The sequence below is a fragment of the Flavobacterium amniphilum genome (assembly GCF_023634845.1).
Lineage (GTDB): Bacteria > Bacteroidota > Bacteroidia > Flavobacteriales > Flavobacteriaceae > Flavobacterium > Flavobacterium amniphilum.
The window spans coordinates 1-47,965 of sequence record NZ_JAMLJL010000024.1 but is presented as its reverse complement, the minus strand read 5'-3'; the positions used below and the strand labels follow the sequence as shown (position 1 = coordinate 47,965).

29 protein-coding genes are annotated in these 47,965 nt (G+C 35.6%); 11 read left to right on the top strand and 18 right to left on the bottom strand.

Going from position 1 to position 47,965, the window contains the following annotated elements:
• The 10 genes from NAT51_RS18330 to NAT51_RS18285 all read right to left on the bottom strand — a co-directional run.
• Positions 1–4,135, bottom strand: a 4,135-nt coding sequence (locus NAT51_RS18330; RefSeq protein WP_250601312.1) for a condensation domain-containing protein, incomplete at its 3' end; no start/stop codon positions are given.
• Between the two features lie 15 nt (positions 4,136–4,150).
• The gene (ectB, locus tag NAT51_RS18325; RefSeq protein WP_250601310.1) at positions 4,151–5,452 is read right to left on the bottom strand and encodes a diaminobutyrate--2-oxoglutarate transaminase; all 1,302 of its coding nucleotides are present in this window, start codon (positions 5,450–5,452) and stop codon (positions 4,151–4,153) included.
• Between the two features lie 49 nt (positions 5,453–5,501).
• Positions 5,502–8,852, bottom strand: a complete 3,351-nt coding sequence (locus tag NAT51_RS18320; RefSeq protein ID WP_250601308.1) for a non-ribosomal peptide synthetase — start codon at positions 8,850–8,852, stop codon at positions 5,502–5,504.
• Positions 8,852–11,905: a type I polyketide synthase gene (locus tag NAT51_RS18315; protein ID WP_250601306.1), complete on the bottom strand. Its 3,054-nt coding sequence runs from the start codon at positions 11,903–11,905 to the stop codon at positions 8,852–8,854. The genes NAT51_RS18320 and NAT51_RS18315 overlap by 1 nt, the downstream gene beginning before the upstream one ends.
• A gap of 11 nt (positions 11,906–11,916) precedes the next feature.
• Positions 11,917–15,318, bottom strand: coding sequence for a non-ribosomal peptide synthetase (locus tag NAT51_RS18310; protein ID WP_250601304.1), 3,402 nt, complete (start codon positions 15,316–15,318; stop codon positions 11,917–11,919).
• Positions 15,315–18,545 carry a type I polyketide synthase gene (locus tag NAT51_RS18305; RefSeq protein ID WP_250601303.1) on the bottom strand — a complete coding sequence of 1,077 codons (3,231 nt, stop codon included), beginning with the start codon at positions 18,543–18,545 and terminating at the stop codon, positions 15,315–15,317. The genes NAT51_RS18310 and NAT51_RS18305 overlap by 4 nt, the downstream gene beginning before the upstream one ends.
• 20 nt (positions 18,546–18,565) lie before the next feature.
• Positions 18,566–24,028 (bottom strand): MupA/Atu3671 family FMN-dependent luciferase-like monooxygenase, encoded by a 5,463-nt coding sequence (locus tag NAT51_RS18300; RefSeq protein ID WP_250601301.1) that lies wholly within the window; start codon positions 24,026–24,028, stop codon positions 18,566–18,568.
• A complete protein-coding gene (locus NAT51_RS18295) occupies positions 24,016–26,532 on the bottom strand; it encodes a non-ribosomal peptide synthetase (RefSeq protein WP_250601299.1) in 2,517 nt (838 codons plus the stop codon). The genes NAT51_RS18300 and NAT51_RS18295 overlap by 13 nt, the downstream gene beginning before the upstream one ends.
• A gap of 628 nt (positions 26,533–27,160) precedes the next feature.
• Positions 27,161–29,158 carry a tetratricopeptide repeat-containing sensor histidine kinase gene (locus NAT51_RS18290; RefSeq protein ID WP_250601297.1) on the bottom strand — a complete coding sequence of 666 codons (1,998 nt, stop codon included), beginning with the start codon at positions 29,156–29,158 and terminating at the stop codon, positions 27,161–27,163.
• 106 nt (positions 29,159–29,264) lie between these two features.
• Positions 29,265–29,504, bottom strand: a complete 240-nt coding sequence (locus NAT51_RS18285) for a hypothetical protein (RefSeq protein ID WP_250601295.1) — start codon at positions 29,502–29,504, stop codon at positions 29,265–29,267.
• A gap of 120 nt (positions 29,505–29,624) precedes the next feature.
• Here NAT51_RS18285 and NAT51_RS18280 point away from each other — a divergent pair, with 120 nt between their 5' ends.
• Complete coding sequence (locus NAT51_RS18280; protein WP_250601293.1) at positions 29,625–30,293, top strand: response regulator; 669 nt, start codon at positions 29,625–29,627, stop codon at positions 30,291–30,293.
• Between the two features lie 66 nt (positions 30,294–30,359).
• Here the strand turns inward: NAT51_RS18280 and NAT51_RS18275 are convergent, their stop codons facing one another.
• The 3 genes from NAT51_RS18275 to NAT51_RS18265 form a co-directional block, all read right to left on the bottom strand.
• Entirely contained in the window at positions 30,360–31,139 is a 780-nt protein-coding gene (locus NAT51_RS18275; protein ID WP_250601291.1) for a patatin-like phospholipase family protein, read from the bottom strand.
• 106 nt (positions 31,140–31,245) lie between these two features.
• The gene (locus NAT51_RS18270; RefSeq protein WP_250601290.1) at positions 31,246–31,941 is read right to left on the bottom strand and encodes an SIMPL domain-containing protein; all 696 of its coding nucleotides are present in this window, start codon (positions 31,939–31,941) and stop codon (positions 31,246–31,248) included.
• Between the two features lie 47 nt (positions 31,942–31,988).
• Positions 31,989–32,630 carry a rhomboid family intramembrane serine protease gene (locus NAT51_RS18265; RefSeq protein ID WP_250601288.1) on the bottom strand — a complete coding sequence of 214 codons (642 nt, stop codon included), beginning with the start codon at positions 32,628–32,630 and terminating at the stop codon, positions 31,989–31,991.
• A gap of 96 nt (positions 32,631–32,726) precedes the next feature.
• Here NAT51_RS18265 and NAT51_RS18260 point away from each other — a divergent pair, with 96 nt between their 5' ends.
• Positions 32,727–33,599 carry a lysophospholipid acyltransferase family protein gene (locus NAT51_RS18260; RefSeq protein WP_250601286.1) on the top strand — a complete coding sequence of 291 codons (873 nt, stop codon included), beginning with the start codon at positions 32,727–32,729 and terminating at the stop codon, positions 33,597–33,599.
• A 30-nt stretch (positions 33,600–33,629) separates the two neighbouring features.
• Here NAT51_RS18260 and NAT51_RS18255 read toward each other — a convergent pair whose 3' ends face one another.
• Positions 33,630–35,117, bottom strand: coding sequence for an aminotransferase class V-fold PLP-dependent enzyme (locus NAT51_RS18255; protein ID WP_250601284.1), 1,488 nt, complete (start codon positions 35,115–35,117; stop codon positions 33,630–33,632).
• Between the two features lie 112 nt (positions 35,118–35,229).
• On the opposite strand from NAT51_RS18255, the gene NAT51_RS18250 reads away from it, so the two are divergent.
• The 5 genes from NAT51_RS18250 to NAT51_RS18230 all read left to right on the top strand — a co-directional run bounded on the left by NAT51_RS18250 (position 35,230) and on the right by NAT51_RS18230 (position 39,359).
• Entirely contained in the window at positions 35,230–36,783 is a 1,554-nt protein-coding gene (locus NAT51_RS18250; protein ID WP_250601282.1) for a protein adenylyltransferase SelO, read from the top strand.
• Positions 36,784–36,786: 3 nt separating this feature from the next.
• Positions 36,787–37,389 (top strand): matrixin family metalloprotease, encoded by a 603-nt coding sequence (locus NAT51_RS18245; protein WP_250601280.1) that lies wholly within the window; start codon positions 36,787–36,789, stop codon positions 37,387–37,389.
• Between the two features lie 183 nt (positions 37,390–37,572).
• Positions 37,573–38,418 carry an SRPBCC domain-containing protein gene (locus NAT51_RS19765; protein ID WP_317245751.1) on the top strand — a complete coding sequence of 282 codons (846 nt, stop codon included), beginning with the start codon at positions 37,573–37,575 and terminating at the stop codon, positions 38,416–38,418.
• Positions 38,419–38,449: 31 nt separating this feature from the next.
• On the top strand, positions 38,450–38,884 hold the full coding sequence (locus tag NAT51_RS18235) for a VOC family protein (RefSeq protein WP_250601278.1): 435 nt from the start codon (positions 38,450–38,452) through the stop codon (positions 38,882–38,884).
• Positions 38,885–38,924: 40 nt separating this feature from the next.
• A complete protein-coding gene (locus NAT51_RS18230; protein ID WP_250601276.1) occupies positions 38,925–39,359 on the top strand; it encodes a hypothetical protein in 435 nt (144 codons plus the stop codon).
• A 36-nt stretch (positions 39,360–39,395) separates the two neighbouring features.
• Here NAT51_RS18230 and NAT51_RS18225 read toward each other — a convergent pair whose 3' ends face one another.
• The gene (locus NAT51_RS18225) at positions 39,396–40,967 is read right to left on the bottom strand and encodes a S41 family peptidase (RefSeq protein ID WP_250601274.1); all 1,572 of its coding nucleotides are present in this window, start codon (positions 40,965–40,967) and stop codon (positions 39,396–39,398) included.
• Positions 40,968–41,095: 128 nt separating this feature from the next.
• Positions 41,096–42,484 (bottom strand): phosphoglucosamine mutase, encoded by a 1,389-nt coding sequence (glmM, locus tag NAT51_RS18220; protein WP_250601272.1) that lies wholly within the window; start codon positions 42,482–42,484, stop codon positions 41,096–41,098.
• 172 nt (positions 42,485–42,656) lie between these two features.
• Here glmM and NAT51_RS18215 point away from each other — a divergent pair, with 172 nt between their 5' ends.
• The gene (locus NAT51_RS18215) at positions 42,657–43,256 is read left to right on the top strand and encodes an acyl carrier protein phosphodiesterase (protein WP_250601270.1); all 600 of its coding nucleotides are present in this window, start codon (positions 42,657–42,659) and stop codon (positions 43,254–43,256) included.
• 588 nt (positions 43,257–43,844) lie between these two features.
• Here the strand turns inward: NAT51_RS18215 and NAT51_RS18210 are convergent.
• Both NAT51_RS18210 and NAT51_RS18205 read right to left on the bottom strand, forming a co-directional pair.
• Positions 43,845–44,090 (bottom strand): hypothetical protein, encoded by a 246-nt coding sequence (locus NAT51_RS18210; RefSeq protein ID WP_250601268.1) that lies wholly within the window; start codon positions 44,088–44,090, stop codon positions 43,845–43,847.
• A gap of 241 nt (positions 44,091–44,331) precedes the next feature.
• The gene (locus NAT51_RS18205) at positions 44,332–45,063 is read right to left on the bottom strand and encodes a hypothetical protein (protein ID WP_250601266.1); all 732 of its coding nucleotides are present in this window, start codon (positions 45,061–45,063) and stop codon (positions 44,332–44,334) included.
• A 456-nt stretch (positions 45,064–45,519) separates the two neighbouring features.
• On the opposite strand from NAT51_RS18205, the gene NAT51_RS18200 reads away from it, so the two are divergent.
• The 3 genes from NAT51_RS18200 to NAT51_RS18190 all read left to right on the top strand — a co-directional run bounded on the left by NAT51_RS18200 (position 45,520) and on the right by NAT51_RS18190 (position 47,836).
• Positions 45,520–45,930: a phage integrase N-terminal SAM-like domain-containing protein gene (locus NAT51_RS18200; protein WP_250601264.1), complete on the top strand. Its 411-nt coding sequence runs from the start codon at positions 45,520–45,522 to the stop codon at positions 45,928–45,930.
• 108 nt (positions 45,931–46,038) lie between these two features.
• The gene (locus NAT51_RS18195; protein ID WP_317245745.1) at positions 46,039–46,563 is read left to right on the top strand and encodes a tyrosine-type recombinase/integrase; all 525 of its coding nucleotides are present in this window, start codon (positions 46,039–46,041) and stop codon (positions 46,561–46,563) included.
• 121 nt (positions 46,564–46,684) lie between these two features.
• Positions 46,685–47,836, top strand: coding sequence for a protein NO VEIN domain-containing protein (locus tag NAT51_RS18190; RefSeq protein WP_250601262.1), 1,152 nt, complete (start codon positions 46,685–46,687; stop codon positions 47,834–47,836).
• Positions 47,837–47,965 lie beyond the last annotated feature (129 nt).

The following is a 47,965-nucleotide window of genomic DNA, read 5'->3' as shown; positions in this document are numbered from 1 at the left end:
ACGGAATATAAGATCTTCCGGTTTTTAAAATTCCCAGTAAGAGTGCCACCATATCGGCTGATCGGCTCAACAATACGGCAATCGGTGTTTTGTCATCTTTACCGTAAACTGTCAGAAGGTATTCGGCGATTTGATTTGAAAAATGATCAAGTTCGGCATAGGAATACGATTTCGATTCGTCTTTTAATGCTTGATTATTAGGCGTTTTTTCAGCTTGTTCAGTAAATAAACCAACAACTGTTTTGTCTTTTGGATAAGCAACTTCTGTGTTATTAAATCCTTCAACTATAGATTGGATTTGTTCTAATTCATCATTTGAGGTTAGAGAAATCTCTTTAACTTTTAAATCCCTTCCATGAGCACATTGTTCTATGATGTTTAGAAGAAACTGATGGTATTTAACAACGGTATCTTTTGTGAATAAATCGGTGTTGTATTCTAACTCGTAGAACAATTCGTTGTCAGAATCAATGAATCTGAAAAACATGTCAAATTGGGCTCCCGAACTATTATCCAATTCATAATGCTTAAATTTTAACTCATCATTGGTTAAATTATCCAAGCTTCCTAAAATATCAATGTTCAGGAAATTTTGAACGGTAAATACAATATCAAACAACGGTGAATGGCTAAGATCTTTTTGCAACTGCAATTTTTCCAATAGCAGTTCAAAAGGATAATCCTGATGCTTATAAGCCGATTTAAAATTATTTGAAATGCCTTTAATGAAATCCTTAACCGATAATTGTTCGTCAAATCTGGATCTGATTGGTAATGTATTCAAATAAAGGCCAATTTGATTTTCCAATTGGCTAAGACCTCTGTTTGTAATTGGTAATCCGACCGTTATATCCTGTTCTCCGGATAATTTCGATAAGAAAAGATTTAGCATCGATCCGAAGAACATAGCCAAAGTTATACCTTCTTCTTTCAGAAGTCCTTTAATCGAAATCACTAATTCCTGAGGAATTTTGAAGTGATCTACATGTCCGTTATATGTCTTCATTGCCGGTCTGCTATTCTGCAATTGCAGATCCAACATTGGGTATGAATCCTTAAACTGTTCCATCCAAAAAGATTCACTTTGCTGAAATGCAGTCTTTTCAGATTCTTTCAATTGCCAGGCCGCATAATCCTTATAGTGGATTTTTAAAGGTTCCAACTGAACTTCTTTTGGAGAACATAAAGTATTGTAAATACTGAAAAGCTCTTTTTGGAATACCGTAACCGACCATCCGTCACAAATCAAGTGATGCAATGCGATCGCAATAACATGTTGGTTCTCTTTAACTTTAATCAGGTTCGCCCGGATTAGAAGACTGCTTTCAAGATCAAAAGGAAGAATGATTAAATCCCGTAGGTAATTATTCAATTCTTCGGTATTCAAATCTTCTTTTACTTCATATTGAATACTGTTTTGGATTGCATCAAATTCATGAATTTTTTGTTTCAGTTTATCTTCAGTAAAGACAAATGAAGTTCTTAAAGATTCATGTCGTTTGATAACCGTTTGATAGGCTTTATTCAGATTAGAATAGTCTATATTTCCTTCAATCTGAATCATCATCGGAACATTCAGACTCGAAGTATTATCAGACATTTTGGCAAGTAACCAAAGTCTCTTTTGGGCAAATGAAACATCATAAAACTCTTGATTTTCAACTTTTTCAATGCCTTCAACAGCCTCAATTTTTTCGGTTTGAATTGATACTTTCTTGTTCTTTTCCAACTCCGATTCAAGAGCTGCCGCCATTTCTTTCGGTGTACCATTATCAAATAAAGTATCAATGGTAAATTCTACCGAAAACCTTTTATTTATCTTATTGATTAATTGTAATCCGTTTAAGGAATGTCCTCCGAATTCAAAGAAATCATCATCTTCATTCATTTCGGTTTTTAAGATTTCACTCCAAAGTCCCAACAGCTGATCAATAATTGGCAGTTGGTCAAAATCTTCAGTAATTTTTACTTCGCTTGAAGTTGTTACATTAGCCGAATTAGTACCATTTGGATTGTATGGATTATCTGTTGTGCGAAGCCAGCATCTTTTGCTGTCAAAACTGTACGATGGCAATTCTACTTTCGAGAATTTCTGATTACCGATAAATACCCTTGGTTCAAAATCAAAATTCAGGGCAAATAATGTTCTTAAATTTTTGTGTAGTGGCTGACCGTAACCAATAACAAAATAATTCAACATGCTGTTGGTCAATTCTTCAAAAATTGAACCTAGTATACCTTGATATCCGACTTCAATTATATTCAAACCGTTTGGATATCGGCTTATTAATTTTTTGGCCCGAACTTCTAATTCTTCTTTGGTGTCTTGATTTTCCTGAGTAGAATTGCTTAAAGTTTTCAGAGCTTCCTCTAAAGAAATTTCGTTCTTTAATATTTGTATAACGGTTTTTCCAGTACCGATTCCGATCATTTCGTTGATACGAACTCCCGATTTTAAAAGAGTTTGATAACTGAAATATTGGACAAACAATGATTTTTGAGCATCATTAATTAAACTGTTCTTATACTCCGAAAAACCATCTATGCTTTCCAGCACTTCATCAGTAATGATTATTTTATCATCAAATACCAATATACTTTCCTGAATATACTCGGTACTGTTTGTAATAATCTCATTGGTGTTACCTTCTAAAATCTCAAGTAAATGTTTTTTACTCTTTGTCGTTGCTGAAAAGCGGTATTGGTATAATTCCCTGTTATTGTTTAAGGTGAATGAAATATCATGTAAGCTATCATTCGTGCTGTTTAAATAACTTTTGAAAGACTCCAGATGGTTGATTAAACTTACCTTACTTTTTGCGCTAAAGCATAAAGTATATTCATCATGAAGATTTTCTAAAGCTGAAGATTCAGTTTTATCGTATGATTCTAATATCAAATGGGCATTTGTTCCCATTAATCCAAAAGCGCTGATTCCGGCACGCTTTTTATCAGTTTTTCTAACTTCGTCCCAACTGATAGCTCTTGTAACTACTTCGACTTTAGCCTTTTCAAAATCGATAAACGGACTTAACGGCAGCGCATTGACTGACGGATATAAGACATTATTTTTGAAAGAAAGTAATACTTTCACAACTCCAACAATACCGGCAGTTCCGTCAGTATGACCAATATTTGATTTAACGGCTGAGACATATACTTTTTCATCATTTTTGAGTACCGGACTGTAGACTTCTGCAATTCCGGCAATTTCGATTGGATCACCCAATTTAGTTCCGGTTCCGTGTGCTTCGATAAGCGTAATATCATTCGGTTGAAGTTTGGCGTTTTTTAAAGCCTTTCTGATAACATCAGCCTGCGCATCACTGCTTGGTGCCATTATACTCGACGACTGACCACCGTCTTGGTTCAATGCGAATCCTTTAATTACTCCGTAAATGATATCACCATCGGCTAGAGCCTCTTCCATTGATTTCAATAACACACAGCTAACTGCTTCACCCATCATGGTTCCCTCTGCATTTGCGGAAAAAGGATTGCAGCTTTCATTCTTAGCTTCAACCCCCAGAACTACTTTATTGTCTTTAAGTCCGGGAACCGAATCAATATTGGCACCACACACCAATGCCAAATTTGTCTCTCCCAACAATATATCTTTACATGCCAATGTTATTGCCGTTAATGAAGACGAACACGTCGTATCAACATTTATTGCCTGACCTCTTAAATCAAAATATCTTGAAATCCTGCTGGCCATCATCGCTGATGTATTTCCCGCTATTAATGTTGGCGAAGACTCCTGTGCTAACATAAAATAATTAGTCAGTGTATTTGCTACGTAAACAGCAGTATTGGATCCTTTTAAATCTTTTGGTCTATAACCTGCGTTTTCAAAAGTCTTATACGCTTCATGCAAAAGCAATCGCTGGTGAGGCGTCATCTCTTCGGCTTCACCCAAAGAAATATTGAAAAAATTATAATCGAAAAGCGTAATTTCCTCTAAATAACCTGATTTGCGAAAATTAGGTTCATCAGAAACAGCAGTATTGAACAACCTTGTTTTTGATATCTCTTTAATAGAGCATTTTCCATTTAATAAATTTTCAGAGAATTCATGTACAGAATCTGCATCAGGGAATACACCAGAAAATCCAACAATAGCTATCTCTTTCATTTCCATGATTTATAATTAATTCAGGTTGATATCGGAAAAACTGTCATCGATTTTAGATACAACATCCAATATTTTATTAAGTCCAATAGCTAAATTTTCCATAGTAATAGTCAAAGGAGTTAAAATTTTAACCACTTGACCTGTATTACCACAAGTCTCAATAATAATACCTTTTTCAAATAATATAGTGGAAACCATTTCGGCCAATTCACAAGAAGTAAACTCAATACCCCAAATCATTCCATACCCCCTTACATCTACAATGTGAGAACAACTATCTAAACATTCTTTCAGTTTATTTTGAATTAAATCGGATTTTATTTTAATATCTTTAATTAATACATCATCTCTCCAATAGTCAAGTGCTTTTGTTGCTGTACATAAAGACAAATTATTTGCTCTAAAAGTACCATTGTGCTCCCCTGATTTCCATATATCTAGTTCTGGTTTTAATAATAAAAGGGCTAAAGGCAAACCAAAACCACTAATAGATTTAGAGAGAAGAATGATATCCGGACTTATTCCAGCTCTTTCAAAACTAAAAAAATCACCTGATCGCCCACAACCAACTTGAATATCATCAACTATTAATAATATTCCATTCTCTTTAGCGAAATTGGTTAATTTTACCAGCCATTCTATACTGGCTACTTTTATACCGCCTTCTGCTTGTATCGTTTCCAGAATTATTGCAGCTGGTAACTGATTTCCGGAGCCCTTAGTTTTTAACATCATTGAAATGTAATCCATCGTATCAATTTCAGCTCCCATATATCCATCATAAGGAAGAAATATAACATCTTGGGATGGAATATCATTATGCTTTATTTCCTGACTTGCAGAAAGTGCCAGTGAAGTGGCAGTCATACCATGAAAAGAATTAGTAAAGGATACAATTTTTGATCTTTTAGTTACTTTTCTGGCTAACTTAATTGCTGCCTCTACAGCATTTGTTCCTGTGGGACCTGTAAATTGAATTTTATAATTCATATCCCTAGGTTTCAATATTACTTTGTCAAACTCCTCCAGGAATTTTAATTTCATTACAGTATCCATATCCAAGCAATGTACTGGCGAATCTGAATCTAGAAATTTAATTAACTCGTGTTTCATATGCACATTGTTATGACCATAATTTAGTACTCCCGCACCACTAAAAAAATCAATATATACCTTATCATTATAATCTTTAAGAATATCATTTTTAGAATATTTGAAAATGGCTGGAAATGATTTTGCATAACCATTTACATTAGATTCATTATTACCTTGCATATAAATATTAGATTCAATACTGCTTTTTGTTAAATTTTCCATCCTGTTGTTTTTTAAGTTGTTTTTTTAATTATTATATTTTTTTAATTATTTAGAAAGCAATTTCAACAATACTCATCTTATCCTCTTCAATAGAATTTGCTGAATATTTATTTATAAATTGGGCTTGTAAACGAACGGTGGTCATTGAAAATAAATGGGTAACATCAATATCGTCTGACAGCTTTTGTTTGATAAGTTCATATAGTTTGATGATTTTCAGACTGTGCCCTCCCAATTCGAAAAAGTCATCTTCCACACCAATTTCTTCAACTCCCAATACTTCCTTCCAAAGGCCAATCAATTTTTCTTCTGTTTCATTTTTAGGAGCAACATATTGACGTTTGATAAGATCATTCTCAAGTATATCCGGTAACGCTTTTCTATCCGCTTTACCACTTGATGTCATCGGTATGGTTTCAATACGAACATAGAAACCCGGTTGCATATAGTCCGGAAGTTTTGCTCTTAAATACTTGCGTAATTCAGCTTTATCAATTTCAAATCCAGCTTCTGTCAGATAATAAGCAGCAAGTACATTTTCGTTGTCGACTATTTTAGCAGCTACAACCGCTTGCTTGATTCCTTCGTATTCCAAGATTGCATTTTCAACTTCTCCCAACTCAATTCTGTTCCCTCGAATTTTAACTTGGTTGTCAATTCTTCCCATGTATTGAATGCTTCCGTCGTGCTTCCAGTAGGCCACATCACCCGTGCGGTATATTTTATTTCCTTCTTTGAAAGGATCTGCTATAAATCGTTCGTTTGTCAGTTCAGGAAGATTCAGATATCCTTTTGCTACCTGTACACCGGAAATCAATAATTCACCCGGAATCCCGGCCGGCAGTAAATTCATCTTATGATCAACTATGTAAATACTGGTATTCCAGACAGGACGGCCAATGGTTACACCATGACTTACATCAGAATCTGTAACATCCAATGCTGTTACGTCGATTGAAGCCTCCGTTGGTCCATATAAATTATGGATTCTTGCCTGTGGCATTTTTTCGCGTACCTGTTCTACCATACGGGAAGGCAATTCTTCACCGCTGCATATCACGTGCTTTAGTCCTGAAACATCTCCTTTGTTGATATGTTCCAAAAAGGCTCCTAACATCGATGGAACAAAATGAATAACAGAGATTCCTTCTGATTCAATTGTTTGTTTCAGGTATTCAGGATCTTTATGTCCTTCGGGAGCGCATACCACTAAAGTTCCGCCGCTCATTAACGGCAGGATGAACTCCCAAACCGACACATCAAAAGTGTATGGTGTCTTCTGAAAGTAGATTCCTTTGCTATCTGTTCCTAAATAAGAGGCCATCCATAATAAGCGGTTGTATAAACCTGAGTGAATATTTACTACACCCTTTGGCACTCCTGTTGATCCGGAAGTGAAAATGCAGTATGCTGATGATCCCGGTTTTATATCATGGATAAAACCATCAGGATAATGAGTATGATTTTCGAAGAAATTAGTAACTTCAGATTCTCTTATCACCGTTTTAATACCAGAGTCATTAAGGATTTGAGAAACACGTTCTTCCGGATAATCCATTCCGAGAGGCACATAACAACCTCCCATTTTTAAGATTGATACGATTGCAATTACCATTGCTGAACTGCGGTCTAATTGCAAACCAACCAAATCTCCGGAAGAAACTCCGTGCTCATCTTTCAAATAGTGACAAAACTGATTTACTAAAATACCCAGTTCTTTATAATTATAGTGCTCTTCATTATAAACCAATGCCAAGGCATCAGCGTTTGAAGCGAACTGTTCTTCAATTAAATCCACAACGGTTAAAGTTGGATCTAAAGAAACTTCGGTTGAATTGAATCGCATGGTTTCATCCATTACGGTTGATTTATCTGCAATAGGAACTGTAACCAAATCCAGTTCCGGATTATCCAAAACAGTATTTAAAACGAATTGGAAACCATGAAGCAATTGTTCAATCGATTCGCGGTCATAAATATCAGTATTGTATTCAAATTGGACCGCTAATGTATTTCCTTCTTCATAATGGTTGATTTCAAAATCAAACTTGGAATAACATTTTCCGATTTCAATTATCTGTCCTAATTGTCCGTCTAAATCAACCGAAACATCAGAAGAATTTTGAAGCGCAATCATCACATCAAAAATTGGATTTCTTGAAAAATCTTTATCCAATTTTATATCATCAAGCAATGCATCAAAAGGATAGTTTTGGTGATTGATTGCTTCAAGCGTATTTTTCACTACCGATTTATAAAAATCCGCGAAATTATCTTCGGGATGTATCGTGTTCTTTAAGACAATTGTATTGACATAAAATCCAATCTGACTTTCCAGATCAGTATGGAATCTTCCTGCATAAGGAGTTCCGATTATCAATTCTTCACTTCCGGTATATTTGTAAAAAATGAAATTCCAAATGGCTAAAATTGTATTGAACAAACTGCCTGAATATTGGCTACTGAAGTTTTTTAACTTCCTGAATTCATTTTCCTGCAGGTAATATTTCAACTTATAACCTGAGAATGTTTTCTCCAAAGGTCTGGAATTAGCACTTGGAAAATGAAAAGTTGAAACCGGATTTTTTAATATAGTTGACCAGTATTCTTTAGATTCTTCACCTTTTTTGGAATTTAATAAATTCTGTTGCCAAACGGCAAAATCTTTATACTGTATCGCTAACGGAGCTATTTTTTCTCCTGAATTATTCTTGAGCACGTTATAATGACGGATTACATCTGTAGACAAAACTTCCATTGACCATCCATCACTTATGATGTGATGCATGTTATAATAAAAGACTGTTTCGGTAGGACTGATTCTAAAGAATATTGCTCTTAAAAGTGGTCCTTTTTCCAAATCAAACTTTTTATATGAATCTTCAAGTATTGCATTATCTGCCAAAGATTTTGGATCAGCAAACTGGGAATAATCAACTACCTCTGCTTCAAAAGAAAACTCAGAAACCGGAATAATCCATTGTCTGATTTGACCGTTATCATTAGATTTAAAAACCGTTCTGAGAATTTCATGTCGTTCTATTACACAGTCTATAGCTTTTTTCAGTAATGGAATTTCGTAACTGCTGTCCAACACAATATGGAAAGGCATATTGTAAGCCAATGAAGCTTCCTCAAACTGACTCAGAATCCATAATCTCATTTGAGAAGAGGACAACTCATAACTTTCTGATACACCAGCTGTTGGAATGTTCTGAAAAACATCTTGCTTCTGTACCTTTTTTAGGTAGTCTACCAACAATTGCTTATTACTTTTCAGTAATTCAATTATTTCATCTCCAATTTCATCCTGCTCAAAACTGATTTCCAGGTCTTCACCATCCAAGGATAGAAAAACTTGATTTTCCTCGAGTATGTTTAGTATTTTTAAGATGTCCATCAGATTTTAATTTTTTTAGTTTGAGCTTGTGGTGTATTGATAATATTTTTAAACTTGGCCGTTACTTCAATTTTGGCGCTTATTTCTTCAATAGTTTGGGATTCATACAACTCAGGCAACGTCAGTTCAAAAGCAAACTCTTTATTGATTGCATTCACAATTGACATGGCTTTAAGGGAATCACCGCCCAAATCCAGAAAATTATCTTTGATTCCTATGGGTTTATTTCCGAAGAATGTTTTCCAGATTGTTACTAATCCTTCCTGCGTTTTATTTTCCGGCTCAACATATTCAGTGTTCAAGCGAAATCGGAAAGCTTCATCCGATGAGAATTCGGTTTCTTCATTTGAAGCAGATTCGAAAAGATTGGTGTTTTCTTCAAAAACTGAACTGAAATCCCCATTTTCAATCCCGGCCAAACCGCCTGATCTCTTGTTTAATATTTCCAAAACATTGATTCTTGACGGAAGGATGGTTTCATCAAATACATAACCCGGAACCGGAATTTTAGACCATTTTGTATCATATAGATTCTCTATTTTCACGTTATGACCGAAACTCCATAAAACACCTAAATTGTTTAACCATTGTTCGTAATCGTTTACATTTTCCCTTCTGTTTCTAAGCATTGAAATTGACGATACTTCTTTATCCGAGATTTCGTTCATGAAGTTTGAAAGTGCTTTTCCGGGACCAACTTCAATAAAAACAGCATCCGGATAAGTTTGTAAAACCTGATTGATTCCTTTTTCAAACAAAACTGCATTCCGTAAATGTTTTACCCAATATTCCGGAGTAACGGTTTCATTTGCATCCCACATATTCCCTGTCAGGTTTGAAACCATCGGAATCTTAGGAGTTGAAAAATTGATTTTCGCTAATTCATTACGGAAATCTTCCAAAATATCATCCATCATAAAAGAATGGAATGCATGGGACGTTTTCAGGATTGCAAAACTGATATTGCTTTTCTCCAATTGGGAAATAATATCCTGTTTACCCACTTCATCACAAGCAATAACACATGATTTAGCCGTATTTACAGCCGCAATTGAAAATTCACCGGAAACGTTATTCTGCACATTTTCTGAAGTTTCCATAACCGCTATCATAGTTCCCGGTTTTGCGCTGTTCATCAATTGTGCTCTCTTATAAACAATTTTCAATGCATCTTCAAAAGAGATGACATCGGCAAGACAAGCTGCAACATATTCACCCAGACTGTGACCAATCATTGCGTTAGGTGAAATCCCAAAAGTCATAATCGTTTTGGCCAATGCATACTCGATAAGAAATAAAATGGGTTGTGTATACAATGTATTGTTGATAGTCTCTTCGCCAATAGTAATATCTTCACTATAACCTAAAACCGACTTGAAATCAATATTGGAAGTGTCTTTCAAAATCTCAAATCCCTCATCCATTATCTCTTTAAATGTGACAAGGTTGTGATACAGGTCCTTACCCATTTTAAAATATTGTGAACCTTGTCCCGGAAATAAAAAGACTACATTTTTAGAAGTCGTGTTTGATGTAAACTTTTTATATAATTGCAATTTGGATGTTACATTCTTTTTATCATTCAATACCAAATAGTCTCTGTAAGGAAATGTTTTAGATGATTTATTGTTAACAGAATAACTGATTTGCTGTTCTGTATTATCTTCAAAAGCGTCAATAAAATCAACCAACACTTGTTTGTATGATTTTAAAGACTTTTCCGTTTTAGCAGACAAGAAAAAGACGTTAATCGGATTCGTATTTTTTTCAACGCTGCTTAAATGTTCCTCCAATATGGCATGGCAATTCGTTCCACCTATTCCGAAACTACTCACGCCAGCCCTGAAAAGATCATTTTTAGGTTCGCAATTCTGTAGTTTTGTATTGACGTAAAATGGCCCGTCCTGGAAGTTAATTTCCGGATTGGGTTGATCAAAATTTATTGATGGCGGAATTTGCTTTTTATTTAAAATCAAACAGGTTTTAATAAATCCGGCAATTCCAGCTGCTGCGTCTAAATGACCCATACTGGATTTAACCGATCCAATGGCACATTTTGTGTTTGTATCAAATTCAAAAGCTTCATTCAAGGCTTCCAATTCAATTGGATCTCCAATTTTTGTTCCTGTTCCGTGTGCTTCTATATAATCAATTTCACTGGCTTTCAATTCGGCAATGCGAAGCGCAGTTTTAATACATTCCGCCTGACCACTTACGCTCGGTGCTGAATAACCAACTTTTCTTTTTCCGTCGTTGTTTACGAATGTGGATTTGACAACAGCATATATATAGTCTTTATCCCTAACAGCATCTTCATATCGCTTCAAAACAACTGCTCCTGCACCTTCTCCCCAAACAGTACCGCTTGCTTTCTCATCAAAAGCCCTGCAATGACCGTCTTTTGAAGCAATCATTCCGCCTTCATATAAATATCCTTTCGGCTCGATGGATCTAACACTTACACCTCCGGCAACAGCCAATTCGCATTCTTTTAAAAGTAATGCCCTGCAGGCCATATGAACGGTGGCAAGTGAACTGGAGCAAGCAGTATCAGTGTAAATACTTGGTCCTTTTAATCCTAACTTATAAGATATCAGCGTACTGATAAATTCTTTATTGGCATATTTCTCTGTCAGAAACTTCGATGCTTTCCCTCCGGGATACATCATTTCGAATATTCTCCAGTTTAAATTATCAGAAGACGACAGGTACAAACCTGTTATTTGATTATCTCCTTCAATATAACCGGCATCATCAAGTGAGCGGTATACTTGCTGGTGCATAATTCTGACCTGAGGATCCATATATTTTGCTTCCTCATCTGTATATCCGAAAAAATTATAATCAAATTTATCTTCGTTCTCAACCCGGGAAATTGCAGGAACATACTGTGGATTCCCAGCAAGAATCTGGTCTTGTTGTTCATTATCCAGGAACTCGATTAATTCTTTTCCTTCCAGTAAATTATTCCAAAATTCATTTATGTTAGCCGATTTCGGGAACATTCCTGAAATTCCAATTACAGCTATATCTTTTTTTCTATTAACAGTCATTTTCGGTGTTATTAAAATAAATCAACCATTGAATCCATGTCTTCAGATACATTTTCGTGAAATGTTTCTGATTTTTCTTCTTTCTTATCCTGTAAGTTTTCAACCAACATTTTTACATTTGGAAACTGAAACAAATCCAATAGCTTCACTTCTATCCCCAAATCTTTCTTGATTATGTTTGTCACTTTCACAATGGAAAGAGAGTTTAATCCGATTTCAAAAAAATTATCCGTCACACCCACTCTTCCTTGATTCACAGGTGTCATTTCATTTATGATTGCCAAAATCTGTTCTTCAAGATCATTAACCGGTGCCACATATGTTTTCAAAACAGCATCATCTCCTGTAACTGCCGGTAATGCTTTCCGGTTAACTTTTCCGTTGGAAGTCAATGGCAGTTCTTCTAAGTAAACAAAGTAGCTTGGGATCATATATTCCGGAATTTTACCCAATAAAAAACTACGCAGTTCTGATTTCTCAATAGTGGAATTTGACACTAGGTAAGCAACCAATAGCTTCTCGTGGTTAATCTCTTTAACATCAACCACTACATGCTTCACTTCATCGGAATACTGTAATATTGCATTCTCAATATCACCAAGTTCGATACGGTAACCCCTTATTTTAACCTGTTGGTCTTTTCTTCCCAGATATTCAAGATTTCCGTCAGGTAACCAGCAAGCTAAATCTCCCGAATCATACAAGCGTTCGCCTTCTACAAAAGGATTTGGAATGAATTTTTTGGATGTTAATTCAGGCAGGTTTAAATATCCGCGAGCTAAGCCTAATCCGGCTACATATAATTCTCCCGTAACACCAATTGGAGCCAAGTTTTTATTAGCATCTAAGATGTAGCAATTTAATGTTGGGATCGGTTTACCGATATTGGATTGCTCAGAGCATATTTCTTTTTCATTAATCTCCTTGTAAGTAACATGTACAGTAGTTTCAGTAATACCATACATATTGATCAGTTTTGCATCAGGATATTTTTGATGCCAATCCTGCAACAAAACTGGATTTAATGCTTCTCCTCCAAAAATGACATATCTAAGTGTATGACATTTCTTTTCATCTTCAATTTCGTTATTGATCAGATTATAAAAAGAAGAAGGTGTCTGGTTCAATACTGTTACCGATTGATCCTGTAATAATCCTAAGAATTCCGGTGTGTTTTTTGCAATCAATTTGGGTACAACAACCAATTTTCCTCCAAACAACAAGGCTCCGTACATTTCCCAAACAGAGAAATCAAACGCATAGGAATGAAACATTGTCCAAACATCCTTTTCGTTAAAGTCAAACAAAGGCTTATCGGTAAAAAACAATCTCACAACATTTTTGTGTTCCAATAATGTTCCTTTTGGATTTCCGGTAGTGCCCGAAGTATAAATCACATAAATCAAATCATCCGGGGAATTGACTCCTTCAGGATTTGAAACTGAATATTTTTCCTGATCCACATAAAACAAATCCAACTCATTATCATCAATAACAAGTTTGCTGTTACTGTCTTTTTCAATATAATCGATTCGGTCCTGAGGGTTAACCGGATCAATTGGAACATAAGCGGCTCCAGATTTTAAAATTCCTAAAATCGAAACAACCATTTTCTCACTTCTTTCCAGTTTGATTCCGATTAAATCGTCGGGTTTTATATCATAGTTTTCTCTTAAATAGTATGCTAAGCGATTAGCTTGTTCGTTAAGTTCTTTATACGTTAATTCAATATCTTCGAAGACAACTGCAATATTATTTGGTGTTTTGTCAACTTGTTCTTCAAATAAATCAACGATCGTTTTATCTTTTGGGTAACCAACAGTAGTATCGTTAAAATCAAATAATAGTTGATTTTTCTCTGCTTCTGTCAGGTAATCAACCTCTTCAATAAATATTTCAGGCTGCGTTAGTGCTTTTTCCGAAAAATTAACAAAATGTGAAAAAATACGCTCAATCAGGAATGCATCATAAATGTCTGTATTGTATTCTATATTTAATCCAAGCTGATTATCGGTTTCCGAAAAGTTAAAACTGATATCAAATTGAGATGATTTCTTATGAAGATCAAATTTTTCAAAACACAAATTGTCAGCATCTTCTTTTTTACTTCCTAAATTGAGTAAAGACTGGTTTTGGTAAACCACCATTACATCAAACAGAACAGAACGTCTTAAATCTCTTTTTACATTGAGTTTGCTTACCAATTCATCCAGCGAATACATCTGATGCTCATTTGCTGCAATCAAATTGTCTTTCTCTATTTGCAGAAGCTCTGCAAAAGTGTTTTTCTCTTCAAATTGGGTTCTGATAGCCAATGTATTCACATACATTCCAATCTGGTTTTCCAAATCAGGGTGTTCCCTTCCTGCAATTGGTGTTCCGACAATAATGTCATTCTGACCCGAATAACGGTATAATAAAGCTTTGATAACGGTCATCAAAGTCGTAAACATTGTTACTCCCTTCTCTTCCGAAAACAACTTCATTTTAGTTGTAAACGCTTCCGAAAAAGTATGCGAAAGATCATTTCCGTTAAAAGTCTGAATAGCGGGTCTTGGTCGTGAACTCGGCAATGTAAGCGGAATTAAATCACCTGTAAATTTCTCAATCCAGTATTTCTCAGATTCCTGATACTTTGCATTTTGCTTTTCTGCTTCCAACCAAGTAGCATAATCTTTATATTGAATAGCAAGTGCCTGAATAGCATTCTCTTTTTCTGCCAATAAGTTGTTGTAACGTTGGACAATCTCGGAAACCATTAATTCCATGGACCATCCGTCGCTAATAATGTGATGCATACTTAATAAAAAGACATACTCATTTTCAGCAGTCTTAATTAATGACACACGCAGTAGAGGTCCGTTTTCAAGATCAAAAGCCTCTTTATTCTTAAGCTCAAGATAATTTTCCACTTCTTGATGACAATTAACTTGACCCGAAAAATCAGGTTGCTCAATGGTAAAATCAATTTCATTTAAGCCAACAATAATTTGTCTTACGTCCTGAGTTTCATCATCGGATTTGAATAAGGTTCTCAGAATTTCATGGCGTTCAATAAGTTCTTTGAATGCTTTTTCAAAGTAAGCAACATTTAATTCTCCTGTCAACTTGGTAACAAAAGACATATTATAAGCCTGGGATCCTCCTTCAAACTGACTTAGTACCCATAATCTTTTTTGGGAAGACGTCAAAGGATAGCTATCCATTGCCGCTGCTTTAGGTATAGGCTGATACTTTCTAAAATTTATCTTTTGCAGAATTGCTTTTTTTAATTCTTCTTTTTGCTCTTTTAAAGATTCAAAAAGTTTATCGTTAATTCCTGCTTCGGGCAACTGACACAAAAGTTTGTCTCCCTTTACAGAAAGTTTTACATTATTATCAAGCAACTCTTTTAATAATAGCTCTATACTCATAATTCAATGAAATTATTATCAATAGTATTATTCTCTATTTCAATAGATTCTACCAACTCATTAATAGCATTTTTCGAATCAATTAAAACTGCCAATTCTTTTATCGAAACACATTCTGACAATTCCCTGAAAACCAATGTAATTTCAAATTCATCCGACAATTGTGTCAGTAATTTTGTGGCCAATAAAGAATTTCCACCCACTTCAAAATAGTTGTCCAGTATACCTACCGGCTGATATCCCAAAATGCTGCCCCAATGTTCTGCTATAATTTTCTCTGTGTTGGTTGCAGGTGCTACAAATACACTACTGACGTTTCTCTTCTCATTAAAGTTTATTGTGTCTGATGAAACTTTCTCAATGCTTGGTAAAATCTCATCATACATTGCCTCAACCCTTCCGTCAATACTGTTTTCAGATGGGAAAAGCTTTTTAATGTTGTTTAGATATTCGGTATGTAAATCGTTTAAATTCTTTAAAATTTCAGCAGAAATTGTATTTGTATTACCAAGTTCAATTTCGATGGTACTTCTGAGTCTTTCTCTTTGGTACTTATCTTCAGTGTAATGATAAGAAGTAGTTATTTCTGAGAAATTATCGTAATTGATAGTCGCTTTTGGTTTCCAAAATCTGGTTTTTGAAAAGGCATAACCTGGCATCGAAATTCTTTTTCCGTCATGAGCTTCCGGTAAATCGAATACTAAACCTTTTGCAAAAAGAATAGCTTTTGCTGTATAAAGATTATGCACTGAATTATTGTTATTTGATGGTTTAGGAAGAAGATTTACCGAACTGATACCATTGTTGAAAATAGTTTTAACAAAAGATGATAAACCATTTCCGGGGCCAACTTCAATGAAAACCGGATTTGAAAAATAGTCGGCTGCACTTTTTGCGGCCTGAACAAACTTAACCGGATGAATGATCTGGTCCAACCAATACGCTACAGAACAGAATTCACTTGGTTCTACCTGATTCCCTGTAAATGTTGAAAAAATTACTGTATCAAAACTTTTAAATTCAACCTGGGACAGAACCGTCTCAAATTCAGCCAATGCATTACGCATCATTTGTGTATGATAAGCATGTGATACTTTTAATTTTCTGTATCCGATACTGTTTTGTTCCAATAATACAGATTGTGTTTGAATGGCATCTTTTGGACCACCAATTACAATACTTTCGTCTGTATTAAATGCACAAACCGAAATAGGATCCAATAATAAAGACTTCAGGTTTTCTTCGGTAGATTGAACCAAAAGCATAGCTCCTTCCTCCATTGAACCCATTAATCTTCCACGGTGGTAAACCAGTTTTAGCGCATCATCCAATGATATACATCCCGCAATGCAAGCTGCCACATATTCTCCCAAACTGTGACCAATGATGGCATTTGGTTTAATACCGTTTCTCATCAACTCTTTCGCAAGACAATATTCAACTATAAATAATGCCACCTGGGTATTTTCGGTTTGGTCTAACAAATCACTTTCTTCTGAAAAAATGATTTCCTTGAAATTAGTCTGACTTAACGATTTCAAATGCCCGAAGCAGTAATCCATGTCATTTTTGAAGGCTTCGTTGTTTTGGTACAATTCCAAAGCCATATTGGTATATTGACTTCCTTGTCCCGGAAACATAAATATGTTTTGCGTTGTTTGGTCATAACCTACATAACAACCATCGTTTTGTGTTCCTTTTAACTGGGCTTTCAATTCGGCTGCGTCCCTGCAAACCGTACTAAATTTATGAGGCATTACTTTTCGTCCATATAAACTTGTAAACTCTAAATCAGCAAGATTCACATTAGGATTTACATCGATATATTCAGCAAGTTTTTGTTTTTGCTGCTGAAGATTTTCTTCATTTAAAGATGATAAAGCAACAATATATGGGCGCTCAGCCATCTCTTTTTCAGCAATCACCGGAGGCTGCTCAATTATCACATGAACATTCGTTCCGCCAACTCCCAAAGAAGTAATTCCGGCTCTTCGAAGTTCAAAATGTTCCGGCCATGCAGCATTCTCCTGACTCACATAAAAAGGCGAAGTATTCAGATTTAAAGCTGGATTTGCTTCCGAAAAATTCAAACTTGGAACCAAAATCCCTTTATTTACGCACAAAGCCGCTTTTATAATTGAAGCTATTCCGGCTGCTGCATCCAAGTGTCCGATATTACTTTTTACTGAACCGATTGCGCAATATTGCTTCTCATTTGTAAATTCACGGAATGCCTCAGTAAGAGCCGAAACCTCAATTGGATCACCAATGTAAGTTCCCGTTCCATGTGCTTCAATCATTCCAATGGTCTCCGGATTAATATCAGCTATTGACAAAGCTTCCAAAACCACATCTCTTTGAAAATCAACACTTGGAGTTGTATATCCTTGCTTATTGGCACCATCATTATTTACGGCACTTCCTTTGATCAATGCATAAATATGGTCATTGTCCCTAACTGCATCAGTAGCTCTTTTCAATACAATTGAGCCTACACCGTCTCCGCTGATTGTTCCGCTTGCCTTACTGTCAAAAGGACGGCAGACCCCATCTTTTGAATAAATGGATTCCGGCATGTGTATATAACCAACTCTCTCATCTGAATCAAAAGAAACACCTCCGGCCAAAGCCATATCACATTCATAACTTAACAAACTTTGACAGGCTAAATGAACTGCTAACAATGAAGTTGAACAAGCCGTTTGTACACTAAATGCCGGACCAGTCAAGTTTAATTTGTAGGAAATCCACGTGGCCAAAAAGTCTTTTTCGTTTAATATTCTATAAAGTAATAAATCGGCTTGTTCATTAAGTGTGCTCGATTTCAAAACACTCATCAGATAGGAATTCGTGGACATCCCACAAAAATTACCAACAGATCCTTCCAGTCGGTTTACATCATAACCGGCATCTTCAATGGCATGCCAACTCGTTTGCAACAATAACCGGATTTGCGGATCCATAATAGTGGCTTCACTATTGGCTAATCCAAAAAAATCGGCATCAAAATACTTTGCATCGGCAAGCTTTGAACTTGCATTAACAAAACGCTTGTGGTTAAGCATTTCTTTGGAAACACCTGAAGCAATAATCTCTTCTTCAGTTGCTTCATTGATACTGTTGACACCATCAACCAGATTTTGCCAATACTCCTGTATATTTTTAGCATCCGGAAAGCGTCCTGCCATTCCGATGATTGCTATATCATTTTCGTTAACTTGTTTCATTTTTTCCAACGTGGTGTCAATTAAGTTCTGTTTGCTCTTGCGTTTCTTCTGGCCATTCCTTTGTTTACTGCTTTTTTCATCGCTTCATCATTACCTGCGGCCGTGTTTTGGTTAATTGCATTTTGAATTAATTTGGCCTGCTGTTCAATGGTAGGATTACGGAAAAGTTCGATCAATGAAAAAACAATTTTGAATTCGGCCTGCATTTTTTCATGCAGCAAAACAATTTCAATTGAATTTCCTCCTGCTTCGAAAATACTCACGTGATAAGGGATGTTTTCGCGCTTTAAAACTTCACACCAAAGGCGGTAAATGTCTAATTCTAATTTACTGTTAAGTGTGGCTACAGTATTTTCAGTTGCTTTTTGAGGTCGAATTTCCTTTAACTTCACCATATTAACCTTTCCGTTTTCCATTAAAGGAATGGAAGGAACCATAATAATATCTTTAGGATTCATATAATCCGGAAGCATTTTTTTCAAGTAATCCCTAATCGATTTTTCATCTGCCTGTGCTCCGAAATTTTGTACCGCATCACCATTTTCTTTAGTGGAGAAATTAGGAAGGATTGCATAAAGCATGTACGTATTATCATCGTTTTCAGTCGTGGCATCACTCATCAATAACTCATCAACGTTCACATCATAACCTTTCTCATTGAGTAATTTTACAATTATGTTCAAGTTACTGTCACCATCGACTTCAACCGCCAACTGATGAATCATTGGCCAATGTTCAGGTCTGATACCCTCTAAAACAAGGCATTCACTCTTCTCGGCATCAACTTTCAATAAATCAATTGATTGGATATTCAATTCATCGATAACATCCGAAACTGTAGTCAATTGACATTCAACTTCTTCAGTTTGATATAGTGAAGCGATGTATTCTTTGTATTCCTCTGATAATCCTTTTGAACCGTCAAATGAATTATAAAAAGATTTTACGATTTCGTTTTCATCACCTGATAATTTTACATCATCAACTGATGTTTCTTTATTATTCTCTATATATTTTTCAACAGCGTCCACGATTGTGTCCTTATCGGCAAATCTTCCGGATAAACCTGACATTTCCGGATAATAGTTAAATACTACGCTCTCTTTTTTGTTTGAAACACCATAATTTAAAATACGTCCTTTGATCTGGCGGTGTTCAAAGTTTTGTTTCAAGGCAGAGAAAATTTGCGGAATAGGTTCAAATGCAATAACCGATGCGCTTGGCTGTCTTTGGTTAACATCGATACAAAATCCTCCAACGTTTGAACCTACGTCCAAAACCAATCCGTTTTCAGGAATTGATATACCGTGTTTGAAGTAGATTCCGTCTTCGAATATTTCATCATACAACATCGCTAACTGGCGGTTGGACTGGTGGTATATTAAACTGCCATCGGCAAAATAGAAAGGCTTGGCTTGTTTTTCTGCCGGAAGTTCTTTGTAATCGCCGTAAACAATCTCTTCTTTAACAACATAAGCCGATAAATGAGTGGCATCATTTTCTGTAATTGCTACAACCTTACAATCCTTAACTCCTGATAATTTTGAAGTTACGCTTTCAATTTCTCCAAGTTCGATACGGTAACCGTTTACTTTAACCTGATTATCTTTACGTCCAATGTATTCAAATGTTCCATTGGCAGTCAATCGCATTAAATCACCGGTTTTATAGAATCTGTTCCCGGCGAAATTAGGGTTATTGATTTCTTTAAAACTCTTCTCCGTAAGCTCAGCATTATTATAATATCCTTTAGCAACTCCTTTTCCGCCAATGTAAAGTTCACCTACTACTCCAACCGGAACCTGTTGTTCAAATTCGTTTAAAAGCAACAAATCAGTATTGTGGATTGGTTTTCCGATTTTGAAATCATTACTGCTGATCTCTCTCCATGCTGACCAAACCGTTGTTTCTGTTGGTCCGTACATATTGTACAACTTACAATTAACGGCTGAACTCAGATTGAAAACCAAATCTGTACTTAATGGCTCCCCACCAATAAACCAATGCTCGACAGATGACAATTCTTTTGTTTGGGTCTGGTTATACAAATCAATTGTAAGTTTAGCCTGTGATGGTGTCATTTGAACGTGGGTTATCTTATGGTCATCAATCAGATCCAGTTCGGTTTTTTGATTGTCAACATCCAGTAATTTTGCTAATTCAACCTGTGATTGATATAATGTTTTAGCTTCAACTATTTTTTCCAATCCGGCTAACACTTTTTCATTATCAACACCGAAATCAACCAAGCACGCAATTTCAGTCACACCGATATTCTGAATATCAAAAAGCATTTTCTGGCAAGATTCAGGCGAACCGATCAGCGTGTTGTTTTTACTGAATTTTTTATAAGCGATATCAATGATTTCATCTGTTTGCGTGTTCAAATCCAATCCCATTTCTTTCGCCAATGGTTCCATTAGTTTAATCGAAGATTCCAAATAAGATTTGAAAGGTTTTTCACTGATATTCAAAGCAGTCTGCTCAGATGAATCGATATACGTATGAATCATCAGTGTAACTTTTTTGTCTTCAATACTGAATCCGTTATCGCTAAGTGCCTTATGGTAAGTTTTGATGTTTTCAGCTAACTGCTCCATCGATTGTCCCAAAATATGGGTTAGCACATTGGCACCTATTTCCCCGGCATATTTAAAGGTTTCGGGATTTCCTGCGGCAGTAACCCAAATTGGTAATTCCTGTTGTATCGGTGTTGGTCTTACTTTAATTGTAAAATCATTACCAACTCCGTTTTTACGCACAATTGAATCACCTTTCCAAAGTTTTTTAAGTTCAACGATTCTTTCACGCATTTCCTGATGACGGTTATTGTAATCTGAATTTGCGAAAACGAAATCATCCGGATGCCATCCTGAAGCAATACTCAAACCGGCACGTCCGTTACTTAAATTATCAACTATCGCCCATTCTTCGGCAACACGGATTGGATCATGTAGCGGAAGAACAACACTTCCTGAACGGATACTGATATTTTTGGTCAAAACAGATAAAGCAGCACTTAATACTGAAGGATTTGGAAACGCACCACCAAACTCACCGAAGTGGCGTTCAGGTGTCCAAATCGCCGTAAAATCAGCGTTATCAATAAATTTTGCCGTATCTAATAATAAATCATATTTATGTTCTTCCTTTTTATCGGCACCAAAGAACATGACACTGAAATCGATGTTTTTTGCAGGCACCAACCTTTCATGCGACAATAATTTAAAAGGATTAGACTTTTGTAAAACAATCGAATGTCCTCTTGAAATAGTCCAGATAAGTTCCAAAACAGAAATGTCAAAATTCATACTGGTTTGGGCAAGCCATTTTTGACAGTCATCACTGCCGAAAGAACTGTCCAGACTGTATAATAAATTAGAAAGATTCCCTTGACTTACTTCGATACCTTTAGGTTTTCCCGTAGTACCTGAAGTAAAAATAATATAAGCGCTGTCATCATTTGAATAATCAACTGATTCTAACTGAACAGAAACTGAGGATTCCAGATTGTCAACGTATGTAAAACTTTGTTTTGTTACTTTACTTAAATACAAACCTTTCAAAGCCTTCAAAGTAACAATCGTCTTAGGCTCTGCATCTTCGATTATCTGATTGATTCTCTCTGATGAATAAGCAGGATCAAGTGGAATATAACAAGCTCCCAATTTGAAGCATGCAAAAATAGCCGCTACCATTTCCACATCACGCAACAAACAAATTCCGACCTTATCGCCTTTCCCAACACCTTGGTTCGTTAATAAATTTGCAATTGCATTAACTTTTCCACCTAATTGCTTATAGCTGTATACAATATCATTACAAGTAACAGCAGTTTGGTCAGGAGTATTTTTTACATGATTTTCAAATGATTGAATTGCATTCTCTTTTTCAGTAAAATCAAGTACTTCCCCTTTTAAATATTGATCAATAACATTGATTCCGTTCTGACCAATCATATCAACTTTAAAAATGTTTTGATCTGGATTATTCAGTAAAGAAACAAGTAATGCATTGAAATGATCAGCCATTCCAATAATCGTTTGTTCTTCGAAAAGATCTGTATTATATTCCCAGGAAAGTTCCAATCCGGTAGTTCTTTCGGTAATATTCAGGGTTAGATCATACTTGGCACTGTTTGTACTTTTAAAATGGACAGATTCCATAGTTAAACCACCCAATGAAAGGGCTTCCTGCTCATTATTGTGAAGCGCAAATAAAACCTGGAACAGTGGATTATGACTCAGATTTCTTTTCACACCCAATTCCTGAACCAATTTTTCAAAAGGCATTTGTTGGAATTCATAGGCTTTTTCCAACATCTCTTTGCTTTGTCTGATTAATTCACGGAAACTCGGTTTTTGTGACAAATCACTTCTTAATACAAGAAGATTCATGAAAAAACCAACTAAATCCGCTGTTTCGGCTTTTTCACGGTTAGCAATCGGACTTCCGACAACAATATCATTTTCATTACTATAACGTGCCAATAAACTACTGAAAGCAGCGTGTAACCCCATGAATAATGTTGCTACTTCTGATTGGCATAAATCATATAATCCTTTAAGTGTATTTTTATCTATTACTGAATTGTAAACATCGCCGTTGAAACTTTGTGATAACGGTCTAACTTTATCCAATGGTAAACCGTGAACCACTGGTAAATTGGCTAATTGTTTTTTCCAGTAATTTGTTTGGTCCTCTAAAACATTTCCTTTGAACCATTGTTTCTGCCAATAAGCGTAGTCCGAATACTGAATACTCAATTCCGGTAATGGATTGCTCTGTTCTTTACAATAGCTGTTATAAAGAATATTAAATTCTTTAACCAAAATTCCCATAGACCAACCGTCTGAAGCAATATGATGCATAGTTACAATCAAAATATGCTCTTCATCACTGATCATCAATAATCGGATACTTAATAATAGATCTTTGGACAAATCAAATATTTTGAATGTTTCTTCCTCAACTATTTTGGCAATATATTGTTCACTATTTTCAGAGGCAGCATCTACTTTTTCAACTGCAACATTATAATCATTTACTTCCTGGACATTTTGAACCGGTTCTCCGGATTCATCCACAAAAAAGTAACTGCGTAAACTTTCATGTCTTTGAAGAATCGTATTAAAAGTTTGGTTTAATGCCGTGTAATTAATCTTGCCCGTTAATTTAAAAGTTGATGTAAGATTATAATGGGAACTACCGCTATTAATCTTATCAAGAAGCCATAAACCCTGTTGGGAAAAAGAAAGCGGGAGCTGACTGTTTTTATCCGCTTTCCGGATTGTTGGAACTTCTCTGGTTTGACTTTGGATTAAAGAAATAATTGCTTCTTTATTATCTTTTAAAAATTGCTTTTGTTCGTCATTTAATGAACTTAAATCACCTTTTACCAAAAGTTTATCCTGGGAAAGTTCAAAATGAATCCCTTGCTGAATTAGTGTAGTTAATCGTTGTTTTATAGTTAAAGTTCCCATACTTCTATGTCCTTGTTGATTGTTTCGTCGTTTGTTTTATTTGTTTTTATTCCATTTTTGAATGCTATTTCGGTTTCAATCAATTCCCCTAAAGCTTCAACATTTTGCAATGCCAAAACATTCTTCATCTGTAGTTCTATTCCGAAGCTTTCATTTATTTGGTATAACATTTTGGTAATCTTGAGTGAATGTCCGCCCAACTCAAAAAAGTTATCAGTTATTCCTATTTTTTCAATTCCCAAAACTCCCTGCCATATCCCAATCAGCTTTTCTTCAGTTTCATTTCTCGGTGCTACATATTCTTTTCTGATAATATCTTCGGAAGTAATTTCCGGTAATGCTTTCCGATCAATTTTCCCATTTGGTGTTAAGGGTAATTCATTCAATGCCACATAAAAACCGGGAACCATATATTCCGGTAGTTTTTCCTGTAGAAAAGCTCTTAACTCTGATTTATTTACATCTGCAACCGAAACAAAGTAGGCCGCGAGTACTTTTTCCTGATTGTTTTCTTTAACTTCAACAACCACTTGTTTCAAATCTTCAGAAAATTGCGAAATTGCATTTTCAATTTCCCCAAGTTCAATTCTGTATCCCCTGATTTTAATTTGCTGGTCTTTTCTGCCCAAAAACTCAATATTTCCGTCAGGCAGCCAGCAAGCCAAATCTCCGGTTTCATACATTAGTTGGTTTTCTGCAAATGGATTGGGTATAAATTTCTCGTTTGTAAGTTCGGTTCTGTTTAGGTAGCCTTTCGCTAAACCTACTCCTGAGACATATAACTTCCCGGAAACACCAATTGGCACCGGTTTTAACCTTTCGTCCAAGATGTAAACCTGCAAATTGGAGATTGGTTTTCCTATTGGAATAATGGACTTATCTATATCATCCTTGGAAACTTTATAAATCGACACACAAACTGCACATTCAGTTGGACCGTAAGCGTTATAATAATCGGTTCCTGAAGCTACAACAGCATTTGCTTTAGCAGGATTAGCCGATTCTCCGGCAGTGATAATACACCTTAGGCCCGAAATTTCTTCTTCAGACAATAATCCTAAGTAGCTTGGAGGAAAAGTAACCACCGAAGATTTTGTTACTTTTATAAAATCGACAAACTGATCTTTATCTTTTATGGTTTCTTCCGTTGGTATAGTAAGTGTTGCACCGCTATACAAGCTCATCATAATCTCAGATATCGATGCGTCAAAAGCAACCGAAGCAAACCAAACCACTTTATCACTTTCAGTAATTTCGAAAGTCCTGATCTGGTCTAAAGACATATTTACATTGCTGGTATGCGAAACCACGACTCCTTTGGGAAGTCCGGTAGAACCCGAAGTATAAATTAAGTATGCTGAATCATCAGAAGAAATAACTGAATTGAGATTATCACAGCAGTAATTTTCAAAATTTATTTCATTGATATTCAAACAATCACAATTATCAATTACTAATCCAGCTGTATCACTGATAACCAATTTTAATCCGCTGTCTTTAATTAAATGGTCAATTCTTTCCTTGGGATAATTAGTATCAATTGGTAAATAAACCGCACCCAATTTCAATATTGCTAGTAATGAAATGATTCCGGTATCAGATTTTGGTAAAAACACACCGACAATATCACCCTTATTGATAATGTCTTTTGTAATGATATAATTCGCTAATTGATTAGCTTTTTTATTTAATTCCTCATAAGTCAGGTGCGATTCCTTAAATACAACAGCTAGATTATGTGGAGTTTTTGTCACCTGATCCTCAAACAAATCAACTATAGTTTTATCATCCGGATAAGCAACATAAGTCTCATTAAAATCAACTAACAATTGAGATTTTTCCTTTTCGGAAAGCAGATTAAATTCTGATAGATTAACATCAATATTGCTTTCTAAATTAATCAGGAAATCTTTAAAAGATTTAATAAGAAAGTTCGCAACAGTATCTTTAACAAATCCTTCCAAATAGGAAATTTGAATCTCTAACCCATCATTTTCCGTAATCTTTACATTAAACAGAATACCGTTACAATCTGATTTAGAAAGAGCATTAATGTTAATACCATAATTAGACAACAAGTTCAAATTATCAAAACCTGCCTTTTCAGCAATTACTTCTTTATCAAAGTCGGAATGATTAAATGTTTCTAAGATTTCAAGCTTTACTTTTTGAAGATACTCTTTAAAAGTAGATTTCAAATTTGTTGGAAATGCCAGAAGCAAAGTATTAGAATGACCTTCATAATCTGAAACAACATAACCGTCAAATTCACTTATCAGTCTCTTTAATAAAAAAGAATAAACCGTAGTTATGACTGTTAGCCTGGCTATTGTGTTTTTATTAGTAAGACTATTAAAGTAATTCAACTCATTAGTACCGATAGTAATAGAAGGCAGATTATTCTGTTTCCGGTTTCTTAAAAAAACACCCTCTCTGTTGGTTATTTTTTTCTTCCAATACTTTGAAACCAAATTAATGCTATTCAGCACCACATTGTTATCCATAAATTAAACGCTCTTATTTTTTTGACCACAATCAATATTCTCCGTACAGCCTCAATTCGAGGGATTAAAAGAGCTCATCGTTTGTATTTTACTATTTTATACAAAGTCAAAAGCTTCCTTAAAATCATCCAAAAATTACTTTTTCAGGTTTAAGTACAATTGATTTTGCGCGAAAATAAGAGTAAGGTTCATCTAAAAATTACGGACTTTTCGTATAAAAATTACGGACTTTGTCTTATAGTAATTAAAACACTAATAATAAACACAATAGCTACACAGAATATCATTTTGGAAGTGTTATTTTAATACAAAATCAACAAAAAAATAACATCGTTTTGTCAAGGATAATTACGATGTGTTAATTGATTATTTTTAACAAAATTGGATAATCATTTTTAGTTCGATCAGTACGGAGTAAAATATAAAAACATCAGGCATTTAAGGTTTGCCTGTTTAAAAATTCGGGAGTTTTAGATGATAAGAATTAATTGTGTTCCGAATTAATTCAAATAGACTTGATGTGAATCACTTAACAAAATGATTCCATATAAGATTGATATTTATAAATAAGCTTGAAAAATAAAATTAGGCCTAAATAATGCTGAAAGGAACTTTTATATAAAAATTACTATGCCTGAAGACAAAGTGTGACTTCAATCTTTGTTCCTTCGCCGATTTTTGATTCAATATTAAATTGGCCGTTTAAAGAATTAGCTCTTTCTTTCATATTGTTCAATCCAATACCGCTTTTTCTGGTTTTAACATCAAATCCTTCACCGTCATCGCTAATACTCAGAAGTAAAGTAGTATCATTTTTTCTCAGGATTTTCACATCACATTTTTTTGCATTTGAGTATTTGTTAATATTCAAAATTGCTTCCTGCACAATTCGGTATACATTAATCTTGTATATATTTTGAATAGTTCCCCATTCAAAATTTCCATCATTTATATATTTAAATTCGGTGCGGCTTATGTCTTTTTGATTTTCAATTAAACTCATCAGCAACACATTGAAATCATTACCGTCAAAAAAAGAACTTTTACTTATATCGTGTGATATACTTCTGATTTCATTTTCAATATTCTGCAATTCAAAAATATATTCTTTTCTTTTTTCAATGATACTTTCCTCAATTTTAGAATTAAAAAAGCCCAAATTCATGCGGACACCATAGATTTTATTCATAACGCCGTCATGTAATTCTTTTGCTATTTTGGCTTTTTCGTTTTCTTTTGCAATATTGATCTTTTTATGCTGTTCGGTTAGTAACATATAAATTTCTTCATTAGCTTTTTGCTGTTGCTGCAAAAACTCCAATTCTTTATTTTTATATTTCAAGTACCTCAAAACAAAAAATATCGCCAGAAATAAAATCAAACCAAAAGAGATAATCAAAATATAAAAATTATTTTTGGTCAGCATTCTGTTTTCATCTTCAATTCTTGAAGTTTCATACTCAATCCTTGCATACTTATTATGGGTGTTTTTTTGAACCGTATTAATACTGTCGCTAACCCTAATATATTCGTTGGAATAAACCAGACTGTTTTTTGTATCCGCTTTTGAAAGTAATTTTAAAGAAGTTAAGATTTCGTTACTGCTTTTAATCTTAATTGCGAGTTGATTCGCATCTTTTAAATTTTGAATTGATTTAGCTGTATCCCTTTGTGTTAAATAATATTCCCCTATCCTGATTTTTTTATATAAAACATCAGATTCAACTCCAATACTGTCAACAATTTTCAAAGATTCCAAAAACATAGATTCAACATTCTTGAAATCTCCGCTTTTCATCTTCGAATACGCTAAATTACTTAAGACATTAGCATATAAACGGGGCTGTTTTCTTCTTAAATCTTCCGAAAGCAACCTTTGTAATTTTTCCACTGATTCTGAAAATTCTCCTTTCAAATCATATAAATTACAGATGTTAATTGTGGAAGTAACATTATAAACTTCTATTTCATCCTTATCACCAACTTTCATCTTTTCCAGTTCCCGTAAAGCCAATTTGTGGTATACCAATGCTTCATCATAACTGACTAATTTCTCCAAACAATTCCCCATTAAATTGTTACAGGTATAAATCAGACTGTGATTCTTTGAATTTTTTAAATACTGTAATGCTTTGGAAAGCTCTACTTCACATTCAATATAATTTCCGTCATAAAACAAAACATGGGCTTTATTGAACAGCATCCTGCCTACATTATCATAATCTGAAATTTTTTCATAAATTTTTTGAGCCTGCAGGTAATAAAAATAAGCGCTGTCTTTTTTATTGTTTTCATAACAATCCCCAATATGATACAACGACTTGGCCATCCGGACACTATCTTTAGCCATCTTTGACAAATTGAAAGATTTCAGACTAACATCCAAAGACTTTTCAGAATTATTGATGTAGTAGTATTCAGAAGAAATTTTTAAATACAAATCCCTGACAACCGAATCATTATTCTTAATTTTCAGTAAATTAACAATTGAATCTAAATACTTTTCTCTTTTGTTTTCCGATAAAGTATCAATATGGTTTTTATCTAACAGAACTTCTGTTTTCTTATGACAGGAAAAAACAAAAAATAGTAGGAACAGGCAGAAAAATTTGGTTGGAGTTGTCAATTGTGCAGTTATTTTTTTAAAACATCAAATATAGCCCTTTAAAAACAAAGGCTATGCGATTACAAAAAAATCGCGTAGCCTTAATTAAATAATCTTTGGAATAAATTTAGCCTCTTGGTGGTTTTGGATTACTTGGATCTCCGTCATCGGCATTATCTTTTTCATTAATAATTACAGAAGTTGAGTCCTTTGCTATTCCTTTCAAATCATCATTCTCCCCAGTTTGATGTGAAAATTTAACATTATTGCTCTTTCTCTCGACTGAATCAAAATCATAATCATCTGAACAAGAGAAAAATAACAAAGAAACAAAAACAAGTCCTGCAACATGCAATTTGCTTTTCATAAAAATTTGTTTTTTTAGTTTTGTTTTATTTAACACAAAAAAACAACAGTAATTTCATACACTTTTACGGTAAACCCGTAATATTTAATTAATTTTGTGGAAACTGGATAAATAATGAACATGAGCCTTAATATTTTGATTGTCGATGATCACCCCATGACAGTTGATGGATATATAAACCTGTTATCTGACACCGACTTTCAAAAAAATGAACCAAATTTTATAAAGAGTTACAACTGTGAAGAAGCATACAATAAAATAAATTACCACGTAAAACAAAATACCAAAATTGATTTTGCATTACTAGATATCAGCCTTCCGTCATACAAAGAATTTAATATTAATAATGGAGTCGATTTAGCCATACTGATCAGAAAAAAATTTGCTAATTGCAAAATAGTACTGCTTACGATGCACAGCGAAGCGTTAACAGTAGACAAAATCATTAAAGAAGTCAAGCCTGAAGGATTCATTTCAAAAAGTGACATAAACTTTGAATTGTTTCCTGTAATATGTAAAAAAGTCCTTGACGGTGAAATATTCAGAAGCAAAACCATAATACAGTCACAAAGAGAATTATTCAAAAGAAATATAAATTGGGACAATCATGACAGCCAAATTTTGACCTTAATTTCCCAAGGTGTAAAAACAGTAAATCTTCCCAACTACATCCCACTTTCCATGAGTGCCATAGAAAAAAGAAAAGCGAACATCAAAGACCAGCTTTTAAAGGAAAAAGGAAGCGATAAAGATTTGATTGAAATCGCTAAAAAGCTTGGTTTTTTATAGATTTTCAATTAATAAATGCTATCCAATATTATATCGGATAGCATTTATTAAATTGATTTTATTAAGTTAAGAGTTTAATTCTTCATAGGATTTTTTAGCGGTCTCATATCCTATTTTATAGATCATATCCATTTTAGCCTTACTCGTTTCAAATGTTCCGAATTTTGCTAATTCTTCAGGCTCAATAACCCAATCACAAATATTGAATTTATGTGTATTCGAATTAGCAGAAAGCAAATCAAAAGCCCTTGACGTAACCGAACGGATACTGGATAAATCTTTGGCCTCTATTTTTTGGATCGGACTCACATAAACCCCAATCAGCGATTCACATCTACCTTGAAGAATATCTGTCGGGAAATGATTTAATATACCTCCATCACTGTACAAATTCCCGTCAATTTCATAAGGTGATAAAACGCCGGGAAAAGAAGAAGAAGCCAAAACCGCATCAACAACTTTTGTATGTTCCCCGAATACTTTCAGTTTTCCTTTTACTAAATCGGTAGCAGTAATATGCACTTTCATTTTAAGGTCTCCAATGGTTTTATTCCCGAAAATGGAATTAAAATAAAGCTTGAATGCATCCGAATCAATTATTCCGGCCTTCTTGAAAGTAAAATGCTTCCAATTAAAAAAATAAATCGATTTGAAGAATTCCAAAATTTCGTCAGGTGATTTACCACCGGCATACAAAGCGGCCACAATCGCACCGGCGCTGGTTCCTGCAATTTGAACAGGAGTAATCTGTTGTTCCTCAAGAAATTTCAATACGCCGGCATGTGCCAAACCTTTTGTTCCGCCTCCCGAAAAAATTAATCCAATAGAATTTTTATGTAAATCCATTTATATAAAAGTAAATTCTTACAGCAAATATAGGAAAGGAAGATCAGCAGCAGCATACATTAATAAAAAAACCCGCCGAAGCGGGTTATTATGTTGTATTTCATAATTATTCCAATCCAAAAGAAACATTCACATTTGCAGTGATTTCAATTTCCCCGATAGCTAATGTTTCTCTCGGAGCACCCGCATCCATTGCTTCAGCTCTTGCTCCTTTGTACATAACCGGATGAGGATAATAAGTACTTGAGTTATCAGTAATCAATAAAACCTTTCCAACTTTCAAATTTAAAGCTGATGTATAGTCTGCTGCTTTTTGTTTAGCAACCAACATTGCTTTTTTACGCGCTTCAGCTTCATACTGCTCTAATTTTGATGATTTGAATTCAATTCCGCCAATATTAGTTATTCCAGTATCGGTAATATCCATCATGAACTCATCGTATTTTTTCAAATCCTTTAATGTAACCGTTATGGTTTGGCTTGCCACATAATTATTTTTCTTTTTTTCATAATCGTAAGTTTTATAAAGACTCACCTGTGTTGTCTGAAAATCAGATTGTGGAATATTGTTTTTCTTGATATATTTTAAAACTTTATCAATTGTTTCGTCGTTCAATTTCTTAACTGTAGCAGCATCTTTACCTGTATTTTCAACTCCAATCGATATAGTCGCCATATCAGGAATTACTTTTATTTTACCTTCCCCGGAAACATTTATCTGTGGAACTGGATTCGATTTTTGGTCTTGTGCGTAAGTCATCACGGTTAAGAATGTCATTAAGGTTACTACTAAATTTTTCATATGTTAATTATTTAATTTGTTTTGGGATATTCAAAAGTTGTGCCAATTTATATTTTCCCTGATTTTTCAAGTATAAAAAGTAGTATAATCGGAATAGCCAAAAGCACAACCATGAGCAGATTTTCCGTCAACATCAGAGGATCTTTTATTAAGGTAATGGCATATCCTCCTATCGCACCTCCGAAATGAGCCGTATGTCCAATATTGTCATTCTTGGCTTTCATTCCATAAATCGAATACAATAAATAACCAATACCAAAAACATAGGCCGGTATATCAATAGGAATAAAAAACAATCTCAAATCCATATCGGGATTTATCAATATCGCCGAATACAAAATTCCGGTAACAGCTCCTGAAGCACCAACAGCCCTATAGCCAAAATCATTCTGGTGGAAATATATCGTTAATAAACTGCCGGAAACCAAACTGCCGGCATAGATCAATAAAAAGGTGAAATTCCCAAAGTACCCAATAACTCCGGGTGCAAACATATAAAGCGTAAACATATTAAAAGCCAGATGCATATAATCAACATGTAAAAATGCCGAACTGATCATTCGTATTTGTTCACCTGATCTGATACTGCCTATATGGAATTCATTTTTCCTGAAAAAAGAATAATCAGTAAGACCTTTATAACTAAAAAGAACGTTGGCAATTATGATTGCAATAAGAAAAAGATTCATAAAATTAATTTTACAGTAAATATAGCAAAAACCAATTAAAGCGATTAAAACCTAAAACAAGAATAAAGGTTTATATTTGTATCAAAATTTTTATCAATGCAATTCTTAGTTTTTGTCATTATTTATCCGCTTCTCTGGATTATTTCGATACTTCCTTTCAGGCTTTTTTACTTTTTCTCTGATTTTGTTTATTTGATAGTGTATCGTTTAATCGGATACCGAAAAAAAACAGTACGTAAAAACCTTGAAATAGCATTACCACATTTATCAGCAAAAGAAAGACTTGCTATAGAAAAAAAGTCTTATCAACATTTATGTGATATGTTTCTGGAAATGATCAAAACCCTGACAATTTCCGAAAAAGAAATGGACAAGCGTTTTACATTTAAAAACCTTGAGGTTTATCAGGAACTAGAATCCAAAGGAAAAAGCATTACTTTAATGGCTTCGCATTATGCCAGTTACGAATGGGTAATATCCATGAACAAATATGTTAATTTTAAAGGTGTTGGTATTTACAAAAAGATTGCCAATTCACATTTTGACAAATTAGTCCGCGATATCCGTTCAAAATTTGGAGCTGAACTTGTAACCACCAAAGAAACCAAAGCAACTATTCTTAAAAACCACAAACAAAACACATTATGCGTATATGGTTTTGCAAGTGATCAGACTCCCAGACTTAACAAAAGAAACCATTGGGGCAATTTCATGGGAATAACAACTCCTGTACATGTTGGTGCCGAGGCATTGGCCAAAGAATTTGACATGAATGTAATTTTTTTAAAGGTAAAAAAACTTAAAAGAGGGTATTATGAAGCTTCTTTTGAAGTTTTGGCAGAAGGAAACACAGCATCAATCCCGGATTACGAGATAACTGAAACTTATATAAAAAAGGTTGAACAACAAATTATGGAAGCGCCCGAATATTATCTTTGGACACATAAAAGGTGGAAACACAGAAAATAAAAAAAGCTCAGTATTAACTGAGCTTTTTTGTTATAAGGTAAACCAATTTTTGATTAATTCCTTTTCGGGATTTTGTGCCTCTTTGTGCAAATATTCATTACTTTTTGGGTTATAATTGTAATCATTTGCCCATTCTTTGTGGTATTGTGCCAAAGCACGGATACATTCACACACATAAGCAATTTCATCATTTGTCGTGGTTGGATGTATCGACATACGGATCCATCCCGGTTTTTGCTCCAGATTTCCAGTATCAATATTACAGGTAATACTGTTTGATGTTTCCTGATCCACATGTAGTAAATAATGACCATAAGTCCCTGCACAACTACATCCTCCTCTCGTTTGGACACCAAAACGGTCATTCAGTAATTTCACTCCGAGATTATAATGCAAATCATCAATATAAAAAGAAATTACTCCCAAACGGTCTCTGTGCTGACCCGCCAGAATATTAATATTGGACTCTTTGGACAATTCCGAAAAAACATAATCAACGATTTCATGCTCACGGTCCAGAATATTCTGAACACCCATTTTTTCTTTCAATTGAATAGCCAAAGCGGTTTTAATAACCTGTAAGAAACCGGGAGTACCACCATCTTCCCTATCCTCAATGTTGTCGATGTACTTGTGTTCGCCCCACGGATTCGTCCATGAAACCGTTCCTCCTCCTGGGCAGTCAGGAACATTATTTTTGTAAAGATTTTTATTGAAAACCAAAACTCCTGAAGTACCGGGTCCTCCTAAAAATTTGTGCGGAGAAAAGAAAATAGCATCCAAATAAGCTTCCGGATCTTCCGGGTGCATATTGATATCCACATATGGTCCTGAACAGGCAAAATCAACAAAGCAAACACCTCCGTTCTGGTGCATCACTTTAGCTACTTCATGGTACGGTGTTTTGATACCGGTTACATTTGAGCAAGAGGTAATCGAAGCGATTTTAAAACTTCTTTCCTGATACTGTTCTATCAGTTTTTTGAAATTCTCCATACAGAACAAACCGTCTTCATTTGCCGGAATAACCACAACATCTGCAATGCTTTCCAACCATGAAGTCTGGTTGGAATGGTGTTCCATATGCGAGATAAACACAATCGGTTTTACTTCTTTCGGGATATTCGTGAATTCTTTAAGGTTTTCGGCTACACGCAGACCTAAAATACGTTGAAATTTATTAACAACACCGGTCATTCCGGTACCATCGGTAATCAGTACATCATTGTCATTTGCATTTACATGGTGTTTAATGATATGGCGTGCTTCATGGTATGCCATCGTCATTGCCGTTCCTGAAACAGTGGTTTCTGTATGGGTATTTGCTACGAAAGGGCCAAATTCATTCATCATTTTTTCTTCAATCGGACGGTAAAGTCTTCCTGAAGCAGTCCAATCCGTATAAATGATTTTTTTATCCCCGAAAGGCGACACAAATCCTTGGTCAATACCAATAATATTATCCCTGAACTGTTGAAAATACTGTTCTAATGAAGTCTTTTTTTCTGTAGCAATCATTGTGTTGAAATTTGTGCCAAATATACATTTTTTACCAATTTTATAACGTTACTATCTTTGAAATATCCCTAATTTTGAAGATTATAACAAATTTATCTACGATACCCTGTTTATGCAACTGCAAGTCCGAAATATTTTCACCGATACACTCCCTTCCGATCAGGAAAAAACCAACGAAATCCGTAAAGTCTTTAATGCGTGTTATTCGTTTGTAAACCCTACACCTCCTACAAACCCTTCATTAATCCACGTTTCAAAAGAAGTCGCACAATCAATTGGAATAAATGATGACGATATAACATCAGAAATTTTCTTAAATACTTTTTCAGGTAAAACCGTTTATGAAAACTCAAAACCTTATGCCATGTGTTACGGAGGCCACCAGTTTGGTGTCTGGGCAGGACAACTAGGTGACGGAAGAGCTGTCAATTTATTTGAAAGTAACGACCAGACACTACAGTTAAAAGGCGCCGGAAAAACGCCTTATTCCAGAAGTGCTGACGGTTTAGCCGTTTTACGTTCTTCAGTCCGGGAATATTTATGTGCCGAAGCGATGCATCACCTGGGAGTTCCAACCACACGTTCCTTATCGCTTATCTTGAGTGGAAATGAGGTACTCCGCGACATCATGTACAACGGAAATCCGGCTTACGAAAAAGGAGCCATTGTTTGCCGTGTTGCACCATCCTTCATCCGCTTCGGGAATTTTGAATTACTCGCTTCGCGGAATGATCTCACTAATTTAAAATTACTGACTGATTTTACGATTAAGGAATACTTTCCACATATCAATTCGGAAGGAAAGCAAAAATATCTTGACTTTTTTCAATCGGTAGTGAGCAGCACACTTAAAATGGTTGTAGAATGGCAACGTGTAGGTTTTGTACACGGCGTGATGAACACCGATAATATGTCCATTCACGGTATTACCATCGATTATGGTCCTTACGGATGGCTGGAGGATTTCAATCCTAACTGGACACCAAATACAACAGACAACCAACACAAAAGATACCGTTACGGGAACCAGCCCGAGATTGCTTTATGGAATTTATACCAATTAGCCAATGCTTTGTATCCCCTTATAAATGAAGCTGAAGGACTTGAAAAAATTCTGGAGCAGTATCCGAAGGATTTTGAGCACCACTACCAAAAAATGATGCAGGAGAAGCTTGGTTTTTCAGGTATGAATGAAGAACAGGAGCAAATTGTCAATCAATTGGTTCAGATTCTTCAGCTTTCAGAAACCGATTATACGATTTTCTTCCGTTTACTTTCGGATGTTAAAAAAGAAGACAATGTTACCGGCGCTCTTGAAAAAATCAATTATGCTTTTTATAATTCTGAAGAGATTCAGGGTGAGATTTTATCTTACTGGAACCAATGGATGAATGACTATTTACAACAATTACAGAAAGAAATACGTAATGATGCTGAACGAAAAGTTACAATGGACAAAATCAATCCGAAATATGTCCTCCGTAACTACATGGCACAATTAGCCATTGATGCTGCCGACAAAGGAGATTATTCAATCATAGACGAATTATACACCTTATTACAAAATCCCTATAACGAACAACCCGAATATCAAAAATGGTTTGCCAAACGCCCGGATTGGGCACGGGTGAAAATTGGATGTTCCATGTTATCCTGCAGTTCATAACGTATGAAATCAATTCTATTAGCCGCAATCACCGGATTATTAGTTCTTTCGGCTTGCAATCAAAAACAAAATGCTTCATCTGAAAGTAAAAAAATCACCATTATTTTACAACCTTTTGATGATTTTCCGGAAAGCTATCTGAAGGAAGTCCATAAGAATTTAAAAACGGTTTATTCTTCCGTTAAAGTTGCCGAGAAAATTCCTTTTCCTAAAGGAACCTGGAATCATAACAAAACCAGAAGAAGAGCCGATGCATCAATAGCCTACTTAACCAATATAGCCGGTAAAAATCAGTTGGTCATCGGACTTACTACCAAAGACATCAGCACTTCAAAAGACGGAAAACCGGATTGGGGCGTATTCGGATTGGGTTACCGCCCTGGAAAATCCTGTATTGCTTCCACTTTCAGGCTAAAAGGAGATAAAACCGGAAAGTTATTCAAAGTTGCCATACATGAACTGGGACACACCCAGGGACTTCCCCATTGTCCCGAAAAAAATTGCTTCATGCGTGATGCTGAAGGAAAAGATGTTTTAGATGAAGAACATGAATTTTGTGACTACTGTAAAACAGCTCTTATCCGGCACGGATGGAATCTTAAATAAAACCAAAACAGTTCTTTAAATTGTTGAAATTATCCTAAATTTAGGTTTTTAAAATTCAGTGGATGACAAAAAAGTATACCTAAACCTACCAAAGAAGGTTATCTTTTTGCCGATTTAGACGGATACAGTTAGCGTATAAACTAAATGAATTTTTCAAAAACTCAAAATAATCAATAAACAACTATGAAAACAATTCAATTTACTGTTGAAATTAAAGCTCCGAAAGAGAAAGTATGGTATTCTCTTTGGGATGATGAAAATTATGAAACCTGGACAGAAGCTTTTTGTGAAGGCAGTCATGCCGTTTCCGGTTGGGAAGAAGGAAACAAAATTCATTTTCTGGATCCGAAAGGTTCCGGAATGGCTTCAAGAATTGTAGAGAAAAAACCCTATGATTCGATGGTGTTCACCCACATTACCGAAATTGTCAATCATGAAGAACAACCTATCAGTGAAGCCATCCAAAAATGGAGCGGCTGTAAGGAACAATACAAACTGACTGGTGAAAACGGGACAACTACTTTAAATGTCGAAGTTGAAAGTATTGAAGAATACGAAGACTTTTTTAATAACATGTTCCCAAATGCATTACAGAAAATAAAAGCAATTGCCGAAGATGGCAAAACAAAATCAATTGCAGTAAGAGTTTCTCTTGATTCACCAGTTGAAAAAGTCTGGGACTATTTTACAAAACCGGAACATATAGTAAACTGGAATTTTGCAAATGATGACTGGCATTGCCCAAAAGCAGAAAACAATCTGGAAGTAGGGAAACAATTTGTATCGACCATGGCATCAAAAGACGGTGCGAACAGTTTTGACTTTTCGGGAACCTATACCGAAATCATTCCACACAAAAAAATTGCCTATACTATGGGCGACGGGCGTAAGGTAACCGTAAAATTCGATGTTCTGGACGGAAAAACCATCCTTACCGAAATCTTTGAACCGGAAAGCACGAACAGTCTTGATTTACAAAGAGGCGGCTGGCAATGTATTTTGGACAATTTTAAAAAATATACAGACTAAAAAAACAAGTATTAAACAAAAAACAAATAGTATGGCATCAGTAAACGTTTATCTTACCTTTAACGGTAACACAGAAGAAGCATTCAATTTTTACAAATCGGTATTCGGGGGTGAATTCACTTACATTGGGCGATTCAAGGATATGCCTGCCGATGACAACTGTCCCCCGCCAAGTCCGGAAGAAGGTGATAAAATAATGCACGTTTCCCTTCCCATCAGCAAGGAAACCGTTTTAATGGCAAGTGACAGTACCGGATTCAGTGGTTCTGTGACATTCGGGAATAACTTTTCGGTATCCATCAACGCAGACAGCAAAGAAGAAGCCGACCGTCTTTTCAATGGATTATCGGCAGGAGGAAAAGTAACCATGCCGATGTCTGATACCTTTTGGGGGGCTTATTTCGGGATGTTTACAGACAAGTTTGACATCAATTGGATGGTAAATTTTGATGAACAACCAAAATAATTGCTACATTTAAGCGTTTTATAACCTTAAACTAAACATTATGAAACCAGTATTGAGAACTTTTATCATTGCAGCATTCCTGTTTCTGGTTGTACCGGAAAACATGTTTGCGCAAGGACCGCCGCCATGGGCTCCAGCACATGGTTACCGTGCCAAAACAAGGTATGTTTATTTCCCGGATGAAAATATGTATTATGATTTACGTTCCAGAAACTACATTTACCTGAGTGGCAGAAACTGGGTAGTGCGGACAGCTGTACCGAGAATATTCATTGGAATTAATCTTGGAAAAAGTGCCCAGATTGAGCTGGACTTTATAGGTGAGCGACCTTATGTACAAAATCACATCCACGTGGTGAAATACAAAAAGTACAAAAAACCTAAAAAGGTGAAAGTAATAGAGGTACACGACCATCATGACCATCACGATGACCACCACCATCACAAACATGGTAAAGGTCATGGCAAACATTAAAATAAAAAGGGTAAGAAGATTTCTTACCCTTTTTATTTACTTATAAATATCGTTTAAGATCCATTCCAGTTCAGGATCTTTCTTATTCACTTTGTCTTCGATAGTCTGGATAATTTCCTTATCCGGGTAAATACCGTGTCCTTTCACATCAGTCTGTTTAACCGGTTTGATATGCATCAAGCCCAAACGCCATTGTATTTCAGAGTTTGGCAATTTGAGTACCGGCATGATACCGGCCACCGTACCATTGAAATCACCGCCGGTTTCTTCACCCACGAAAGTAATATCCTTATTGGCTTTCAGTGCTGAAGAAATGATACAGGAAGCCGAGAAACTACCGCCATTGATTAGCACGTATACTTTACCGTTGAAGTGATTGGGATTGTGTTTTTGTGTCTTTGAAGCACTTAAATGATAGTAATATTTCCCATCGTCTCCTTTCTTGACTTTGAAGTATGAAACCCCCATATAGACAGGGTAAAATGCGCCGATAAAAGGATAAGCCAATTTAGGAACCCTAGGAAAAAGTCCCAACTTCCATAAGCTTGTTTTAGAGGTTACAACTGCCGGTTCTGTCATGATAAAATCTTCAGGTGTCAAATAGGAATACAGGTTAAGTATTTCGCTCATTCTTCCTCCGGGATTGTCCCTTAAGTCCATAACAAGCGTTTTGCTTCCACTCTTTTTTATGGAATCAAAAATGACTTTGTATGCCTTCTTAAAATTACCGTCTACAAAGTCATTTATTTTAAGATAAGCCACTGTGGTATCTTTTCCGATGAAGCGGAGCGATTTACTGAATTCTTTAGTTTTCTCATCATAACCAAAGATTCTTTTGTTCTTATTCTTCTTTTTGATGATGTCTTTGGTAACCAGGCGTTCTTCCTGTTTTTCGGTAAGCGGTTTATTTTCCTTCTTATCCTTCTTTTTACGGCAGATCATTTTATCATAAACCGAATCTTTATACTTCAATGTAAAAGAAAGACTGTCGTTAAAACCAATTTCCTCGGTTAAGAAAGTTGTAAAACGCTTATTGAAGTATTTCCATAAAAAGGTTGTGTTGTAACCATCGGAAGTGACACTGGCTTTGTATTTAGCGTATATTTCCTGAGGTTTCCTGTCTTTTATGGAAAGGACTTCGGTACCTTCTTTAATCTCTTTTACATTAGAGTTATTTTTCAGGATATATAACTTATTGTTTTCCCATTCGAACTTAAACTGGGAAAGCGGTCCGTCACCGGCCTGTTTATACTTTTTTTGTTGCTCCTTTGTGAGTTTCACACTCATGGGCATCATTGCCATGTGTCCCTGGCGCACTGAAGCTACCACAGGGCTTATTACCGTATAAAACTCATTACTGGTCATCGGTTTGTTGACTACCTTGCGGATACTGTCAAATTTAAAGGCCAATTGCTCTTTGGTGATGTATAAATCGGAGCCGGGGTGCAGTTTTATAAGTTTGTTCTGAACGTAATCGATATCTTCCTGTAATTGGGCAACAGGAATAGGTTTCAATCTTTTCTCATTGTGTTTTTGCACAGAAGCGCAGCCGGCAAACAATACAGGCATTGCAAAAAGAAAAGTCCGAAATGATAATTTAAGAAACATAAAGATGGTTTGGATACGAATTTAGTCGGAAAAAACCGGAATTGTTACATTTTTACATTTCTTTTGGATAAAATACAAAAAAACAACCCTGAGTTGAAGCCCAGGGTTACTTTATATTTATTATCGGATTAAATACCGGCGATTTGTTTCAGTTCGTTTACGAAACGTTCTGCGAGAACATCAGCAGCCTGTTGAGTAGGTGCTTCGGTATAAATACGGATTATAGGTTCAGTGTTAGACTTACGCAAGTGAACCCATTCGTTTTCGAAGTCGATCTTCACTCCGTCGACGGTAGAAATCTGTTCATTTTGGTACTTTTCAAAAATAGTCTTCAGGACAGCATCCACGTCAATTTGCGGTGTCAGTTCGATTTTATTCTTGCTCATGAAGTATTGCGGATACGAAGCCCTTAATTCGGCAACGGACTTCTCCTGATTAGCCAAATACGTTAAGAATAACGCCACACCTACCAGTGCATCGCGGCCGTAGTGGCTTTCAGGGTAAATGATACCACCGTTTCCTTCCCCGCCTATTATAGCATTGGAAGCTTTCATCAACTCTACCACATTCACTTCACCCACGGCACTTGCCTGATAGCTACCGTTATGCTTTTCGGTGATGTCGCGTAAGGCTCTTGAAGAAGACATATTCGAAACGGTATTACCCGGTGTTTTGCTTAGTACATAATCGGCTACAGCCACCAATGTATATTCTTCCCCGAACATTTCCCCGTCATTAGAGATAAACGCCAGACGGTCTACATCAGGGTCGACCACAATACCGAAATCGGCTTTCTCTTCCACCACTAATTTACAGATGTCACCCAAGTGTTCTTTCAACGGTTCCGGGTTATGCGGGAAATGGCCGTTAGGTTCGCAGTATAGTTTTACTACTTCTACTCCCATTTGTTCCAGTAACTTCGGGATGATAATACCGCCTGATGAATTGACTCCATCGACCACTACTTTGAATTTCTTCTGTGCCACAACTTCGGCATCTACCAAAGGTAATTCCAGAACCTCATCGATATGGATGTCCATGTAGGCATCGTTTTCGGTTACTTCACCAAGGAAATCCACTTCCACGAAGTCGAATGCTTCATTCTCTGCAATCTCCAATATCTTGGCACCATCGGCACCACTCAGGAATTCACCTTTGGCATTCAGAAGCTTTAAGGCATTCCATTGTTTCGGGTTGTGGGAAGCGGTTAGGATAATTCCGCCGTCTGCCTGTTCTAAAGGAACAGCGATTTCGACTGTAGGCGTTGTTGAAAGTCCGAGATCGATAACATCAATCCCTAAACCCACAAGGGTATTCACCACCAGATTGTGAATCATGGGTCCGGAGATACGGGCATCACGTCCTATGCATACTTTCAGACGGTCTTTCTTTATATTCTGTTTCAGGAATGTTCCATAAGCCGAAGCAAATTTTACTGCATCTACCGGAGTCAGGTTGTCCCCTACTTTACCTCCGATTGTTCCTCTTATCCCTGAGATTGATTTGATTAATGTCATATTCTAAATTATGAGTTATGAATTATGAGTTATGAATTATGAGTTATGAATTATGAGTTATGAATTATGAATTATGACTGTTTTAAACAGTGAAACAAATATATGAATTTAGACTCTTTTGAAAATCATCTGAAAACTAAAATTCTTGGTATAAAATAACTATATTAGGCGTATGAACTTTTTGGCACACATCTACCTTTCGGGGGAGCACGAACTGATTAAGATTGGTAATTTCATGGCAGACGGCATCCGTGGGAGCCATTACAAGGAATTCCCTACCGCGATACAACAAGGCGTATTACTGCACCGTACAATCGACAGTTTTACCGATGCGCACCCTACCTACCGCAAGAGCAAGCACCGTTTACATGAGCGCTACGGGCATTATTCGGGGGTGATCATGGATATTGTATATGACCATTTCCTGGCGAAGAACTGGAGTAAGTACCATGAGACTCCGCTGGAACGTTATGCCGAAACCTTTTACCAGTCGCTTATTGACAACTACGATTTGCTGACCGACAAGGTGAAGAAAATGATGCCTTACATGATTAAACGCAACTGGCTGGTGAGTTATGCCTCGCTGGGCGGACTTGAAATGATCTTGTTCCAAATGGATTACCGCACGCACCACCGTGCCCATATGCAGAATGCGATTGCGGAACTACAGGAGTTTTATACCGAGTTTGAAGAGGAGTTTACTTTGTTTTTTGAGGAATTGAGGGAAGCGTGTGATACACGGTTGAAGGAGATTCTAAATTATGAGTTATGAGTTATGAGTTATGAGTTATGAGTTATGAGTTATGAGTTATGAGTTATGAGTTATGAGTTTGTTTTGATTGAAAGATTATCGGTTCAATTATTCGACTGGCTCAGTAAAAGGAACTCAGCCACCGTACGAGATAATTGACGGGATTGAAAGACTCTGTTGTTTTGTCATCTCGACGAAGGAGAAATCACATAAACCAAAATCCAAGAAATCTAAAAAACTAATTGTCTAATACTACTTGGCTTCGAGAGCCTCAGCCACCGTCGGCTACTTTGATACTACTTTGATACAGAGACGCCATGCATGGCGTCTCTACTTATTTATAAGATAGCTCGGATATGAATTACTTACGTCACCTCGTCCCGATAGTTATTGTTTATTACTCAACAAGTTTCGAAAGTTAGATTCTACAGGTTTCGTCACCTCGAGTGTTTTTACGTAGAGAAACGAAGTGAAAATGTATCGAGAGGCTACAACGTGTAACGGTTCTCGATACAATTTTACCTCCACGATGTTACGGTAAAATCACTCGAACTGACGAATCCCAGTCACAAAATCTCCCTGCTACCAAGAAAGAAATTCTTAAAACCGTTATAAAAACTTCAAAGCGGAAGCAAAAAAACTCTGTGCGGAAGCAAGAACGCTGAATGCGAAGGCGAAAAAGCTCAGTGCGGAAGCAAAAACGCTCAATGCGAAGGCGAAAAGACTCAGTGCGGAAGCAAAAAAGCTCAGTGCGAAGGCGAAAAGACTCAGTGCGGAAGCAAAAACGCTGAATGCGAAGGCGAAAAAGCTCAGTGCGGAAGCAAAAACGCTCAATGCGAAGGCAAAAACGCTCAATGCGAAGGCGAAAAGACTCAGTGCGGAAGCAAAAACGCTCAGTGTGGAAGCGAAAAAGCAAAAAGTTGCAGCATTATTTCAAATAAAAGCATAAAAATACCCTATCACTGACCGGATGTTTCCAATAGTGACAGGGTATTTTACTAATACAGCTTTAAAACGCTTAATTCACCGAGGGATTTTTAAACAAGCACTTTTAAAAGTACAATACCAAGTGTGAATGGGTTAAAATCATGACTCGCTACGGTTTTTCCTTTTTAAACCGTATACCGCTAATTTCTTTGAATTGCACACTCTTAACTCCATAAGCTCCTTTTACATAATCTTTTACTTCCATGGCGATATCTACAAGTCCGTTGTTGTTGGCATAGAACGTTTGGTTTCTTTCGTTACGGGCATTGCTGACAGAAGAATGGGCTACCGATACGGCATCGTTTTTTTCCATCAGTTCATTTTGCTTGGCCACCAATGCCTCGATTTTGAGTTCGACCTCGTTTGGCTTATAACTTACCTCTGAACGCAGTACCGCAATGAGTCCCATAAAATGTTGGACCTGTTGATCGTATGATTGTTGGCTGGCGCTGATTGTTTTGGGAGCGGGAGTATTAGGATCTGTGTGTTCAACAATTTTTGAAGCTCTCTTACCCTGTAATTTCCGGATAAACCCTCTTGCATCGTCAATTCTTTGAGGCGGTGCATCGGTAATTTTTAATGTGTTGACCAAGCGTGTGGATAAGGATTGCAGGTCCTGAAACGCCAGAGCCCTGTTTGCAATGGCTACGTTAAAATCGGAATTTTTGTTGATAACGTTGGCCAGTTCTGCGCGGGCTTTGATGACTATGGTGTTGAGATGGGGGATTTTGAGAGTGTCTTTTGGGGGATTGTAGGTGGTCCCGAAATGGTTCAGTTTGTCGATCAGTGTCTTGAAGTTGACCACATTTTTTGCGTGACCGGTTTCGAATTGTGTACTCATGTTTTTTAGTTTTTTATTATTTCCGTGATGCCCCTCATCACGGTTTGTTTATTTGAGAGAATTGGATTACAAATGTTGTGCCAGAGTTTTGGATTGTTCGATTATTCGTTTATTGGATTGTGGCTTCGAGAACCTCAGCCACCGGTTTAATTAACGGGAATATTAGGTTTTTGCGGGAAACCGTAAGGGTTTATGGCTTCGATACTTCGACAGGCTCAGCAACCATACCTCAGCCGGCGTAAAGTGAAATTCAGTAGAAATACGTATTATGGGGTTGGGGGTTTCTTTGATTATTTGTTACCTTTTTAAATCCGTAAGTATTTGAACCTTGAATAGTTTACTTATGAATCCTACTATAAATATGTGTTTTCAATGAGGTGTAAACTATTGTATTAAATCACTTTAAGTATCCATTCAGGTTAATTTTTATATTTGCATTTATATAAGCCATTAATTATGAATTGGAAAGCCAAAACCTTACTTCACAAAGGAATACCACGTATTGCTGTTTATTTCGATAAAAATCGCGCATTAATTACGCGCATTAAAACTTTTGAAGATGCCCGCTGGAGTCCGAGTCATCAGTATTGGCATTTACCGGATACAGAAGCGAACCGATTATCATTTCAACTACCTTTAGCGAATACATTAGTTCCTAATTCTGAGGGAATTCAGAGTCTTACGGCTTTCAAACATTATTTATCATCGAAACGTTATAGTCCCAATACCATTACGACGTATTGTGAAGCATTGAAATCATTCTTAATCTATTGCAATACAAAATCTGTAAAATCAATCACAAATGAAGATGTGATTTTATACAATAATGACTATATTTTAAAGAATAATTTGTCTTCTTCCTATTAGAATCAGATTGTAAATGCCATTAAACTATATTTTAGAATTGTAAGAGAAACATCCATTGAAATTGACAAAATACATCGTCCGAAAAGAGAAAAAGCACTTCCAAATGTTTTGAGCAAAGAAGAAGTAAAAAGTATACTTTCGGCACATAATAACATTAAACACAAAACCATGTTAAGTTTAATTTATTCTTGTGGATTACGTTGTGGCGAGTTATTAGCATTAGAGCCTGTTCATATAGATTCAAAAAGAAACATTGTGTTTTTAAAAAAGGCAAAAGGCAAAAAAGACAGAATAGTTCCATTAAGTGCCAAAATATTAGAAATGTTGAGAGAATATTATAGACTTTACAAGCCAAAAGTTTATTTATTTGAAGGACAAACGGAAGGAAAACCTTATGATGACAGAAGTTTGCAACAAGTTTTAAAGCAAGCCCTCAAGAAAGCTAATATTTCTAAACCAGTTACATTACATTGGTTACGTCATAGTTACGCTACCCATTTGTTAGAAAGCGGTACGGATTTGAGATATATTCAAGAATTACTTGGTCATAACAGCAGTAAAACAACCGAAATTTACACACATGTCAGCACTAAAAATATTCAACAAATTAAAAGTCCATTTGATGATTTATAAAAAATATCCAATATATTTGAAAGCGCTACTTTGTAGCGAGTATACACCCAAAATTAAAGGTATAGGCGCTATAAAGTAGCGAGTATATACTAGTTACCTGCCATTTCAAAAACCCTGCATTATGAACGAAACTATAGTTGAAATTCTTATCGACAAATCTGGAAGTATGGGAACTATGACAAGAGTTCCAGAAAATGTTGGCGATTATCTAATTGACGGAGAAACCAGAATGTCAATTATTAAACGAATTCTTTTAGAAAACATATTACCAACAATTCAAGATTATACTCAAAAAGTATTTATAAGAACATTTCGTGGTACTGCAATAACTAAAGATAATCCTAAAGCTGAAGGATTAGATATTGAATTAATCTATGAAGGTAATTTTATAAAAGAAGATATTCAAGAAAAAATAAACCAACTAGAAAATCCACCAAGTGGCGGAACACCAATAACTGCCGCTCTAAATTCTTCATTACACAATCTAACAAAATTTCCAGCTAGCGACAGAAAAATTATATTATTGACTGACGGAGAGGAAAATGGCGGTGGAGATTATTTAATCGCAGCTAACAACATTAAATTAATGTCAGGCATCGAATGTAAAATATTTGTTGTAGGACTAGCTCTAGAAGGTGAAGCAGAGTCAAAAGCACAATCGATTTCTTCAGGTGGTTATTTAAACATAAAGTCAAGAAACATAATTCAAAAAGATGTTCAAAAAGTATTCGAACCTCTTAAAATAGCTGTCTTATCAGATTCAATTAAGAATCTCAAGCAAATGTTATCAAATCAACATGAAAACACAAAAGAACTAGCTTTAAATAAGAATATAGATTCAACAACATTAACTATCGATGAAGAATATAGCGAGCAGATCAGATTGGTTAGTGAAAACTATATCTACAATTTACTTTGCGAAAAATATGGGAACAGTAATGTAAACTGGCTAAATCAAGTGACAGAATCATATAACCCATATGACTTCGAAATTATAGATAATAATCAAACAAGATTTATAGAAGTAAAAGGAACTGTAAAAGAAAAGCCAACGTTCTACCTAACTGTAAACGAATGGGATTATTTTCTAAACAATAGGGATAAATTTGAAATTTATAGAGTTTTTAATTGCGACGATGAGAATAAAATTGGGTATTTTCATATAGAGAATTTATTAGAAAATTTATTGACCAAAAGAGTTGTTCCCTATTTGTTATCTCCTGAAACTTTAAAAGAAGAACGAGTGTTTTTGACAATAAGAAACGGCAGGTAACAGCGGTAACTGTTGCACAACTACTATTTTTTCAAAATAACTCCAAAAAACATTTTATAAAACCTCTTTTTAAAGCCATTTAAAGGAGGTTTTTTTTTACCTTACTGCTACAATTTCAAAATTGGAATG

Bases quoted from the DNA above. Each gene is read 5' to 3' on its own strand.
- NAT51_RS18215 (WP_250601270.1), top strand. From the start codon at position 42,657: ATGAACTTTTTGGCACACATCTACCTTTCGGGGGAGCACGAACTGATT.
- NAT51_RS18270 (WP_250601290.1), bottom strand. From the start codon at position 31,941: ATGAAAAATTTAGTAGTAACCTTAATGACATTCTTAACCGTGATGACT.
- NAT51_RS18305 (WP_250601303.1), bottom strand. From the start codon at position 18,545: ATGAAACAAGTTAACGAAAATGATATAGCAATCATCGGAATGGCAGGA.
- NAT51_RS18250 (WP_250601282.1), top strand. From the start codon at position 35,230: ATGCAACTGCAAGTCCGAAATATTTTCACCGATACACTCCCTTCCGAT.
- NAT51_RS18205 (WP_250601266.1), bottom strand. From the start codon at position 45,063: ATGAGTACACAATTCGAAACCGGTCACGCAAAAAATGTGGTCAACTTC.
- NAT51_RS18310 (WP_250601304.1), bottom strand. From the start codon at position 15,318: ATGAGTATAGAGCTATTATTAAAAGAGTTGCTTGATAATAATGTAAAA.
- NAT51_RS18230 (WP_250601276.1), top strand. From the start codon at position 38,925: ATGAAACCAGTATTGAGAACTTTTATCATTGCAGCATTCCTGTTTCTG.
- NAT51_RS18200 (WP_250601264.1), top strand. From the start codon at position 45,520: ATGAATTGGAAAGCCAAAACCTTACTTCACAAAGGAATACCACGTATT.
- NAT51_RS18320 (WP_250601308.1), bottom strand. From the start codon at position 8,852: ATGGACATCTTAAAAATACTAAACATACTCGAGGAAAATCAAGTTTTT.
- NAT51_RS18255 (WP_250601284.1), bottom strand. From the start codon at position 35,117: ATGATTGCTACAGAAAAAAAGACTTCATTAGAACAGTATTTTCAACAG.
- NAT51_RS18265 (WP_250601288.1), bottom strand. From the start codon at position 32,630: ATGAATCTTTTTCTTATTGCAATCATAATTGCCAACGTTCTTTTTAGT.
- NAT51_RS18280 (WP_250601293.1), top strand. From the start codon at position 29,625: ATGAGCCTTAATATTTTGATTGTCGATGATCACCCCATGACAGTTGAT.
- NAT51_RS18300 (WP_250601301.1), bottom strand. From the start codon at position 24,028: ATGGGAACTTTAACTATAAAACAACGATTAACTACACTAATTCAGCAA.
- NAT51_RS18190 (WP_250601262.1), top strand. From the start codon at position 46,685: ATGAACGAAACTATAGTTGAAATTCTTATCGACAAATCTGGAAGTATG.
- NAT51_RS18285 (WP_250601295.1), bottom strand. From the start codon at position 29,504: ATGAAAAGCAAATTGCATGTTGCAGGACTTGTTTTTGTTTCTTTGTTA.
- NAT51_RS18245 (WP_250601280.1), top strand. From the start codon at position 36,787: ATGAAATCAATTCTATTAGCCGCAATCACCGGATTATTAGTTCTTTCG.
- NAT51_RS18275 (WP_250601291.1), bottom strand. From the start codon at position 31,139: ATGGATTTACATAAAAATTCTATTGGATTAATTTTTTCGGGAGGCGGA.
- NAT51_RS18235 (WP_250601278.1), top strand. From the start codon at position 38,450: ATGGCATCAGTAAACGTTTATCTTACCTTTAACGGTAACACAGAAGAA.
- NAT51_RS19765 (WP_317245751.1), top strand. From the start codon at position 37,573: ATGAAAACAATTCAATTTACTGTTGAAATTAAAGCTCCGAAAGAGAAA.
- NAT51_RS18295 (WP_250601299.1), bottom strand. From the start codon at position 26,532: ATGGATAACAATGTGGTGCTGAATAGCATTAATTTGGTTTCAAAGTAT.
- glmM (WP_250601272.1), bottom strand. From the start codon at position 42,484: ATGACATTAATCAAATCAATCTCAGGGATAAGAGGAACAATCGGAGGT.
- NAT51_RS18225 (WP_250601274.1), bottom strand. From the start codon at position 40,967: ATGTTTCTTAAATTATCATTTCGGACTTTTCTTTTTGCAATGCCTGTA.
- NAT51_RS18315 (WP_250601306.1), bottom strand. From the start codon at position 11,905: ATGACTGTTAATAGAAAAAAAGATATAGCTGTAATTGGAATTTCAGGA.
- ectB (WP_250601310.1), bottom strand. From the start codon at position 5,452: ATGGAAAATTTAACAAAAAGCAGTATTGAATCTAATATTTATATGCAA.
- NAT51_RS18260 (WP_250601286.1), top strand. From the start codon at position 32,727: ATGCAATTCTTAGTTTTTGTCATTATTTATCCGCTTCTCTGGATTATT.